The organism is Microbaculum marinum (assembly GCF_037855135.1).
Lineage (GTDB): Bacteria > Pseudomonadota > Alphaproteobacteria > Rhizobiales > Tepidamorphaceae > Microbaculum > Microbaculum marinum.
Window position 1 is genome coordinate 1 of the sequence record NZ_JAZHOF010000009.1, and the last position, 56,070, is coordinate 56,070.

52 protein-coding genes, 1 tRNA gene and 1 pseudogene (1 of these 54 only partly in view) are annotated in these 56,070 nt (G+C 66.7%); 23 read left to right on the top strand and 31 right to left on the bottom strand.

Going from position 1 to position 56,070, the window contains the following annotated elements; genetic code table 11:
- Positions 1-398 (top strand): IS5 family transposase (locus tag V3328_RS20080; RefSeq protein ID WP_340331504.1); only part of this gene is annotated, 398 nt, incomplete at its 5' end.
- Positions 399-669: 271 nt separating this feature from the next.
- A complete protein-coding gene (gene msrB / locus V3328_RS20085) occupies positions 670-1,254 on the top strand; it encodes a peptide-methionine (R)-S-oxide reductase MsrB (protein WP_340331505.1) in 585 nt (194 codons plus the stop codon).
- Between the two features lie 216 nt (positions 1,255-1,470).
- Here msrB and V3328_RS20090 read toward each other — a convergent pair whose 3' ends face one another.
- Complete coding sequence (locus V3328_RS20090) at positions 1,471-2,268, bottom strand: alpha/beta fold hydrolase (RefSeq protein WP_340331506.1); 798 nt, start codon at positions 2,266-2,268, stop codon at positions 1,471-1,473.
- Between the two features lie 183 nt (positions 2,269-2,451).
- Here V3328_RS20090 and V3328_RS20095 point away from each other — a divergent pair, with 183 nt between their 5' ends.
- Complete coding sequence (locus tag V3328_RS20095; protein WP_340331507.1) at positions 2,452-3,057, top strand: TetR/AcrR family transcriptional regulator; 606 nt, start codon at positions 2,452-2,454, stop codon at positions 3,055-3,057.
- Between the two features lie 60 nt (positions 3,058-3,117).
- Here the strand turns inward: V3328_RS20095 and V3328_RS20100 are convergent, their stop codons facing one another.
- The 6 genes from V3328_RS20100 to V3328_RS20125 all read right to left on the bottom strand — a co-directional run bounded on the left by V3328_RS20100 (position 3,118) and on the right by V3328_RS20125 (position 8,644).
- Entirely contained in the window at positions 3,118-4,515 is a 1,398-nt protein-coding gene (locus V3328_RS20100; RefSeq protein WP_340331508.1) for an NAD(P)(+) transhydrogenase (Re/Si-specific) subunit beta, read from the bottom strand.
- 10 nt (positions 4,516-4,525) lie between these two features.
- Positions 4,526-5,002: an NAD(P) transhydrogenase subunit alpha part 2 gene (locus V3328_RS20105; RefSeq protein WP_340331509.1), complete on the bottom strand. Its 477-nt coding sequence runs from the start codon at positions 5,000-5,002 to the stop codon at positions 4,526-4,528.
- Positions 5,003-5,005: 3 nt separating this feature from the next.
- Positions 5,006-6,214, bottom strand: a complete 1,209-nt coding sequence (locus V3328_RS20110; RefSeq protein WP_340331510.1) for a Re/Si-specific NAD(P)(+) transhydrogenase subunit alpha — start codon at positions 6,212-6,214, stop codon at positions 5,006-5,008.
- 244 nt (positions 6,215-6,458) lie between these two features.
- On the bottom strand, positions 6,459-6,728 hold the full coding sequence (locus V3328_RS20115; RefSeq protein ID WP_340331511.1) for an aa3-type cytochrome c oxidase subunit IV: 270 nt from the start codon (positions 6,726-6,728) through the stop codon (positions 6,459-6,461).
- A gap of 168 nt (positions 6,729-6,896) precedes the next feature.
- Positions 6,897-7,589 (bottom strand): DUF3226 domain-containing protein, encoded by a 693-nt coding sequence (locus tag V3328_RS20120; protein ID WP_340331512.1) that lies wholly within the window; start codon positions 7,587-7,589, stop codon positions 6,897-6,899.
- On the bottom strand, positions 7,589-8,644 hold the full coding sequence (locus tag V3328_RS20125) for an AAA family ATPase (protein WP_340331513.1): 1,056 nt from the start codon (positions 8,642-8,644) through the stop codon (positions 7,589-7,591). The genes V3328_RS20120 and V3328_RS20125 overlap by 1 nt, the downstream gene beginning before the upstream one ends.
- Before the next feature lie 717 nt (positions 8,645-9,361).
- Here V3328_RS20125 and V3328_RS20130 point away from each other — a divergent pair.
- On the top strand, positions 9,362-9,739 hold the full coding sequence (locus V3328_RS20130; protein WP_340331514.1) for a hypothetical protein: 378 nt from the start codon (positions 9,362-9,364) through the stop codon (positions 9,737-9,739).
- Positions 9,740-9,772: 33 nt separating this feature from the next.
- On the opposite strand, the gene V3328_RS20135 is transcribed toward V3328_RS20130, so the two are convergent.
- The 4 genes from V3328_RS20135 to V3328_RS20150 are packed head-to-tail and all read right to left on the bottom strand — an operon-like array spanning position 9,773 to position 13,936.
- A complete protein-coding gene (locus V3328_RS20135) occupies positions 9,773-10,483 on the bottom strand; it encodes a class I SAM-dependent methyltransferase (RefSeq protein WP_340331515.1) in 711 nt (236 codons plus the stop codon).
- A 15-nt stretch (positions 10,484-10,498) separates the two neighbouring features.
- Positions 10,499-11,869, bottom strand: a complete 1,371-nt coding sequence (locus V3328_RS20140) for an ABC1 kinase family protein (RefSeq protein WP_340331516.1) — start codon at positions 11,867-11,869, stop codon at positions 10,499-10,501.
- 12 nt (positions 11,870-11,881) lie between these two features.
- Positions 11,882-12,058: a hypothetical protein gene (locus V3328_RS20145; RefSeq protein WP_340331517.1), complete on the bottom strand. Its 177-nt coding sequence runs from the start codon at positions 12,056-12,058 to the stop codon at positions 11,882-11,884.
- Between the two features lie 30 nt (positions 12,059-12,088).
- Positions 12,089-13,936 (bottom strand): M3 family oligoendopeptidase, encoded by a 1,848-nt coding sequence (locus tag V3328_RS20150; RefSeq protein WP_340331518.1) that lies wholly within the window; start codon positions 13,934-13,936, stop codon positions 12,089-12,091.
- Positions 13,937-14,238: 302 nt separating this feature from the next.
- Here V3328_RS20150 and V3328_RS20155 point away from each other — a divergent pair, with 302 nt between their 5' ends.
- From V3328_RS20155 to mepK, 3 genes are all read left to right on the top strand, one after another.
- Positions 14,239-15,741, top strand: coding sequence for a sigma-54-dependent transcriptional regulator (locus tag V3328_RS20155; RefSeq protein ID WP_340331519.1), 1,503 nt, complete (start codon positions 14,239-14,241; stop codon positions 15,739-15,741).
- 74 nt (positions 15,742-15,815) lie between these two features.
- The gene (locus tag V3328_RS20160; protein WP_340331520.1) at positions 15,816-18,272 is read left to right on the top strand and encodes a L,D-transpeptidase scaffold domain-containing protein; all 2,457 of its coding nucleotides are present in this window, start codon (positions 15,816-15,818) and stop codon (positions 18,270-18,272) included.
- Between the two features lie 178 nt (positions 18,273-18,450).
- Positions 18,451-20,193 carry a peptidoglycan L,D-endopeptidase MepK gene (gene mepK, locus V3328_RS20165; RefSeq protein WP_340331521.1) on the top strand — a complete coding sequence of 581 codons (1,743 nt, stop codon included), beginning with the start codon at positions 18,451-18,453 and terminating at the stop codon, positions 20,191-20,193.
- A 22-nt stretch (positions 20,194-20,215) separates the two neighbouring features.
- On the opposite strand, the gene V3328_RS20170 is transcribed toward mepK, so the two are convergent.
- Genes V3328_RS20170 through V3328_RS20180 form a run of 3 tightly spaced genes read right to left on the bottom strand, consistent with a single transcriptional unit; the run spans position 20,216 to position 21,680 of the window.
- Positions 20,216-20,485, bottom strand: coding sequence for a DUF2312 domain-containing protein (locus V3328_RS20170; RefSeq protein WP_340331522.1), 270 nt, complete (start codon positions 20,483-20,485; stop codon positions 20,216-20,218).
- Positions 20,486-20,508: 23 nt separating this feature from the next.
- Entirely contained in the window at positions 20,509-20,814 is a 306-nt protein-coding gene (locus V3328_RS20175) for a DUF1244 domain-containing protein (RefSeq protein WP_340331523.1), read from the bottom strand.
- 29 nt (positions 20,815-20,843) lie between these two features.
- Positions 20,844-21,680 (bottom strand): N-formylglutamate amidohydrolase, encoded by an 837-nt coding sequence (locus tag V3328_RS20180; protein ID WP_378759146.1) that lies wholly within the window; start codon positions 21,678-21,680, stop codon positions 20,844-20,846.
- A gap of 124 nt (positions 21,681-21,804) precedes the next feature.
- Between V3328_RS20180 and V3328_RS20185 the strand changes: the two genes are divergently transcribed.
- The 4 genes and pseudogenes from V3328_RS20185 (at position 21,805) to pyk (ending at position 26,187) form a co-directional block, all read left to right on the top strand.
- Positions 21,805-22,737, top strand: coding sequence for a DMT family transporter (locus V3328_RS20185; protein ID WP_340331525.1), 933 nt, complete (start codon positions 21,805-21,807; stop codon positions 22,735-22,737).
- 40 nt (positions 22,738-22,777) lie between these two features.
- Positions 22,778-24,073 carry a glycerate kinase type-2 family protein gene (locus V3328_RS20190; protein ID WP_340331526.1) on the top strand — a complete coding sequence of 432 codons (1,296 nt, stop codon included), beginning with the start codon at positions 22,778-22,780 and terminating at the stop codon, positions 24,071-24,073.
- 46 nt (positions 24,074-24,119) lie between these two features.
- A pseudogene (locus V3328_RS20195) lies at positions 24,120-24,563 on the top strand (DUF1036 domain-containing protein); the annotation flags it as partial.
- Positions 24,564-24,756: 193 nt separating this feature from the next.
- Positions 24,757-26,187 (top strand): pyruvate kinase, encoded by a 1,431-nt coding sequence (pyk, locus tag V3328_RS20200; protein ID WP_340331527.1) that lies wholly within the window; start codon positions 24,757-24,759, stop codon positions 26,185-26,187.
- Between the two features lie 24 nt (positions 26,188-26,211).
- Here the strand turns inward: pyk and V3328_RS20205 are convergent, their stop codons facing one another.
- From V3328_RS20205 to V3328_RS20225, 5 genes are all read right to left on the bottom strand, one after another.
- Entirely contained in the window at positions 26,212-27,216 is a 1,005-nt protein-coding gene (locus V3328_RS20205) for an alpha/beta fold hydrolase (RefSeq protein ID WP_340331528.1), read from the bottom strand.
- Positions 27,217-27,293: 77 nt separating this feature from the next.
- Entirely contained in the window at positions 27,294-27,938 is a 645-nt protein-coding gene (locus V3328_RS20210; RefSeq protein ID WP_340331529.1) for a tetratricopeptide repeat protein, read from the bottom strand.
- Between the two features lie 58 nt (positions 27,939-27,996).
- On the bottom strand, positions 27,997-28,122 hold the full coding sequence (ykgO, locus tag V3328_RS20215) for a type B 50S ribosomal protein L36 (protein ID WP_340331530.1): 126 nt from the start codon (positions 28,120-28,122) through the stop codon (positions 27,997-27,999).
- 176 nt (positions 28,123-28,298) lie between these two features.
- Positions 28,299-29,183, bottom strand: a complete 885-nt coding sequence (locus V3328_RS20220; RefSeq protein ID WP_340331531.1) for a sulfotransferase — start codon at positions 29,181-29,183, stop codon at positions 28,299-28,301.
- 91 nt (positions 29,184-29,274) lie between these two features.
- Positions 29,275-29,349 (bottom strand) — tRNA-Val (locus V3328_RS20225).
- Between the two features lie 260 nt (positions 29,350-29,609).
- Between V3328_RS20225 and V3328_RS20230 the strand changes: the two genes are divergently transcribed.
- The 7 genes from V3328_RS20230 to V3328_RS20260 are packed head-to-tail and all read left to right on the top strand — an operon-like array spanning position 29,610 to position 35,795.
- Positions 29,610-29,891 (top strand): acyl carrier protein, encoded by a 282-nt coding sequence (locus V3328_RS20230; RefSeq protein ID WP_340331532.1) that lies wholly within the window; start codon positions 29,610-29,612, stop codon positions 29,889-29,891.
- Positions 29,892-29,929: 38 nt separating this feature from the next.
- A complete protein-coding gene (locus V3328_RS20235; protein ID WP_340331714.1) occupies positions 29,930-30,397 on the top strand; it encodes a 3-hydroxyacyl-ACP dehydratase FabZ family protein in 468 nt (155 codons plus the stop codon).
- Positions 30,394-31,614, top strand: a complete 1,221-nt coding sequence (locus V3328_RS20240) for a beta-ketoacyl-ACP synthase (protein ID WP_340331533.1) — start codon at positions 30,394-30,396, stop codon at positions 31,612-31,614. The genes V3328_RS20235 and V3328_RS20240 overlap by 4 nt, the downstream gene beginning before the upstream one ends.
- A gap of 36 nt (positions 31,615-31,650) precedes the next feature.
- Positions 31,651-32,937, top strand: coding sequence for a beta-ketoacyl-ACP synthase (locus V3328_RS20245; RefSeq protein WP_340331534.1), 1,287 nt, complete (start codon positions 31,651-31,653; stop codon positions 32,935-32,937).
- A 32-nt stretch (positions 32,938-32,969) separates the two neighbouring features.
- A complete protein-coding gene (locus V3328_RS20250) occupies positions 32,970-33,728 on the top strand; it encodes an SDR family NAD(P)-dependent oxidoreductase (RefSeq protein ID WP_340331535.1) in 759 nt (252 codons plus the stop codon).
- A gap of 60 nt (positions 33,729-33,788) precedes the next feature.
- Positions 33,789-34,811 (top strand): zinc-binding dehydrogenase, encoded by a 1,023-nt coding sequence (locus V3328_RS20255; protein WP_340331536.1) that lies wholly within the window; start codon positions 33,789-33,791, stop codon positions 34,809-34,811.
- A gap of 39 nt (positions 34,812-34,850) precedes the next feature.
- Positions 34,851-35,795: a lipid A biosynthesis lauroyl acyltransferase gene (locus V3328_RS20260; RefSeq protein WP_340331537.1), complete on the top strand. Its 945-nt coding sequence runs from the start codon at positions 34,851-34,853 to the stop codon at positions 35,793-35,795.
- An 8-nt stretch (positions 35,796-35,803) separates the two neighbouring features.
- Here V3328_RS20260 and cpdR read toward each other — a convergent pair whose 3' ends face one another.
- Positions 35,804-36,160 (bottom strand): cell cycle two-component system response regulator CpdR, encoded by a 357-nt coding sequence (cpdR, locus tag V3328_RS20265; RefSeq protein ID WP_340331715.1) that lies wholly within the window; start codon positions 36,158-36,160, stop codon positions 35,804-35,806.
- 183 nt (positions 36,161-36,343) lie between these two features.
- Between cpdR and V3328_RS20270 the strand changes: the two genes are divergently transcribed.
- Positions 36,344-37,237 carry an N-formylglutamate amidohydrolase gene (locus tag V3328_RS20270; protein ID WP_340331716.1) on the top strand — a complete coding sequence of 298 codons (894 nt, stop codon included), beginning with the start codon at positions 36,344-36,346 and terminating at the stop codon, positions 37,235-37,237.
- Between the two features lie 249 nt (positions 37,238-37,486).
- On the opposite strand, the gene V3328_RS20275 is transcribed toward V3328_RS20270, so the two are convergent.
- Positions 37,487-38,791, bottom strand: a complete 1,305-nt coding sequence (locus tag V3328_RS20275) for an MFS transporter (protein ID WP_340331538.1) — start codon at positions 38,789-38,791, stop codon at positions 37,487-37,489.
- A 115-nt stretch (positions 38,792-38,906) separates the two neighbouring features.
- Here V3328_RS20275 and hisN point away from each other — a divergent pair, with 115 nt between their 5' ends.
- The gene (hisN, locus tag V3328_RS20280) at positions 38,907-39,692 is read left to right on the top strand and encodes a histidinol-phosphatase (protein ID WP_340331539.1); all 786 of its coding nucleotides are present in this window, start codon (positions 38,907-38,909) and stop codon (positions 39,690-39,692) included.
- A 20-nt stretch (positions 39,693-39,712) separates the two neighbouring features.
- Here the strand turns inward: hisN and V3328_RS20285 are convergent, their stop codons facing one another.
- A complete protein-coding gene (locus V3328_RS20285) occupies positions 39,713-40,666 on the bottom strand; it encodes an alpha/beta fold hydrolase (protein WP_340331540.1) in 954 nt (317 codons plus the stop codon).
- A 440-nt stretch (positions 40,667-41,106) separates the two neighbouring features.
- On the opposite strand from V3328_RS20285, the gene V3328_RS20290 reads away from it, so the two are divergent.
- On the top strand, positions 41,107-41,568 hold the full coding sequence (locus tag V3328_RS20290; protein WP_340331541.1) for an Hsp20 family protein: 462 nt from the start codon (positions 41,107-41,109) through the stop codon (positions 41,566-41,568).
- Between the two features lie 90 nt (positions 41,569-41,658).
- On the opposite strand, the gene V3328_RS20295 is transcribed toward V3328_RS20290, so the two are convergent.
- From V3328_RS20295 to V3328_RS20320, 6 genes are all read right to left on the bottom strand, one after another.
- Positions 41,659-42,717, bottom strand: a complete 1,059-nt coding sequence (locus tag V3328_RS20295) for a threonine aldolase family protein (RefSeq protein ID WP_340331542.1) — start codon at positions 42,715-42,717, stop codon at positions 41,659-41,661.
- 104 nt (positions 42,718-42,821) lie between these two features.
- Positions 42,822-43,409: a DoxX family protein gene (locus V3328_RS20300; RefSeq protein WP_340331543.1), complete on the bottom strand. Its 588-nt coding sequence runs from the start codon at positions 43,407-43,409 to the stop codon at positions 42,822-42,824.
- A gap of 28 nt (positions 43,410-43,437) precedes the next feature.
- Positions 43,438-44,205, bottom strand: a complete 768-nt coding sequence (locus tag V3328_RS20305; RefSeq protein ID WP_340331544.1) for an HvfC/BufC N-terminal domain-containing protein — start codon at positions 44,203-44,205, stop codon at positions 43,438-43,440.
- Positions 44,189-45,121, bottom strand: coding sequence for an MNIO family bufferin maturase (gene bufB / locus V3328_RS20310; protein ID WP_378759070.1), 933 nt, complete (start codon positions 45,119-45,121; stop codon positions 44,189-44,191). The genes V3328_RS20305 and bufB overlap by 17 nt, the downstream gene beginning before the upstream one ends.
- Before the next feature lie 43 nt (positions 45,122-45,164).
- Positions 45,165-45,455, bottom strand: a complete 291-nt coding sequence (locus V3328_RS20315) for a BufA1 family periplasmic bufferin-type metallophore (RefSeq protein WP_340331545.1) — start codon at positions 45,453-45,455, stop codon at positions 45,165-45,167.
- Positions 45,456-45,571: 116 nt separating this feature from the next.
- A complete protein-coding gene (locus V3328_RS20320; RefSeq protein WP_340331546.1) occupies positions 45,572-45,859 on the bottom strand; it encodes a BufA1 family periplasmic bufferin-type metallophore in 288 nt (95 codons plus the stop codon).
- 590 nt (positions 45,860-46,449) lie between these two features.
- On the opposite strand from V3328_RS20320, the gene gltB reads away from it, so the two are divergent.
- Together gltB and V3328_RS20330 are read left to right on the top strand one after the other, a co-directional pair.
- The gene (gene gltB / locus V3328_RS20325; RefSeq protein ID WP_378759072.1) at positions 46,450-51,159 is read left to right on the top strand and encodes a glutamate synthase large subunit; all 4,710 of its coding nucleotides are present in this window, start codon (positions 46,450-46,452) and stop codon (positions 51,157-51,159) included.
- Positions 51,160-51,185: 26 nt separating this feature from the next.
- Entirely contained in the window at positions 51,186-52,613 is a 1,428-nt protein-coding gene (locus V3328_RS20330; RefSeq protein WP_340331547.1) for a glutamate synthase subunit beta, read from the top strand.
- Positions 52,614-52,666: 53 nt separating this feature from the next.
- Here V3328_RS20330 and V3328_RS20335 read toward each other — a convergent pair whose 3' ends face one another.
- The 3 genes from V3328_RS20335 to galE all read right to left on the bottom strand — a co-directional run.
- The gene (locus V3328_RS20335; RefSeq protein WP_340331548.1) at positions 52,667-53,962 is read right to left on the bottom strand and encodes an SGNH/GDSL hydrolase family protein; all 1,296 of its coding nucleotides are present in this window, start codon (positions 53,960-53,962) and stop codon (positions 52,667-52,669) included.
- 103 nt (positions 53,963-54,065) lie between these two features.
- Positions 54,066-55,298, bottom strand: coding sequence for a lytic murein transglycosylase (locus V3328_RS20340; RefSeq protein WP_340331549.1), 1,233 nt, complete (start codon positions 55,296-55,298; stop codon positions 54,066-54,068).
- Between the two features lie 70 nt (positions 55,299-55,368).
- Positions 55,369-56,070, bottom strand: the 3' portion of a protein-coding gene (gene galE, locus V3328_RS20345) for a UDP-glucose 4-epimerase GalE (protein ID WP_340331718.1). Its footprint extends 291 nt past the window's final position; 702 of the gene's 993 nt are visible here — the last part of the coding sequence; its start codon lies off the right edge, out of view; the stop codon is at positions 55,369-55,371.

Below are 56,070 nucleotides of genomic sequence, written 5' to 3' on the forward strand. Positions count from 1 at the left end.
AGATCCATGCGCTCGTCGATGCCGATGGCCTGCCGGTGAAGCTGAAACTCTCCGCCGGCCAGGCCCATGACGGGCGCTGCGCAGCCGACATGCTGGACGGGATCGGCCGGGGCCAGGCGCTTCTGGCCGATGCCGCCTATGACAGCGATGCGCTGCGCCAGCAGATGACGGCACAGGGTGGCTGGCTCTGTGCCAAGCCGGTCTCCTACCGGCGTCGAAAGCCACCCTTCAGCCGATGGCTCTACCGCTTCCGCAATGTGGTCGAGCGCTTCTTCTGCCGACTGAAGCACTACCGTGCCATCGCCACGCGCTATGAGAAACATGACGAGAACTACCTCGCCATCGTCAAACTCGCTTCAATCCGAATGTGGATCAAATCTTATGAGTCTACGTCCTAGCGGGACCAGGCTGACCTGCGGGCTCGGCGCCCGGCGAAAATCAGCGTTCCGACCGCACAATTTAGAGAAGCCGGTCGGCCGTCCCCCCGGACGTCACCCCAGGATGACGGCCGCGCGGTCGAGGGTCAGCCGCCGGTCGTGCTGGAGGCTGGCGAGGTGCTGTTCGTCCCGGCCGGCGCGTTCCATTCCGCACGCAACGTCGGCGACACGCGGGAAAGCGAACTGGCCACATACGTGGTAGAAAGGGCAAGGTGCTCACTGAATTCGCCAAATGAGCGCAGCAGCGAAGGACCCGGCGATGAAGCAGACTAATACGCATCACTTCGACTTGGCTCCGCCGACCGAGGAGGAGTTCGTCCGGCTGGCTGCCGACCTCGACGAGGAGGAACGCCGCGTGCTGCTCGAACACGGCACTGAATCGCCGTTCTGTGGCGTGTTCCTCACCGAGAAGCGCCCCGGCGTCTACACCTGCCGACTCTGCGGGTTACCGCTCTTCCACGGCGGTGCCAAGTTCGAAAGCGGCACCGGCTGGCCGAGCTTCACGCAACCGTTCGCCGACGGTCATCTCAAGTATATCCAGGACACCAGCTACGGGATGACCCGAACCGAGATCGTCTGCGCCCGTTGCGGCGCGCACCAGGGTCACGTCTTTCCCGACGGCCCGCCGCCAACCGGCGAGCGCTACTGCATCAATTCGGTGAGCCTGGCGTTCACGCCCGATGGCGAGCCGCTGCCCGACAAGCTCGACCGCGGCGCGCCGGAAGGCGAAGTGTTGCGTCGTGGTCGCGCTGTCGGCGAGGCGGAGCCGACGTCGACAATCGCCTCGCAAGCTGCCGGATCTCCGCAACCCGATTGAAAGGGCGGTTGTCCGCCCTTGTCGTCCGAAACGTGTCCCTCAACTCCCGGTCCCGGAGCGGAAGCCGCTCGATACGGTAGCCCGTTGGTGTGGACCGCTACGCCACTGGCAGCCATCCGGCCGGCATTGCCACCGGATATGGGTCGGCCGGAAGCTGCCGAAGGCCCCGGCCGCGTCGTCGCGGTCAGGTGACGCCAGACCGCCGTCCCCCGGACGTCACCCCCGGTAATCGGCCGCGGGGACCTCTGCGGGATCCGGCAGCTCCGCCCAGAAGGTCGTCAGGGCCGCGGCAACCGGCGCGGGCGTCTCCTCCGGCCACCAGTGGCCGACGCCGGCCAGACGGGCCACTTTCGCGCCAGATCGCTGCGCTGCCCACTCATGCTGCTCCACCGTCCCGCTGGCGCGTCCGAAATCGTCGAGCGCGATGAGGGCGAGACCCGGGCGCTCGGCGGCACCCGGCAGGAGCCGTCCCGCCTCGGCCATCGCCGGCTGGCGTGCCGACCGCAACAGCTTGAGGACGGCGCCGCCCATCTCCGGGTCCATCCCGGCCGCGACCCGCTCCGCCATGCGCCCGGTCATCCCCAGCGAGGACGCGACGGAGAGCCGCTGTTCCAGGTCGCCTCCCCATATCTCCCGCACCGAAGCCTCGCCCGCACCTTCCTGCTGCCACCGCTGGGCCCGCGCATGCCAGGCGTAGTCGGGCGCGAACACGCCGAGTGCGTCGGAGGCCCAGCTGCGGATCAGGTCCGGACGGCTCATCGCCAGCACCGCGACGTGGATTCCGCCCCAGTCATGCCCGACCAGGTCGACCGGCGCGCCGAACAGCTCCAGCTGCGCCGCCAGCCAGTCCCGGTAGGCCGTCATCGACGGTTCGAAACCGCGAGGCGCGGGCACGCCGAAGCCGGGCGGGGACAGCGCGAACGCGTCGGCCCGGTCGAGTTCGCCGATGAGCGGCCCCCAGATGACTGCCGACTCCGGATTGCCATGGACGAGGACGAGTGGCGTGCGCGACATGAAACCATCTCCGCGATACTTGTTACCTTACACACAAGTATCATATCCCGATACAACCGCAAGTGTCCCGGCAGATCCTCCCTCCCGGCTGCTTGCCCGCGCTGGGGGGCCCGTGGTATCGACGGGACGAGCGCAAGCATCGCGGCGCCACTGGCGTCGTCGATCCGAAATCGAACAGTCCCGATGCCCGAACACCCTGCAGTTCGCCCCACGCAGCAACAGCGTCGCGAGCGGACCGAACGCAAGGTGATAGCCGCCGCGACGGCGCTGATCGCGGAACGCGGGTCGCGCGCACTCACCCTGGCGGCGGTCGGCGAAGCCGCCGGCTACAGCCGGGGCATCGTCACCCATCATTTCGGCAATCGGGAGAACCTGCTCCGGGCGGTGATGCGCGATGCGCAGACCTTCGAGCTTCCGGCGTCGGCGGAACATGCCGGAGACTGGCTGGCGAAGACGGTTCGCGCCTACCTGAAGAACATCACCGACAAACGACCTGCCGCCCGCGCGTTCCTGCAGATGTGGGGAGAGGCGATCGCCGCCGATCCCGTCCTGGCGCCGCTCTACGCGGAACAGGACGCCCGCTTCCGGCGCCTGCTCGCCGACAAGGTCCGCGACGGCATTCGCGACGGCTCGGTGCGCGCGGATGCCGACCCCGAGGCGCTGGCCGTCTCGCTCCTCGGCCTCCTGCGCGGCATCGCGCTGCAGCTGATCTCCACCCCGCCGCCGCCGCGGGTCGAGGCGATCATCGAGGAGGCCGAACGCGCCACAAGGCGGGCGCTGAGACCGTGAACGACAGGCCCGCGGTGCAGGGACACGCGGGCCCGGATGCGCCCCCGCCCCGCCGGGCGGTCACATCCCCTTGACGATCTCCTCGGCCATCTTCTTGGCGTCGCCCAGCAGCATCATCGTGTTGTCGTTGTAGAACAGCGGGTTGTCGATGCCGGCGTAGCCGGACGCCAGCGAGCGCTTGACGAACATCACGGTGCCGGCCTTCCAGACCTGCAGCACCGGCATGCCGTAGATCGGCGAGGACGGATCGTCCTCGGCGGCCGGGTTGGTGACGTCGTTGGCGCCGATCACGAAGGCGACGTCGGACTGGGCGAACTCCGAGTTGATGTCCTCCAGCTCGAACACCTCGTCGTAGGGCACGTTGGCCTCGGCCAGCAGTACGTTCATGTGGCCCGGCATGCGGCCGGCGACCGGGTGGATCGCATACTTCACCTCGACGCCGTTCTCCTTCAGCACGTCGGCCATCTCCCGGAGGGCATGCTGGGCCTGGGCAACCGCCATGCCGTAGCCCGGCACGATGATCACCTTGCCGGAGTTCTTCATCAGGAAGGCTGCGTCCTCGGCCGAGCCGAGCTTGACCGGCTTCTGCTCGCCGTCGCCGCCGGCAGGTCCCGCCGTCTCGCCGCCGAAGCCGCCGAGGATGACGGAGATGAACGAGCGGTTCATGCCCTTGCACATGATGTAGGACAGGATCGCGCCCGAGGCGCCGACCAGCGCGCCGGTGATGATCAGCGCGGTGTTGCCGAGCGTGAAGCCGATGCCGGCGGCAGCCCACCCCGAGTAGGAGTTCAGCATCGAGATGACGACGGGCATGTCGGCGCCGCCGATCGGGATGATGATCAGCACGCCGATCAGCAGCGACAAGAGCGTGATCGTCCAGAACAGCCCGTGGCTCTCGCTCGTCACGAAGGCGATCACCAGGATCACGATCAGCGCGGCGATGGCGATGTTGATCAGGTGCCGGGCCGGCAGCATGATCGGCTTGCCGCTCATCCGCCCGTCGAGCTTCAGGAAGGCGATGATCGAGCCGGTGAAGGTGATCGCCCCGATGACGACGCCGATCGACATTTCGACGAGGCTCGCGCCGTGGATCGCCCCCGGCGCGCCGATGCCGAAGGCGGCCGGCGCGTAGAGCGCCGCGGCCGCCACCATGACGGCGGCCAGGCCGACCAGCGAGTGGAAGCCCGCGACCAGCTGCGGCATCGCCGTCATCGGGATGCGCCGGGCGATGGTGGCGCCGATCGCGCCGCCGATGCCGATGCCGGCGATGATCAGGATCCAGGCGGTGGCCGACGACGGCGCGGCCAGCGCCAGCGTCGTCAGCACGGCGATGGTCATGCCGGCCATGCCGAAGAAGTTGCCCTGGCGCGAGGTCACCGGGCTCGACAGGCCGCGCAGCGCCAGGACGAACAGGACGGCGGAAACGAGGTAGAGAAGGGCTGTGACGTCGGCGCTCATGATCCAGCCCTCACTTCTGCTTCTTCTTGTACATGGCCAGCATGCGCTGGGTGACGAGGAACCCGCCGAAGATGTTCACCGAGGCCAGCACCAGCGCCACGAAGCCGAAGCCGCGCGCCCAGACGGGACCGTCGCCGAGCACCCCGGTCGCGTCGACCCCGACCGCCAGCAGCGCGCCGACGACGATCACCGAGGAGATCGCGTTGGTCACCGACATCAGCGGCGTGTGCAGCGCCGGCGTCACCGACCACACCACGTAGTAGCCGACGAACACCGCCATCACGAAGATCGACAGCTGGAACACGAACGGGTCGATCGCCCCGCCGGTCGCCGCGTGGGCGCCCATCCCCATCGCCTCGCCGGCCATGTCGCCAACCTGGCCGGCAACCTCGCGGGCGTGCTCGGCCGCCGCCTCGGCAGCCTGCCGGGCGATATCGGCGAGCCGGTTGGCTTTGTCGACCGCCTGGTCGGGTGTCATGCTGGCCATGGCTCAGGCTCCCTTGCCGGAGGATGCTGCGGGCGACGGTGTCTCGGCAGGTGTCTCGGCGGCCGTCTCTGCGGCCGGGGCCGCGCCGCCGAAGTTCGGATGCACCACCTTGCCCTCGCGGGTCAGCACGGTGGCGGCGACCAGCTGGTCGTCCCAGTCGATCGCCAGCGCCTTCTTGTCCTTGTCGATCAGCGTCTCGACGAAGGCGTAGAGGTTGCGCGCGTAGAGCCCCGAGGCCGAGGCGGCGACGCGGCCGGGCACGTTGTCGTGGCCGATGATCTTCACGTCCTTGTGGACCACCACCTCGCCGGCCTTCGAGCCCTCGACGTTGCCGCCGCGCTCCACCGCGAGATCCACCACGATCGAGCCGGGCTTCATCGATTCGACCATCTTCCTGGTCACCAGCTTCGGCGCCGGGCGGCCCGGGATCAGCGCGGTGGTGATGACGATGTCCTGCTTGGCGATGTGGTCGGCGACCAGTTCGGCCTGCTTGGCCTGGTACTCCTTCGACATCTCCTTGGCGTAGCCGCCGGCGGTCTCGGCGGCCTTGAACTCGTCGTCCTCGACCGCGATGAACTTCGCCCCCAGCGAGGCGACCTGCTCCTTTGCCGCCGGACGAACGTCCGTCGCCGTCACCACGGCGCCGAGCCGGCGGGCGGTGGCGATCGCCTGCAGGCCGGCGACGCCGGCGCCCATCACGAACACCCGCGCCGCGGTCACCGTGCCGGCCGCCGTCATCATCATCGGCATGGCGCGGTCGTATTCGGCGGCCGCATCGATGACGGCGCGGTAGCCGGCGAGGTTCGCCTGGCTCGACAGCACGTCCATCGACTGGGCCCGGGTAATGCGCGGCATCAGTTCCATGGCGAACGCCGTGACGCCCGCGTCGGCCAGGCCTTTGAGCGCCGCCTCGTTGCCGTAGGGGTCCATCACCGCCACCACCACGGCGCCGGCCTTCATCTTCTTGGCGTCCGCCGCCGAAGGACGGCGCACCCGGAGCACCACGTCGGCGTCCTTGAGCGTCGCGTCGGCGGTCTTGGCGACGGTCGCGCCGGCGTCGGCATAGTCGGAATCGCGGATCCGCGAGGCCTCGCCCGCGCCGGCCTGCACGGCAACCTGAGCGCCGAGCCCGACGAACTTCTTCACCGTCTCCGGCGTCGCCGCGACGCGCGGCTCGGTCTTGTCGGTCTCGCTCGCAACGGCGATCTTCATTGACCGTATCCCCTTGTTCGGCCCCATGGTCGGCCATTTGCCCGACCAGGTGTCGGGCCGGTATCAGGCGCTATAGGGCGGCGGCAGCGCGCCCACACGGCCCATCTTCAGGAAAACCCCGCCGGCTGGCCAGACCCGGCGCGGTCGATCGGGACGTCTATCGCTGGAACCGGTTAACCGGAACGGAACCGGTCATGCCGGGCGGCAGGCCGTTCCCGGCGCCGCCCAGGCGAGGCGGGAGGTGCTAGCCGAACAGCACGAACAGGGCGAGCACCACCAGCGTGCCGATCGCGATCGGCCAGGGCGAGCCCTTCATCATGACGCCGACGGCGGTGCCGATCACCGCCAGGAACACGCCGAGCCCGGCCAGCCCCCACGCCCCGGCATTGCCGATCGCCAGCATGATGACGACGGCGATGCAGAAGGCGACGGTGAGGACGGTGAGCTGTATGAAGCCCGCGTAGGTCCTCTGGTGGGCGTCGTAGTCCATCGGCGGATGCGAGTGTTCGGCCATCAGGCTCCCCCTGTATCGGTGATACGCGGCATCGGTGATACGCGTCCATGGCTCCGCGCGGAGACCCCAAGGCATCCGTGCACGCCAGCGTGTGTCGGGCGGACTTATAGCAGAGCGCGGTTGGGGGGCAATATGGTCTGATGGTGCCCTCCACTGGACCAAGCGCATTCAGGACAAGAAAGCCATCAACTCATCTGCTACCTTGTCAAACGAAGAATGACCGAGGGGAACGAACTGATCGTCATCATTGTTGCTCCACAATTTTCCTATACCTATTGAGGGGTCCTGTCGATTCGAGGCCGCCAGCAAGGCTCGCATCTTAAACTTGCCCACTGAGTTGGCAGAGTCCCAGTGGAGCGCTCCGGTTGCGGCAGCAAAATTCATCATGGCCTCAGAATGCTCGCTTCTTTCCATCGCTGATTCACAGCAAATGCATTCGAGATTTCCACGAACGTCTATCCACGGTATAGACATAATTTTGACAGATGGAGCCGTTTGCGTGGGATACAAATATCCCTCTGGAATTCCAAAAATATCTGGCGGCATAGTTTTGGTATTTGCACGACTTATTTGTTCGCAAATACTATTAAAATTGCCTTCTGGATCATCGTCGCTGTCACAAACAACTAATATATCGGTTACATTTTCGAACCCCCTAAATGTAGTGATCGCGAGAAACAAGTCTCCAAACCTGCTTATACCACCCACCTTTGTTTGGTCCGGATCACTAGTATTTCTTATTGAAACGTCCCCAAGGTTTCTTTTTCTTATTATAGCTCTAAGAAACGCTTCGTCTGCGTTTCCTTCACACAATATCAGCTTACCTTTTTCGATTACATTTCGCTCCGGCCACCGTGCCATCACCGAATATCTCCACCGAAGCCCAGATTCGCTTTCAGCGCCTCTCCGGAGAACTGCTTCAATACACGATTTCCTCCAGTGTCTTGCTCAAGCCTCCAAATAGAAACGTCGTCAAGAATATCATCACCCGAGGATACAATTGCCTTCAGCCACTCCTCATCATGCGTTGTTATAAACATCTGTGAATCGTTTTCCCGAGCGAGATCCGCCATAGCACGCCAAACGGGCACCTTATGACTGTGATAAATTCCGTTTTCGACTTCATCGACTAAAACTATTGATTGACGCTGCGTGGCCAATGTCAGCATTATTGCAAGAGACCGGTTAATACCGCCTGAAATTGAATTAATAGGCCGCTTCCTCTTCGATCCAGCCATCGTAGCATGAACAACAGGAAGACCGCCCAAAACCTCGACACTTAGACCGCTTATTATCGGAAACTCCTTAGCAAATATCTCTACGAATGGCCCCTCCTCACCCTCTCTGCTCAAATGAGAAAATTTGCTGGCGGTTTCGGTTGCTGATATAGACTGATTAGCCGGAAATAAATGGGCATCCACTCGAGACTCAACACTGCTAGTTATCTCAACACCTTTCTGCGTAATTTTTGGCTGAACATCAGTTGTTTTGCCGAAAGAATCCGTCCAAGAAAAAACTATAGGAGATTGCGCCGCTTCATCTTTAAAATCACTATTGCCAGATGTTGATATAAATACACTCTCTTCACCTCTATGTATGTTTAAGCTTCTATTTTCCGTACCTAAGCCTTCTAATTTTATATTTACCGGCCGGTCCCAATCATTCTGAAAAAAATAATCTCTCCAAAGAGCTTCTTCTATGACTTTAAATGAGCCACCTAACGTGGCATCGTACCCGCGATGAGCCCTTAGTCTAATACTAATTTCTACATTACCACTAAGAGTCAAAAATAGCGCTTCCAACAATGCTGTCTTCCCAGCCGCATTATCTCCAACAATCAAATTGAATCGGCTGCAATGCGAAATTGATAGATGTCTGTAGCACCGGAAATTGTTAATAATTATGGAACGCAGCATAGATTGCTCCCAAGTTCTGGCTAGAAAAGTCATACCTTATCGTGAGAATCCCGCCAAGTAATTTAGGTAACCCAATCTAGGAATAAATTCCTTGACATTCCCCTCCCCCTGTGGCAGCCTTGCTGCATCCTTACCCGTTCGGGGGGCGTGACCGGTACCGACGTCGGCCCACGCGGGAAAGGAGCGGCGCCTCCAGTCGCTGCGCGGTCGGCGCAGGGCTCGGGGAGGTTCCCGGATCGCCCGTCCGTACTAAGGCGGGCCGCCCCATCGGGCCTTAAGGCGGGATCCCGTCCGGCCGCCCGGGGGCACCCACGACGCGGGCCCACGACCGTGGGTTCGCCAGGGAATTGTGGCGCAGGAGGCCCAGCCTCCTGGCAGCGCACCCCCGGCGATCCAGGCGCGGACCCCGGGCGTGGACCACGCGAGAGCGGCGCACGTCGTGCCGTCCGCCGCGTGTCAGCCCCGCGGGCGCGAGCCGTTCGGCCCCGCCGGAGCGCGATCCGGATTGGCCTTAACCGCCGCGGCGGGCGCTCGGAAGAGCGCCACCACTAGAACTACCCGTGAGGCTCTCCTTCGAGCGCCCGCGCCCCCAGGCAGTCGCCTGGACCGTCATCGGGGGCATACGAGAGGCATTCCGGGGCCTTGATCCCGGACCCGCACAACCCGAAACGCCCCGATCCGGCCGAATCCGCGGCTGGCAACGCAGGAGCCTGCCCGATGGTCAGAGCCAGACGCCCCCGGCCCGAATACGTCCTCCTCGAGTTCTCCCGCCGCCTGCAGGCCCGGCTCGCGCGGGCCGCTCCCGACCCGGCGCCCGCGGAGACGGCCGGGGCCGGACGCAGGGGCGCCCGGAGCAAGCCCCTCCGCATCCCGGAGGTGGTGCGGAAGCTGGCGCGCAAGGATCCCGACCGCCGCTACATGGCGGAGACCTTCTACAGGCTGCCGCCGGTCTGCCGGATCGGCGCCTGCCGTCGCGCCGGGCGCTGCACGGTCGAGAACGCCCCCTGCCTCGACCGGCACGGCTGCTGGTACGACGACGAGATCGGCGAGCTCTACCGCACGCTCCACGAGGGGCCGCAGGACGATTTTTGGTGACGGCGGCCGGAAACGGCAACTGCGGGTGTGGGCTCAGGTGCGGGTGAACACGTCGATGCGCGAGAAGTCGGGGATGTGGCCGCCCTTGTCGTCGGGCACCAGCGCTGCGGCGAAGGCCGCCTCGAAGGCCGGCCGGTCGGCATCGGCCAGGCTGCGGCCGTTGTCGACGGTGATCAGGTCGGCCAGCATCGCCTCGGCGTCGCGCGCCCGGCATTTCGTCGCAAAGCGCAGCGAGGCCGCGCGCGTAAGGTCGCCGGCGGCGACCGCCGCGTCGAGCGCGGCCTGCGCCTGCGCATAGACCGGGGCCTCGTCGTCGACGAAGGCCATCACCGGATGAAACGGCCCCGCCGCCTCCGGCTCCAGCACCGCGATGCGCCCGCCCGGCCGCACGATGCGGCGCGCCTCGGCGAGCGCGGCTGCCATGTCTCCCGCGTGGTGCAGGCTGCGCGAGAACAGCGCCAGGTCGAAGGACTCAGGCTCGAGCCCGGTCGCCTCCGCCGGCGCCACCACGTAGCGCGGACGACTGCCCTTTTCTTCGGCGCCCTTCTCCTCGGCAACCGCGACCTGCGCCGCGTTCGGTTCGACGCCGGTGACCTCGGCCCCGAGCCGGGCGAGCCGGCGGGTCACCGCGCCCGAGCCGCAGCCGATGTCGGCAACGGCAAGGCCCGCCAGGTCGCCGAGCGCGCGGGCGAGCACGGTGTCGAAGGGCAGGAACTCGCGGTCGTTCGGATCGGTGGCGGTCATGTCGGTCATCTCGGATCAGGCCCGCTCGCCGACGCCGGCGCGCGACAGCGCGTCGGCCTGGCGGTCGCCGAGACGGTCGAGGTCGAATTCGGCTATTGTCTCGTTGAACAGCCGGTGGAAGTTCAGTTCGGCGCGCAGGTGGATGAACACCGCGCCGAGCCCGATCGCGGCGCGGTCCATGAACACGAACTCGCGCGGCACCCTCACCGGGCCCTTCTCCTTCAGCGCCTTGTGCACCATGAAGGCCTGCTGGCGCCCGTACTCGGCCGCCGCCACGCCGTCGGCGATGGCGCGCACCTTGTCCTCGATCAGCGGCCCGTAGATGAAGCGCGCCCAGATGTTCAGGATGTCGATCAGCTCCCTGGTCAGCCCCCTGAAGCCCCAGGTCTCGTAGGCGTGCACGATCAGCGCCTCGTCGTCGGTGCGCAGCCCGTTGTAGAGGTCGATGACGCCGCCGACGAACTTCGGCGGGAAGACGCGGATGCAGCCGTAGTCGAGCAGGTTGATGCCCGCCGGCTCGCCCTCATCGTCCTCGTAGACCGTGTAGTTGCCGAGATGCGGATCGCCGTGGATCACCCCGTAGCGCGAGAAGGGATACCACCAGGCGCGGAACATCGCGGTGGCCAGCCGGTTGCGGACCTCCTGGGGGGCGTCTTTGTGGGTCAGGATCGGCCGGCCCTCGAGCCAGCTCATGGTCAGCAGCCGCCGGGTCGACAGGTCCTCGAACACCGCCGGCACCCGGATGTCGGGCTGCTCGCGCAGGATCTCGCCGTAGAGCCGCATGTGGGCGGCCTCGCGGACGTAGTCGAGCTCCTCGCGGACGCGAGCGGCGATCTCCGCGCCCATCTCCGAGGTGTCGATCGCCGGGTCCATGCGCCGGTGGATCGCAAACAGCACGTCGAGCTGGGAGAGGTCGGCCTCCACCGCCGACTGCATGTCGGGATACTGCAGCTTGCAGGCCAGTTCGGCGCCGTCGAGCGAGACCGCCCGGTGCACCTGGCCGAGCGAGGCGGAGGCCGCCGCCTCGCGGTCGAACGAGCGGAACCGGGCCTGCCAGTCCGGGCCGAGCTCGGCCGCCATGCGGCGCTTGACGAACACCCGGCCCATCGGCGGGGCGTTCGACTGCAGCTTCGCGAGTTCCATCGCGTATTCGGCCGGCAGCGCCTCGGGGATGGTGGCCAGCAGTTGCGCCACCTTCATGATCGGCCCCTTCAGGCCGCCGAGCGCCGCGGCCAGTTCCAGCGCGCCCTTCTCCCGGTCACCGTCGCGGCGCAACAGCCTGCGGCCGGCAGCCCGGGCGGCGACCGAGCCGACGTTGGTGCCAACCCGGGCATAGCGGCGGGCGCGCTTGTGGAAGCGGTTGCGTTCCTCGTCGCGCTCGCTCATCGGATCTCCCGGCTAGAACTGCCGCCGCGCCCGGCGTGCGATCAGCGCGCCGATCACCGCCAGCGCGGCGACGGCCAGCACCACCAGGATCACGATCATCGCGATCGCTCCCAGGATCCCGCCCAGCGTGTTCCAGAAGCCGACCTGGGCGATGATCAGCGCCAGCAGCAGTATCAGGATAATCGGCATCGGCTACATCCTCTCCTCGGTGGTCGGCACTCAGGCTTCCATCGCCTCGATCTCGTCGATCAGCCGCTCGATCACGGTCAGGCCCATGCGCCAGAACTCGGGGTCGCGGGCATCGAGCCCGAACGGCGCCAGCAGCTCGGAATGGTGCTTGGTGCCGCCGGCCCTGAGCATGTCGAAATACTTCTCGGCGAACCCGTCCGCCGCCTTCTCGTAGATCGCGTAGAGCGAGTTCACCAGGCAGTCGCCGAAGGCGTAGGCGTAGACGTAGAACGGCGAGTGGATGAAGTGCGGCACGTAGCACCAGAACGACTGGTAGCCCTCGCCGAGGCGCACCGCCGGGCCGAGGCTTTCGGCCTGCACCTCCATCCAGATCGCATTGATGTCCTCCAGCGTCAGCTCGCCCTCGCGCCGGGCGGTATGGACCCGCCGCTCGAAGACGTAGAAGGCGATCTGGCGGACCACCGTGTTGATCATGTCCTCGACCTTGGAGGCCAGCAGCGCCTTGCGCGCCTGCGGCTCGGTGGTCTTGGCCAGCAGCGTCTTGAAGGTCAGCATCTCGCCGAACACGCTCGCGGTCTCCGCCAGCGTCAGCGGCGTCGGCGCCATCAGTGGGCCCTGCGGCGCGGCGAGCACCTGGTGGACGCCGTGGCCGAGCTCGTGGGCGAGCGTCATGACGTCGCGCGGCCGGCCGAGATAGTTGAGCAGCACGTAGGGGTGCGCGCTCGGCACGGTCGGGTGGGAGAAGGCGCCAGGCGCCTTGCCGGGCCTGACCGGCGCATCGATCCAGCCCTTGTCGAAGAAGGGCTCGGCGATCCGCGCCATTTCCGGCGAGAAGGCCGAGTAGGCCGACAGCACGGTGTCGCGCGCCTCCGGCCAGGCGTAGGTCTTTTGGCGGATCTTCGGCAGCGGCGCGTTGCGGTCCCAGAACTCCAGCTGCTCCTTGCCGAACCACTTCGCCTTCAAGGCGTAATAGCGGTGCGACAGCTGCGGATAGGCGCCGCGGACGCTTTCCACCAGCGCATCGACCACCTCGCGCTCGACCCGGTTGGCCAGGTGGCGCGCGTCGGCGACGTCCTCGAAGCCGCGCCAGCGGTCGGAGATCTCCTTGTCCTTCGACAGCGTGTTGGTGATCAGCGAGAATGTCGGCAGGTGGTCCTGGAACGTCTCGACCAGCGCCTGCGCCCCCTTCCTGCGCACCGCCTCGTCGGCGTCCTGCAGCAGGTTCAGGGTCGGCTCCAGAGTCAGTTCCTCGCCGTCCACATCGAACCGCAGCGCCGCCATCGTCTCGTCGAACAGCCGGTTCCAGGCGCCGCGCCCGGTGATCGATTTCTCGTGGAAGAGCTGTTCCAGGCGGTCGTCGAGCTGGTACGGCCGCTCCTTGCGCTCGTCCTCGATCCAGGGCCGGTAGGGCCCGAGCGCCGGTTCGGCCTCCATCGCCGCCTCGATCCTGGCATCGTCGACACGGTTCAGTTCGAGCGGAAAGAACAGCAGGTGCACGCCGGCGTTGGTCACCTTCTCGCGGACGTCGCCGAAGAACTTGGCGCGCTTGGGATCGCTGACGTCGAGCGCGTGTTCGAGGCCTGCGAACGACACCAGCCGCCCGATCAGGTCGCTCAGCGCCTCATACTCCGAAATCGCCTCGGCCAGCTTTGCCGCGCCGCCTTCCGCGTCCAGAAGACCCGCGAGCGTGCCCTTCCACTTCGTCTCGAAGGCTTCGGAATCTGCTTTCATCCGTTCGAGGTCGGCGCGTACCTCCGGCGAGTCCTTGGAGGGATAGAGGTCGCGCAGGTCCCACACCGGCAGGTCGCCGAGATCGGGCTTCGCTGCGGTGCCGGCGCCGGCCGTCGCGGCAGATTTCGAAACGGTGGGAACCTGCATGCTCGGTATGCTCCGTCAGTCTGGGGAAATCAGTCACGCCGGCCCGCTACGGGACGTCGGCCGGCCCTCGGATGGCGACCGCCATTAGTGACCGGGGATATTGGATTTGCAATGCCGCCCTTCAAGGTGAGTCCACGGCCTCCGCCTGCGGGCAACCGCGCGACGCGGCACACAAGGCCACCGCATCGGCCCGTTCTGCTTTCGTTCGAATTAAGGCGGCCTTTACCAAACCTGCGCAAATTGCCCGTTCGATTTGACCGACGCCGCCGGCCCGTTCGCCGCGGCGTCCGCGGGGAGGGGCAATGGCCGAACGGATACTGATCGTCGACGACGATCCAGTGCAGCGCCGTGATCTGTGTCGCATTCTGGAACCCGTGGCAGCGGCCCTCGGATTCGCGATCGTCGCGGCGGGAACCGCCGATGAAGCGCTCGCCGTCCTGGCAGGACCGGACGGCGAGGGAATCGCGGCCGTCATTGTCGACCCCGGCGCGGCGGGTCCCGGCAGCATGGACACGATCGGCGCGATCGGCGCGGCGGCTGCCTTGAGGCCGGTGATCGTGCAAACGGAACAGGACAGCGCGCACGCGGCGCTGCGCGCCGGGGGGACGGATTTGGTCGTCAAGCCGGCCAGTGCCGGGCAGTTCGAAGCTGCGATCCGCAACGCGCTGAAGGTCAATGCGCTTGAAAGCGAGATCTACCGCATCGGCCGGCGGCCTCCCGGCAGCTTCGGCTTGCCGGACATCGTTGCCCGTTCCGCCGCGATGCAGCGCGTCGTCGCGCTCGGCGAGCGGGCGGCAGGTTCGAACATCCCGATCGTCATCGAGGGCGAACCGGGCGCCGGCAAGGAACTGGTGGCCCGGGCGATCCACGGCTCCAGCGCCCGCTCCGCCGGGCCGTTCGTGCCGGTGAACTGCGGCGCGATCCCCGAAAGCCTGGTCGAACCGACGCTGTTTGGAGACGCGGGAAGTTCCCCCGCCGGTGCAGCCGCAGGCAATCCGGGCAGTATCCACGACGCCCAGGGCGGAACACTCTTCCTCGATGATGTCGGTGCGCTGTCGCCGCAGGCCCAGCTGGCGCTGCTCCGGACGCTGCAGGCCGGCGACCTCGAAGTGGCGGGATCGCGGCGGCCCGCAGGCGCCGGGATACGACTCATTTCGGCGACGAGCCGTTCGATGATCGACCTCGTGCGGCAAGGCCGGTTTCGCGAGGACCTCTATTACCGGCTGAATGTCTTTCCCGTGCCCGTCCCGCCGCTGCGCGAGCGGACGGACGACATTCCTTTGCTGGTGGACTACTTCCTGTTGCGGTTCAGCGGCGAGGAGAATGCGAGCATCGACGGCGTGACCCCGGCGGCGATGGCCCTGCTGTCGGCATACGACTGGCCCGGAAATGTGCGCGAGTTCGAAAGGGCGATGTTCCGGGCCGTCCTGCAGTGCGGGTCCGGCGACCTCGATGTCGATCACTTTCCGCAGATCACGGCACAGTCGGGACTCGCGGTTTCCCCACTGCGTCCCGCCGAGCCGCGCCGGCTGCGACGCGCGCAGGAGGCGACCGGGCGCGTTGCCGCCCCCGGCTCCGCGTCGGTTTCCCTCTTCGAGCCGATGCCGGCGCGATTGCCCGACGCCATTCCCGTCCTGTCGGAAAATGGCGACGTGCGGCCGCTCGAGGAGGTCGAGGCCGACCTCATCCGATTTGCACTCGAACACTACCGCGGCCGCATGAGCGAGGTCGCCCGGCGCCTTAAAATTGGCCGATCGACGCTCTACAGGCGGATGAAGGAACTCCAACTCGCCGCCGCGGAATAGACGTGCGGTCCGGCAAGAGAAATTGATCGGCGAACCGGTGGTGCCGATTCGCGAATGACGGTAGCCTCGGGAACATGATCAGATCGCTTCGAATCACCCTCGCGTCGACCACCGGCCTGGTCGCATTCGGCCTGTCTGCATCCGCCGGGCTGGCCATGCCCGTCACCGTCCAGGGTGGCATGCCGACATATGTCGGTTCGCCCTCGAGCGATGGTGCGGCCCCCGTCGAATCGATGCCTGCCCCACCCCGGCGGCCGGCCGTACAGGGAGCGCCGGCCGGCACCGGCGGCATCATCGTTGTTCAGTCGCCTGCGCCTCGTGCGGCCGCAGCGACCGTAACCCGCGACACCGTCGTCACGATGCCCCTGCCGGCGCCGGAGACATCAGGGCCGGAGACATCTGGGCCGGAAACCGCGGCTACGGAGACCGAGGCACCCGGCGCGGAAACGGCGGTCGCCGAGGACCTATCAAGCGCCCCTGGCACCACAGCCCTGACGGAGATCGTCGAGGACGCCCTCGCCGCCCCCGAACAGGAGACGCAGGCCGGCACTGCGTCCGCACCTGCGGACGAGGCCGCTCAGGCGGCGCAGGCGGAGCCCGAAGACGTATCGCCCGAGGCTTCCGATGCCGCGGCCGGCGACACTCGCTCCGAAACCGATGTTGCCGAGGAGGCACCCCCTGCTCCCGATGCGGAGGAACTGGCCGAAACCATCGAGGACGTCGTCGAAGAGGCGCCGCCGCCTCCGGCGATGTCGACGGAGGTCGCCGAACCGGATCTCCCGGCCGAACCGGAACTCTCGAACCCGTCGTCCGAGACCGCGGAGGCCGCTCCTGTCGCGGAGCCCGACGCCCCTGTCGCCGAGCCCCGGGAGCCGGCCTCCACCGGCATGGCCGACAACACCGATTCCCCGCCGGCCGCCGAAGCGCCCGTGGCGACTGTCGAGGAGGCCATCGAGGAACCCGCGGCCGAGACGGCCGTCGAGACCGCAGAGGTCTCCCCCTCTCCGGCCGATGAGGACATCGCCGCCGCGCTGGAGGAAGCGATTTCGGACGGCGCCGCCATCGGCAAGTCCAACTCCGCTGCGCTGACGAAGTTCTATGCCGGCCGGCAGTTCTCGCCGCTGTGGGTCTCCGGCGGACGGCTCGACGGCCAGGCGCGTGCGGTCGTCCATCGTCTCAGGTCGGCGGAGGCCTACGGCCTCGACCCGGCCCGCTATCCGACGCCGGAGCTCGATATCGGCCTCGACGGGCAGTCGACGGCAGTCGATCTCGCGGCCGCCGAAATCGGACTGACCGTTGCCGCGGTGCGCTTCGCCCAGGATGCCCAGACCGGAACGTTCGATCCCGCCGCGCTGGGCGACCTGATGACCGCCCGGCCGGTGCGGCCGGAAACGGCCGATGTCCTGAAAGGCCTTGCCGGGGCCTCCGACCGGGTCGCCTACCTGGAAGGCTTCAATCCGCCCCAGCCGCAGTTCAAGGCGCTGCAGGACCTGCTGGCCCGGCTGCGCGAACGCACCCCCGAGGACGTGCCGCCGCAGATCGGCGACGGACCGTCGCTGAAGCCCGGGATGACGGACGAGCGCATTCCCTTGCTGCGCGCCCGCCTGGAACTGCCGCCGGTCGAGGGAATCGACGCGCACCTTTACGACGACGCGACGGTCGAGGCGGTCGAGGCCTTCCAGGAGAAGGCAAGCCTAGAGGTCGACGGGGTGATCGGCCCGCAGACCCGCGCCGCGCTGAACGGCGGCGCGGAGATCACCATCGCCGACGTGCTGGTCAACATGGAGCGCTGGCGCTGGGTGCCGCGCGAGATGGGCGACCTCCATGTGTGGGTCAACATTCCGGAGTACTGGCTGCGCGTGATGAGCGGCGGCGCGCCCATGTTCGAGACGCGCGTCATCGTCGGCAAGCCCGAGAACCAGACCCCGGTCTTCAGCGACGAGATCGAGTATGTCGACGTCAATCCGTTCTGGAACGTCCCGCGCTCGATCGCGGTCAAGGAGATGCTGCCGCATATCCGGCAGGATCCCGGCTTCCTCGAACGCCAGGGGCTGCAGGTGCTCTACACGACCGGCGGTCAGGAGTACCTGGTCAATCCCTATTCCGTCGACTGGAGCCGCTTCAACGAGGACAATCTGCCGTTCCGGTTCCGGCAGCCGCCGGGCAACGCCAATGCGCTCGGCCGGGTGAAGTTCATGTTTCCCAACAAGCATGCGGTCTACCTGCACGACACGCCGTCCCGGAACCTGTTTGCGAAATCGGTGCGCGCCTTCAGCCACGGCTGCGTCCGCGTCGACAATCCGGTGGGGTTCGCGGACGCCCTGCTGTCGCGCGAGGATCACCTCAACGGCCAGCGTATCAAGAACCTGATCGGCGGCGGCGCCAACGGCGAACTGCCCATGAAGCGCCACGTGCCGGTGCACCTGACATACTTCACCGTCTGGGTGGATTCCGCCGGCCAGACCCAGAAGCGCCCGGACATCTACGATTACGACACACGAATGAAATCGGCGATGGGGCTTGGAAGTTGACGCCGCATCGCGTTATCACTGCTGCGGGCAGCGGCTAAATGACGCCATGATTGCGCGATAAGCCTATTCTGCGCGCGGTCCTAATGATGGCTTAACCATTCGAGTTCAATGATCGCCCGGTCAGTCGCGGGGGCGATAGGACTGAACGAAAAGACGGGGCCCGGGACGGATATAATTGGTGGGACACATTAACACGGGGGCGGGACGTCTGCGCGAGCTGGTAAACGGGTTTTGCGCGCTTTCCGCAATATGCCTTGCGTTCCTTGCGATCGACGGCGCACGCCACGACGCGGACGCCCAGACCCGCACGCTGGACTTCAAGCAGCTCCACACCGGCGAGACTCTGAGCGTCACCTACATGCGCAACGGCCGGTACGATTCCGAGGCGCTGAAGAAGATCAACTACATCATGCGCGACTGGCGGCGCAACGAATCCACCAACATGGATCCGAAGCTGATCGACCTCATCTGGGACGTCCGCCAGAAGGTCGGCGCCAAGGCGCCGATCTACGTTCTGTCCGGCTATCGCTCGCCGGTCACCAACGCGATGCTCCGTTCCCGCTCGAGCGGCGTTGCCCAGTACAGCCAGCACATGGCCGGCAAGGCTCTCGATTTCTACATTCCCGGCGTACCGCTATCGGCGCTCCGCGAAACCGGTCTGAAAATGCAGATCGGAGGCGTCGGCTACTACCCGACGTCCGGTTCCCCGTTCGTCCACATGGACACCGGCAGCGTCCGGCACTGGCCGCGCATGACCCGTTCGCAGCTGGTCAAGCTGTTCCCGGACGGCAAGACGATCCACATCCCGTCCGACGGCAAGCCCCTGCCCGGCTACGAGCAGGCGGTCGCCGAGCACGAACGCGCCACCACCGCCCCGAAGACGCAGACGGCCTCGCTGTTCGGCGGGCGGTCGCTGTTCGGGGGCGGTGCTTCGAGAGGCGACGACGCGTCGGCTCCGGTCACTTCCGCCTCGACCGGCGGCGGTGGCGGCGGGCGCAACTTCATTGCGGCGCTGTTCAACGGCGGCGAGGACGGCGACGAGGAAGGTGCCTCCGGCCGGGTCACTCCGGCCACCGAAGTCCGCTCGGCTCCCTCCAGACCCTCGGCTCCGGCTCAGCCGACCGCCGTTGCAGCGGTCGAGAGCCGCACCATACTGGCGGATGCTCCGATACCCCGGCTGAAGCCCGCCGGAGAGGCGCCCGCAGAGGTGCCGGCGGAGGCCGCGACAATCGTTGCGGTCGCCGACGGCTTGCCGCTGCCGACGCCGCGACCGACCCTCGTCGCCGCGCTGACCTCGCCTGAGGCACAGGCCGAAGTCCCGGTGATGGCGATCGCGGAAGCGCCGGTCCCCGACGAAAAGCCGATCATCACGGCGAGCCTGCAGCCGGCGGAACAGCCTGAACTTCAGCCTGAACTGGTGCTGGCCGCGCTGCCCCGCGAACGTCCGATGATTTCCACTGCCGACGCGATCGCCGGCCTGATCGCCGAGAATGGCGAGGCCGACGATCCGACCGCGACATCGGCGACCGCGCTTGCCAGCCAGGCCGGCATCGCCGCCCTGGCGCCGTTCGCGGCGACCTTCACGGGCCAGCAGATCCCGCTCAGGGACGGCCCGGTCCTGGTCGCCATCGACTACCGGCCCGAGGCGCTCACCCCGTACCTGGCGACCGGCACGTGTCTGCGCGATGCGACATTCGTGGAACTGCGCCACCCGGACCAGACCGATATCGGGTCGCTGACCGCGCTGACCGGTCCGGTGGTGGTCAATCGCTTCGACGAGGGCCCGCAGCTCATCTATCCGATGCGCCGCTTCACCGGCCCGGCCGTCGCCCCGGTGCCGACGAAGACCTACGAGATCGCCTTCGTGACTTCCGACGAGGCGCCGTCCACCGCGTTCGAGCGCATGACGTCGCTCAGGTAGCCGTCCGGGCTTCCGGCCCCCCTTACTCCTCGGTGACCATTCCCAGCGCCACCATGTAGGTCGCCAGGATCGCCTCGTGCTCCTGCCGCTCGGCGACGTCCTGCTTGCGCAGCTTGATGATCGTCCGCAGCGCCTTGACGTCGAAGCCGTTGGCCTTGGCCTCGGCGTAGACGTCGCGGATGTCGTCTGCCAGCGCCTTCTTCTCCTCCTCCAGCCGCTCGATGCGCTGGACGATGGAATGCAGCTGGGTGCGGGCGGCGCTGGAGGTCTCGTTCATGTTGGTCTCCGTCATGGGTCTCTCTGCCGTCCTGGCGTTCAGTGGTCTTTGTGGGAGTTTGCAAGCGCGGCCTTCTGATCTGCCGTCGCCTCCGTCTGGTACCTGCTTTTCCATTCGTCGTACGGCATGCCGTAGACGATCTCGCGGCTCTGCTCCTTGTCCATTTCCAGCCCGCGTTCCTCGGCGGCGTCGCGGTACCAGTTGGACAGGCAGTTGCGGCAGAATCCGGCGAGATTCATCAGGTCGATATTCTGCACGTCGGTGCGCTCGCGCAGGTGATCGACGAGCCGCCGGAATGCGGCCGCCTCGAGTTCGGTGCGCGTCTTCTGGTCGAGTTCGCTCATGGTGAGCCTCGCTGCTTGACTGATTGGCGTCACGGCTGGCCGGTGCCGGCCGAACCGTAGTGCCGTATCTCGTTGCGCCCCTCGATGCCGGCAAGGGCACCGAGCACGTCTGCGAGCCGTCCGGCCCATTCCGCCTGCCCGGGCTCGTCGGCGATCAGGTCCTGGCGCAGTTCGACGAGCGAATGCGCCAGCCCGCGGAGCGTGCCATGCCGGTACATCGTGTCGCCTTTGAGGCGGCCGGAATACGGCTCGTTGTCGCCGACGGTCAACAGTGGATCCGCGCGGAACATCTCGATCATCGGCACCGCCAGGCGCGGATCGGTATCCCACAGCATGCCGATCTCCCACGGCCGCCGGATGCCGCGCCACAACGGCGTGAAGCTGTGGATCGACACCAGCGCCGGCGGATGGCCGGCGGCGATCGCCGTGTCGATCGCTGCCTCCACCGCGCCGTGATAGGGTTCGTGGTACCGTTGCAGGCGCCGTGCCTTTTCGGCTTCGTCCGCCCGCGCATTGCCCGGCACCACCGCCCCGTCCGACAGGCGCATCAGCAGCGTCGGGTCGTCGGCGCCGCGATTGGGGTCGATCAGCAGTCGCGAGAATCGCGACATAACGGCCGGTGCACCAAGCTGCCTGGCGAGGCGCCGCGTCACCGCCGCCGCGCCGATGTCGTAGGCGATGTGCCGTTCGAACTCCTCGGGCGGCAGGCCGAGGTCGCCATACTCGGCAGGCAGCGCATTGGACGCGTGGTCGCAGAGGATAAGCCAGCCGGTCTCCACCGATCCGGGGATCGATTCGAACGGCACGAACTCGTCGATACTCTCGTGCGCGGCCCCCGCTGCGGGTTGGCGCTCGGCAAGCGTCATCATGGGGCGATTCTGCGTGACGGGCAGTTCGGCCTGCCCTAGGAATGGCTTTTTCTTAGGCGATCCGGCCAGCGGCGGCAATGCATGGCGGGACGGTTCGTATGCCGATGCACAGGCGATTCTGATGACACCTACGCTGGAAACGGAACTGGACGGCCGGGAGGCGCGGACCGCGGGCCTTGCCTTCCTCGCGCTCGTGCTCGGCGCCGTGGCGATGGGCGCATCGCCGATCTTCGTCCGGCTGGCAGAGGTCGGGCCGTATGCGAGCGCGTTCTGGCGCGTCGCCCTCGCCCTGCCCGCGCTCTACGCCTGGGCGGCGCTGGAGGCACGCAGGAAAAGCGTAGCTCCCACGACGGGACTGCGCTTCGACCGCTACGTGCTGATGGCCGGCGTGCTCTTCGCGGGCGACCTGTTCTTCTGGCATCTGGCCATCGTCAACACGACCGTCGCCAACGCCACGTTCCTGGCAGCCCTTGCTCCCGTCTTCGTGGTCAGCCTGTCCTGGCTGATCCTGAAGGAGCGGATCGGTCCGGAGATCGTGCTGGGCCTTGGCGCGGGCCTGGTCGGTGCTGCGCTGCTGCTGGGCTCGAGCTACAGCTTCGCGCCGTCAAACCTGCTCGGCGACATGTTCGGTCTGATCACCGCCTGCTTCTTCGGCGCCTACATCCTATCGGTCCGTCCGGCCCGCCGCCGGCACCCCGCCGGCCGGCTGCTGTTCCTTTCGTCGCTGGTCACCGCTGCGATCCTGCTGGTCATCGCGCTGGCGCTCGAGCCGCGCCTGCTGCCGGCGTCCCGCGACGGGCTGATCATGCTGATCTGCCTGGCGCTCGTCAGCCACGCCGGCGGCCAGGGCCTTCTGGCGATCGCGCTCGGCCACCTGCCGGCCGGATTTTCGTCTCTGGTGATCTTCCTTGAAGGGATTGCGGCCGCCGCGCTGGGCTGGATGGTGCTTGGCGAGGACATGACGTGGCTGCAGCTCGTCGGCAGCGCGGCGATCTTCGCCGGCATCTGGATCGCCCGTCCGAGGCGGCCCGGCCCGAAACCGGCCCCGATATAGTATCCTCCCTCCAGGCCGAATCAGTGACATCGGACGGCGCATGAAAACCGATCACCGCGACTTTCTCCGCGCGCTGTACGACGCCGCCGTCGATGCGGCGCACCCCGACCATTGCCTGCCTCCCCACCTGCCCGAACCTCCGGAGGGCAGACTGATCGTGCTCGCCGCGGGCAAGGCGGCCGGCAGCATGGCCGCGGCGGCCGAACGGCATTACGTCGACGAGCTCGGCCTGCCGCCGGACCGCCTGACCGGCCTGGCCGTGACGCGTTACGGATATGCGCGCCCCACCCGGGTCATCCGTATGGTGGAGGCCGGTCACCCCGTCCCCGACCAGGCAGGCGTCCAGGCGACCGCGGAAGCGCTGGAACTCGCCGCGGCCGCCGGTCAAGACGATATCGTTCTGGTGCTGCTGTCCGGCGGCGGGTCGGCTTTGTGGATCGCCCCGGCGGAGGGCGTGACGCTGGCCGCCAAGCAGGATCTGACGCGCGAACTCCTGAAGTCCGGGGCCAGGATCGGCGAGATCAATACGGTGCGCCGCCACCTGTCGCGGATCAAGGGAGGTCGGCTGGCGGCGGCCGCCTATCCAGCACGCCTGCTGACGCTCGCAATATCGGACGTTGCCGGCGACGATCCCGCGGCGATCGCATCCGGGCCGACGGTGCCCGATCCCTCGAGCCTGGCCGATGCCCGGGCGATACTGTCGCGGTTCGGCATCACACCGGCCCCGGAGATCGCGGCGGCCCTGGACGACGAAGCGAACGAAACCCCGAAGCCGGGCGACGAGCGATTGTCCATGGCGGAATATCGGCTCGTCGCCACGCCCGACCAGTCGCTGGCCGCCGCCGAGGCAATAGCGCGCAAGTCCGGCTTCGAGGTCGAGCGGATGGGGGCGGACCTCGAAGACGAGGCGCGCGACATGGCCGGCGAACAGGCCGAAACGGCCCGCGCACTGGCCGATGCCGGCAGCAGGGTCGTGCTGCTGTCGGGCGGCGAGGCGACCGTGACGATCCGGGGACGCGGCCGCGGCGGTCCCAATCAGGAATTTGCGCTGGCATTGGCGATCGCGCTACACGGCCATCCGGGGATCTGGGCGCTGGCAGGCGACACCGACGGAACCGACGGCGGCGCAGGCTCGCAGTCCGACCCGGCCGGCGCGATCGTCACACCCGATACACTGGACAGAGCCGGGAGAATCGGCCTCGACGCCGACGCATTTCTGGAAGACAACGACTCGACCGGATTCTTCGAGCGTCTCGGCGATCTGCTCGTTCCGGGACCGACCTTCACGAACGTCAACGATCTGCGAGCCATCGTCGTTGACACGCGCGCCGACTGATATCAATTTCTCGTCGGAGTTAAGCGCTTTGCTGAAAAAAGGCGCCATGAAAGAAACGACAGCCAGTCCACGATACCCGAAGCAACATTCCAGAATTCTGCTCGCCCTCCTTCTTGGCGGAGGGGCGGTGATGCTGTCTGCAGGAGAGGCAGCGGCCGATTTCCGGATCTGTAATTCCACGCAGGGCCGGGTCGGCGTCTCCGTCGGTTACAAGGACGACAACGGCTGGGCAACCGAGGGCTGGTGGAACATCGGGCCGAACAGCTGCGAAACGATCCTGCGCGGTGAACTGGCGGCGCGATACTACTACGTCTATGCAATCGACTACGACCACGGCGGCGAGTGGTCGGGCCAGGCCTTCATGTGCACCCAGGACCAGATGTTCACCATTCGCGGCATCAACCAATGCGAAGATCGCGGTTACCAGCGAACCGGGTTCTTCGAAATCGATACCCACGAACAGACCACCTGGACCGTGCAGCTTCAGGATCCGGCACTCGGCGGGGACGGCACTGGCGGCGAGTAGCCCGCCGGCCGGCGACGCAGCGAACACCTTCCGCACGGAACGCACGGTGTTTTTCCCGCCCGGGCCGTGACCGCGCGGCCGGTTTCGTCATACAAACGAATCGACAAGCCCTTAGCCGAAAGAGCCACAGGGCCAGACACACCGGGGACGGCGAGGCATGCGGCGAAAACGCTCGATCAAGATACTGGCGACGCTCGGTCCGGCCACTTCGGAGGAAGACCGGATAGCCGAACTGTTCGAGGCGGGCGCCGACGTCTTCCGCATCAACATGAGCCATACGCCGCACAAGCTGCTGAAGTCGCTGCACGGCCGGCTTCGCGCCGTCGAGGCGAGGTTCGGCCGTCCGATCGGCATCCTGTGCGACCTGCAGGGCCCGAAACTCAGGATCGGCACATTCTCCGGCGACGGAGCGGATCTGGTGGAAGGCGACACGTTCGTCCTCGACACACGCGATACGCCCGGTGACGGCAAGCGCGTCTATCTGCCTCATCCCCCGGTGTTCGAGGCCGCCGAGGAGGGCCACCGGCTGCTGCTGGACGACGGCCGCATCCGGCTGCGGGTGGTGACCGCGGCAAGGAACCGCCTCGAATGCGTGGTCGAGGTCGGCGGCAAGCTCACCGCGCGCAAGGGCGTCAGCCTGCCCGATACCCTGCTGCCCTTCGGCGCTATGACCGACAAGGACCGCGCCGACCTGGACGCTGCCCTCAATCTCGGCGTGGACTGGGTTGCGCTGTCGTTCGTACAGCGGCCCGACGACCTGGCCGAAGCGCGCAAGATGACGCGCGGCCGCGCCGCGATCATGGCGAAGATCGAGAAGCCGCAAGCGGTGCAGCGGCTCGACGAGATCATCGAGATGGCCGATGGGCTGATGGTCGCTCGCGGCGACCTTGGGGTCGAGATGCCGCTGGAGGCGGTGCCCGGCGTGCAGAAGCGGATCACGCGCGCCGGCCGCCGCGCCGGCAAGCCGGTGGTGGTCGCGACCCAGATGCTCGAATCGATGATTTCGGCGCCGGTGCCGACCCGCGCGGAGGTGTCGGACGTGGCGACGGCGGTGTTCGAGGGTGCAGACGCGATCATGCTGTCGGCCGAATCGGCGGTCGGCGATTTTCCGGTCGAGGCCGTCGCCACCATGAACCGGATCGCCGAGCGGGTCGAAACGGACGCCAACTTCGCCTCGATCATCAACGCCCAGCGCGCCGACCCGGAGGCGACGGGGCCGGATGCTATCAGTGCTGCCGCCCGTACCGTCTCCGACACCCTGAAGCTTCCAGCGATCGTCTGCTACACGTCGTCGGGCGCCACCGGGCTGCGGGCAGCCCGCGAACGTCCCGACCGGCCGATCATCGCGCTCAGTCCCAATCCCGCCACCAGCCGCCGCCTGGCGCTTGTCTGGGGTCTGCACTGCGTGTTGACGGAAGACGCGCACGACGAAAACGACATGGTGGACCGCGCCTGCCGCATTGCCCAGCAGGAGGGCTTCGCCAAGCCGGGTCAACGCATCATCGTCACCGCCGGGGTACCGTTCGGAACGCCGGGCGCGACGAACATGTTGCGCATAGCCTTCGTCGGCGACGCCGGAACGTACTGATCCGGCCGACCGGCCGCGTGTGATTCAACGCTTCAGGGAACGCACCGATTCCACGGCAACCGAGGAGTCCGCCTGCGCCGCAGGCTCTCTCGTTTCCGCAGCCAGCCGCTCGATTTCGGCAACCACCGTATCGGCGGCGACATAGTGGGGCATGTGCCCCACACCATCGAGTTCCACCAGCCGGGCGTTGGGAATGTCGCCGGCGAGGCGATGCGCGTTGAGTCGCGGGGCCACCGTCTTGTCTGCATCGCCGGTGATGACCACCGTAGGGACGGCGATCTCCGGGTATCTCGGCGCCTGATCGATCAGGAAGCCCACGAGTTCGGCCACGTCCTGCGCATTCGCGCGGAACTCGGCCGGCCGCAGGACGAGGGCCGACCCGGCCTTGGAGACGTAGTCGTCCGGAGGAGTCTGGGGTGCAAAGGACGATCGCACCGCCGGCTTCACAACCATTTCCCCGAATGGCAGCACGAGCGCATCGGTGAACAGCCGTCCGAATCCCGGCAGTGTCGCAAGCGTGTAGTACCAGTTGATGCCGCCGGCCCATGGATATGCCGCAGGCGCCAGCAGCACCAGCCCGGCTACTCGGTGGGGATACTCGAGCGCCAGGTTGAGAGCCAGCGCGCCGCCCCAGGAATGACCGACGATGACAGCCTTGGCGACCTTCAGATCGTCAAGCACGCCGATGACATAGCGCGCCTGGTCGCTGGGAAGAGCGGCCTCCGGACCCGCCGCGCGCTGGCTCCAGCCGTGTCCCGGCCGGTCGATCGCAATGACGCGAAGCCTTTCGGAAAGGGGATCGCCGAGCGCCAGCATCGGATCGTTGAGGTTGCCCGAGGCGCCATGAAGGAGGACCACGGCCGGCGCATCGGCCGGACCGTCCTCGACATAGTGCATCCGCAGGCCGTCGACGCGTGTGAATGAGCCGGCAGGGGGATGCAGGTCGCCGAGGCGCTGCGAGCGGGCGAGCGTGTAGCCCACCAGGCCGCCGAGTACGACCAGAACCGTGGCTGCGACTGCAACGAGCATGCGCACTTTCTGAATGCCCCTGATCGAACCCCCGCGCCCGTCCCGACGGCGCGGCGCAGACCAATTCCGCGAAGTGCTCAGATTTCGCGGCCTTCGACCTCCGGTTCAAGTTTCTCCGCGGATTCCCGGACGTTGCCGAAATATGGATGGACCGCCAGTGCCTGCCGGAAGGCATCCAGCGCCTGGGCCGGCTGATCGAGATCCCGGAAGATCATTCCCAGGCCGCTCAGGGCACCGAAATGACGAGGTTGCAGGGTGAGGACATGCTGGATGTCGGCGATCGAGAGTTCGTACTCGTCGAGCAGGTAGTAAACGGTCGCCCGCATGTTCCAGGCTTCGGGGAAATCCGGTCGGGTCTCGACGATGGCATCGAGATACTGCAGCGCCAGCCCGTAGTCTTCCTGCTTGATGGCGGCCCCGGCCCGCGACAGCAGCAGGTCTACCGTATCGCTGCCCGACCGATTCCAGGCCAGCACGATCTCGCGCTCGAGCGCCTTTGCCTCGCGTTCGCTGCCCGCCTGCGACAGACGATCGAGCAGGACCTCCACAGGCTCCGCGGCTTCGGATTCAGCGTCTTGTCGGGAGGGGTCGGGATCGGCCGCGGCGGGACCGTCCTGCGGTGCGCCCGAAGGCTCGGCGGCCGCCGCCGGCCAGATTGCGGCGCCATTCGCTGCCAAGAGCGCGAATGCCGCAGTCAGAACCAGGCCACGAATACGTTTCATGGCCGAAAGGATGGGGCAGCAGCGCTCCCGGGTCAACGGGCATCAGCCCGTTGGCGTGTCAGCCCTGGCGGGCCTTGAAGCGTCGGTTCGTCTTGTTGATGACGTAGATGCGGCCCTTGCGGCGCACGACCCGATTGTTGCGATGGCGCTTTACCAGCGACTTGATCGAATTTCTGACTTTCATTGCTCTGGACCGCCGTCGTTGCCCGCCCTTGGCGGCACGATTTTCACGATTAGGTGTTCGGATTGAAAAGGGCCGGCACACGGCCGACCCGCAATTCGAGGCGGAACATAATGGCGGGTGCCGGGCCTGTCAACGCAGGCGGGTACTTCGCCCGCCCCGGCCCGGTCCGACATTCACTATTCCGACCAGTGCGCGCACAGGTCGCCGAACAGCTTCTTGCAGGTGGCAACCTCGTCGGAAAAGTGCGCCTGCAGGAATTGTTCGGCCTCGCTGCTCATCGGTATCTTGCGGTCGTCCTGCTTGATGTTGTCGATGTCGTCGACGCCGCCCGCATACCGTGGCGTCACCCCGAGGAAGTCCGCCAGGGTCACGCTCGCGGACGCGGTGTCCCCGGTCAGCACTTCGAAGGGAAGGACCCGGATCCGGTCCTCCGGGAACACCGATGCCCACCGCTTGTAGATCCTGCTCGGGTAGCTGCGCCGCACCGTGCCCGGCCTTTCGAGGAACGCCCGCACGTTGTCGAGGCTCCCCGAATCGTCGGCAAGCACGTCACTGTCGCCGTCGTAGCGGCGCAGGGCCTGGTTGAAGCTCGACCAGAACCGGTCGACGGGGTGGCGAATGAGCAGGATGATCGAGACATCCGGCAGAAGCGAGCGGATTTCGCCGATCGCCTTCCTGTTGAGGACGGAATAGGCGGGCGTGACGTCGCCGCTGATCTGCTCACCCTTCATCTCGAAGCAGCTGCAATAGTTGGCGAACGTCTTGTCGTTGGCGAGGACGATCGCCCGTCGCAGGAACTCCTTGTCGCGTGCATCGAGCCGGTTCTTCTCGAGCTTGCCCGTGATGGCCGATTCGATTTCCCGCATGTTCGGCGGTTCGCCGTCGCCGGCACCGTCGTCGCGGGTAAACAGCGGCTTGGTGTGCCTGGAGAAGAAGTGCAGTTCCTTGACTGGGGGCATCCAGATTTCGGCGTGGCGCTGGAGCAGCGCGTGCAGGAAGGCGGTCCCCGCCTTCTGCTGACCGATGCAGATGAAGTCCGGTCCGGGAGATCGTCTGGTCATGTTCCGATGCCGACCGCCGGTCGCTCGCCGGGCTCGCGCCCGTTCTGCGGCGATGTTGGACCGGATACGGCGAGTCTCCGATGGATTTGGATGGTGGGCGCGGCTGGGATTGAACCAGCGACCCCTACGATGTCAACGTAGTGCTCTCCCGCTGAGCTACGCGCCCATCCACGCTATGGCACCCGGGTGATCCGTGGATAACCTCTGGTCGCCAGCGGCAAGGTCTGGCATATAGCCGGACGCGGCCGCCTGTGCAAGCACGTGTCGTGAGACCGTTGCACTTGTCGCGCACCTCGTTTAGATCGTGCTCACCCTGGACGTCCGGCGGCGCCGTGCGAAGGCGAAGGTTGTCGTCCACTCCAAGCCGCCCCTGATCGGGGACAAACATCCCGGGCGGACTTCCCGCCATTATTTTGGAGAAACGAAATGTCGTCCACCTTCGATACGGTCGCCGACATCATTTCGGAAACGTGCGACATCCCGCGTGAGGACATCACGCCGGAAAGCCACGTCATCGACGACCTGGGCATCGACAGCCTGGACTTCCTCGACATCGCGTTCGCGATCGACAAGGCGTTCGGCATCAAGATGCCGTTCGAACAGTGGACCCAGGAAGTCAACGAAGGAAAGGCGTCTGCGGAGCAGTACTTCGTGCTGCACAACCTGTGCGACCGCATCGACGAACTCATCGCCGCCAAGGCGGAGTGACCCCCGACACCGCGCTGCCCAGGCCGCCGCACCAGACAATGCGTATCGAGTACTTCCAACTCATCGACGAGATCGCGGAAATAAGGCCGGAGGACGGCCTGATCCGGACGCGCGCGACCATCCCGCAGGAAAGCACCATTTTCGAGGGCCACTTTCCCGGCCATCCGCTGATGCCCGGTGTCCTCCTGGTGGAATCCATGGCGCAGACGTCCGGCTACCTGGTCCTGACGGTCAACAAGTTCGATCGCATGCCGTTTCTTGCCGGTGTCCGCGATGCAAAGTTCCGGACCTTCGTGGTGCCGGGCGACGTCCTCGATCTCGAGGCGCGCATGGAACATGACGGGTCCGGCTATGCGATGACCGAGGCCAGCGTGAAGCGCGACGGCAAGGCAATCTGCGACGCGCGCCTGACCTTTCGCGTCATGCCGTTCCCGACACCGGATTTCCGCACCCTGATGACCGAGAACGCCCTCCGGCTCGGCTATCCCGAAGAGCTCGTCACATGAGCGAAGCGCCGCATCGCGAGGTGTTGGTCACGGGAATCGGGCTCGTCTCCTCGCTGGGCGAGGGGCTCGACCAGCACTGGTCGGCACTGACCGCCGAGGGCGGGCCCAGGCCGGTGGTTGATACGGAGCGATTCGCGCCCTACCCCGTGCATCCGATCGTCGAGCTCGACTTCAACCAGCAGATCCCAAAGCGGGGCGACCAGCGCCAGATGGAGCCGTGGCAGCGCATCGGCACCTACGCGGCCGGCCTCGCGCTCGACAATGCGGGTATCAAGGACATGCCCGCCGTCCTGGAACGCACGGACATGATCGTGGCGGCCGGCGGCGGAGAACGCGATGTCGAGGTCGACAGTGCCGTCCTCACCGACCTGCTCTCCACCAACGATGCCGGGCGCCTGCTCAACGAGCGCCTGTCGAGCGATCTCCGGCCGACCCTGTTCCTGGCGCAACTGCCCAACCTGCTGGCCGGCAACATCTCGATCGTCCACAAGGTGACCGGGTCTTCGCGCACGTTCATGGGCGAGGAGGCCGCCGGGATCGACGCCGTGCGGACCGCCCATGCACGCGTCGCTTCGGGGCAAAGCGAGATCTGCCTGGTCGGCGGCTCCTACAACGCCGAACGTCTCGACATGCTGCTCCTCTTCGAGCTTGGCAGGTACCTTTGGCGCGATGACTGGCTGCCGGTGTGGGATCGGCTGGCCAGGGGCAGCGGCATGATCACCGGCTCGATGGGGGCCTTTCTGGTGCTGGAATCGCCCGGCCACGCCGAGGCCCGCGGCGCAACTGCGGTAGCGCGGCTGGACGCGGTTGTGTCCGACCGCTGCACGCGCGGGCCCGGCGCCGCCGCCGATACGGCGCGGCGTCAGCTCGAAATGATGCGATCGCGCCTAGGCGCCGGGCGTACGGCGGTTTTCTCGGGCGCCACCGGGGCGGAACCCGCCACCAGCGAAGAGCGGAGCTACCTGACCGATGTCCTGGCCGGCGACGGCGGGATGCTGGTTCGTGCCCCCGCCTCACTGATCGGCCACGGCCTGGAAGCCCAGTTTCCCGCCCTCGTCTCGCTTGCAGCGCTTACGGCATCGCGCGGCAAACTCTATCCGGCGACGGATTCCACTGGCCTCGAGACCGGCTCGGACGAGAGCGTCGACCAGATCCTCGTCAACCTGTGGGGCCACTGGCGCGGCGAAGGCATGGCGCTGGTCAGCCGCGCCGGCTGATATAGATACTCCGCGTCAGCAAGCGGGAGGTAGCGAATGTCTTCATCGAGCGGATACCGGGACAGCAAGGGCCGTCCCATCGTCGTGGTGACGGGGATGGGTATCGTCACCTCGCTCGGCCGCGGGCGCGATGACAACTGGAAGGCGCTGACGGCCGGCCGCTCCGGCATCCATGCCATCACGCGTTTTCCGACCGAGGGATTGCGCACCACGATCGGCGGCACGGTGGACTTCGTCGATGCCGAGCCGTTCTGCGCGCCGGCCCTCTCCGAAAACCTCGCCGATATCGCCGTGTCCGAAGCGATCGAGCAATCGGTGATCGGATCCAAGGGCGATTTTCCCGGCCCCCTGTTCATCGCCGTAGCGCCCGTCGAGATGGAGTGGCCGCAGCGCGAGGAACTCGCCCGCTCGATGAACCCGGACGGGCCGGTCGACTACCACACGCTGCTCCAGGCCGCCCGCAAGGGCCGTCAGGACCTGCACGACCGCTTCGTGTTCGGCGGCGTCGCCGAAACGCTTGCCGGCCGCTACGGGACCAAGGGATCGCCGATTTCTCTTTCCACGGCATGCGCCTCCGGCGCAACGGCTATCCAGCTCGGCGTCGAGGCGATCCGGCGCGGCGAGACCGATGCGGCGCTGACGGTGGGTACCGACGGGTCGGTTCATGCGGAAGCGCTGATTCGCTTCTCGCTGCTCTCGGCGCTGTCCACTCACAACGAGCCGCCGGAAGGCGCTTCCAGGCCGTTCTCGAAAAATCGCGACGGCTTCGTCATGGCCGAAGGCGCCGCCGCCCTGGTGCTGGAGAGCATGGAACACGCGCGGGCCCGTGGCGCCCGCATTCTCGGCGTCATGGAAGGTGCCGGCGAGCGAGCCGACAGCTTCCACCGCACCCGCTCCAATCCCGATGGTCACGCAACCATCGCCTGCCTCGAAGCGGCACTGGACGATGCCGGCGTGACACCGGACGACGTCGACTACATCAATGCGCACGGCACCGGCACACCGGAAAACGACAAGATGGAATATCTGAGCGTGCACACGGTGTTCGGCGACCGCGCGGCAAGCCTGCCGATCAGTTCCAACAAGTCGATGATCGGCCACACCCTGACTGCCGCCGGCGCCGTCGAAGCGGTCTTCTCGCTGATGACGATCGCCGAGGGCCGTATCCCGCCGACGATCAACTACGACGTGCCCGATCCGGCGATACCGCTCGATGTCGTCCCCAATACGGCACGTGACGCGAGCGTCCGCCGGGTCATTTCCAATTCTTTCGGGTTCGGCGGCCAGAACGTGTCGCTCGTTATGGCCGCGGAGCCTGCCTGATGGCGGCTGCCGGACGCAGCCACGCTGACGATATGGCTTCGCCCAGAAGGATTCTGGTGACTGGCGGCGCGCGCGGGCTCGGACGCGCCGTCGTGTCGGCCCTGGCGGCATCGGGCCACAGCATCGTCTTCACCTACAATTCCTCCACCGAAGCCGCCGAGACGCTGGCAGAGGAGCTGAGGGGCAGCTATCCCGGCCGCGAATTCGAGACGCGCCGGCTCGACCTGTCGGACCGGGCATCGGTGGACGCGTTCGTCGAGGCCCTGGCCGACGAGGAACCGTTCTACGGCTTCGTCCACAATGCCGGCCAATCCTACGACAGCCTTGCCGCCGTGATGGACCAGGATCGGGCCGAAGCGGTCATGCAGGTCAATTTCTGGTCGTTGACACGGCTCGCCGGCGCCATCGTCAGACGCATGACGCGCGCCCGCGTCGGCCGTATCGTCATGATCGGCTCCGTCACCGCTCTGCGCGGCAGCGTCGGAAATGCCGCCTATGCCGCCTCCAAATCGGCGCTGCTCGGCTACATGCGGACGCTCACCCTGGAAACGGCAAAGCGCGGCGTTACCGTCAATTACATCGCTCCCGGCTTCATCGACACCGAGATGATGGCGCCCTACGCCGACTACCGGGAAAAGATGGAAAGCCAGATCCCGGTCGGACGGTTTGCCGCCCCGGAGGAAATTGCTGCCGTGGCGGACTTCCTCATGTCCCCTGCCTCTTGCTATATGACCGGCGCGGTGCTGCCGGTCGACGGCGGCCTGACCGCGGCAATTCCCGTTCACCGCTGACGCGATCGCCTCCGACTTCGCAGGCCCGATCCGCACCGGACGCAAGAGAGAGACCATCCGATGCGCGCCTTAACGCTCGTCTCCGACCGCAATCTTCAATTGATCGAGACGGACGATCCTCCGCCTCCCGGTCCCGGCGAGGTGCAGGTCCGCATCCGCGCGATGGCGCTCAACCACATCGATGTATGGGGCTGGCGGGGCATGGCGTTCGCCAAGCGCAAGCTGCCGCTGGTCGTCGGCGCCGAGGCTGCCGGCGAGATCGTCGCGGTCGGCGAAGGGGTGACGAATCGGAAGGTCGGCGACGGCGTGGCGCTGTACGGCGCTCTGACCTGCGGAACCTGCCGGGCGTGCCGCGAGGGCCGCGACAATCTCTGCGAGAACGTTGCCGGCATCATGGGCTTCCACGTCGACGGCTTTGCCCGCGAACTGGTCAATACCCAGGCCCGGCTGACCGTCCCGGTTCCCGACGGTGTCTCCTGGACCGATGCGGCCTGCGCCCCCATCACCTTCGGCACGGTCCAGCACATGCTGTTCGACAACGCCAGGCTGGAAGGCGACGAGACGGTCCTGGTCCACGCCGGCGGCAGCGGCATCGGCACTGCCGCCATCCGCATGGCCAAGGCCATCGGCGCGACCGTCATCACCACCGTCGGCGACGACGAGAAGGGGGAGAAGGCCGCGGCGCTTGGCGCCGACCACGTGATCAACTACCGCACCGACCGCTTCGAGCACCTGGTGCGCAAGATCACCGGCAAGAAGGGCGTCGACGTGGTCTTCGAGCACGTCGGCCCCGACACATGGTCGGGCAGCATGCTGTCGCTGAAGCGCGGCGGACGGCTGGTGACCTGCGGTTCGACCTCCGGCGTCTCCACCCAGATGAACCTGATGCAGCTGTTCCAGCAGCAGCTCAAGATCTTCGGATCCTTCGGCTGCTCGATGCGCAACATGGCCGAGGGCCTGGCGCAGATGGCCGATGGCGTCCGCCCCGTCGTCGACACCGAGATCGACATCGCCGATTTCGAGGTCGGCCTCGACAGGCTCGAAAGCCGCAAGGTCTTCGGCAAGATCGTCGCGCGGCTCTGAGGATCGGGCCGGCCCGGTAGCACAGGCGAGCGAGACCGCATGACGCCCCTCCAGAGACGCCTGTTCCTGCTGAAATGGCGTATCGGCCGGGTCGTGAGGCCGGTCGTCGACTGGTTCGTGGCGACTGCCGCTGTCACCGTGTTCCGGCTCGTCCGGATGCTCGACATAGATAAGGCCAGCAATCTTGGTGGCTCCATCGCCCGCACCTTCGGACCGCTGCTGCCGGTCAATCGGCTCGGCATGGACAACCTGCGCCACGCCTTTCCCGGGAAGAGCGACGCCGAGCTCAAGAGCATGTTGCGCGAGGTCTGGGACAATCTCGGCCGCACGGCGGCCGAGTATCCGCATCTGGAAGCTATCTGGGACTGGGACGACGACAATCCCGGCGCGGGCCGCGTCGATGCGACCGGCCTCGACCACTTCCGCCGGCTGCGCGACGACGGCAAGCCGGCCATCATATTCACCGCCCACCTGGCGAACTGGGAGCTGCCCGCCGTCTGCGCCGCCCGCCACGGACTGCCGGTCACGGCGGTCTACCGGACGCCCAACAACGCATATGTCGCGCAGCGCCTGCTGAAGATACGCCGCGGCTCCATGGGTGAATTGCTGGCGGCAGGATCCGGCCAGGCGGTCGCGTTCGCCATGGCCTCCGTGCTGGAGCGGGACGCCCATCTCGGGATCCTTGTCGACCAGCGCCTGACCAAGGGCTTCCGCAACACCTTCTTCGGCCGCACGGCACTGACCAACCCGATCCTCGGCCGGCTGGCCCGCCAGTTCGACTGTCCGGTTCACGGCGTCCGGGTGGTTCGCCTGCCCGACAACCGGTTCAGGCTGGACCTGACCGAGGAGATCCAGTTGCCGCGCGACGAAAGCGGCAGGATCGACCCCGAGAAGGCCATGCAGACGATCAACGACGTCGTCGAGGGCTGGGTGCGCGAACATCCCGGCCAGTGGCTGTGGCTGCACAACCGCTGGCGGACCTAGCGGGAGTATCAGGCGGCGAGCATCCGCTCGACCTGGGTGACCAGGTCGCGCAGGTGGAACGGCTTCGACAGCACCTTGGCGTTCTTTGGCGCCTGCGAGTCCGGGTTGAGCGCCACCGCGGCAAATCCGGTGATGAACATCACTTTCAGTTCGGGATCGAGTTCCGTCGCCTTGCGCGCCAGTTCGATCCCGTCCATTTCCGGCATCACGATGTCGGTCAGCAGCAGGGTGAAGGGTTCCTCGCACAGCCGGTTGTATGCGCTCAGGCCGTTGTCGAACGAGACGACGTCGTAGCCGGCGTTCTCCAGCGCCCGCACGAGGAAGCGGCGCATGTCGTTGTCGTCTTCGGCCAGGAGAATCTTCACCATAAGGAGGGTCCCGAAACCCGCATCTGTCGCCACGCTGTTGTCATAGCGAAATGAACCGCAGCTGTGTAAAGATTTCACGAATTCCGGTCTTTTCAAGTCCGGTTGTCCGAGCCGTGAATGGACAGGCATCGGCGTTGTTGGCACATTTGCCGACCAGTCAGGGGCTTCCCACCGGGCGTGATGCAGACTTCAGGCGACACCGAACTCGAACCACCCTACGACGTCCTCCTCCCACAGGACGGCATCACGTCGCCGTTCGTGTTCAATTCGCCCCATAGCGGTCGCACCTACCCGAAGGCCTTCGTGGCCGCGTCGCGGCTCGACACGATGACCCTGCGGCGCTCCGAGGACACTTTCGTCGAGGAGCTGTTTTCCGGCGTGGTCGGCCTCGGCGCGCCGCTGATGCACGCCCGTTTTCCCCGCGCCTATGTCGACGTCAACCGCGAGGCCTACGAACTCGACCCGACCATGTTCGACGGGCGCCTGCCGAGCTTCGCCAACACCCGCTCGATGCGGGTCGCCGGCGGCCTGGGCACGATCGCGCGGATCGTCGCCGACGGCGCGGAGATCTATTCCGTGCCGATCAGCGTCGCTGAAGGCCTCGACCGGATCGAGCGCTACTACAAGCCCTACCATCGGGATCTGCGTGCGCTGATCCGCCAGGCCTATGCCAGCTTCGGCACGGCCATCGTGGTGGACTGCCATTCGATGCCGTCGGCCCGGGTCACCCAGGAGAACAGGCGCCGGCCCGATTTCGTGCTCGGCGATCGATACGGGACCAGTTGCGTCTCGATCCTGACCGACATCGCGCAGGAAACGCTGCAGCGGCTCGGGTATTCGGTGGCGCGCAACAAGCCCTACGCGGGCGGCTACATCACCGAGACCTACGGGAGCCCCCGCGACGGCCTGCACGCGCTGCAGATCGAAGTGAACCGCTCCCTCTACATGGACGAGTTGCGCTACGTCCGCGCCGGCGGCTTCGCCTGGCTCGTGGCCGACATCACCCAGCTCTGCCGGCGGCTGACCAGCGTCTCGGTGGAAGCGCTCAGGCCGGTGCGCGCCGCGGCCGAATAGCGCCTGCGGCCAATTCCGGACCCCGAAAGAAAAAAGGGCCGTCCGATCAGGACGGCCCAAGTCTAGGGAGGAAACGCCCAAGGAGGGCTGCGGTACCGCAAAACGGCAGGGCGATACCGCACTGCAAAATATGCCGCTGCACCGCACAAAAGTCAACACGTCTCTTCGGCTTTTCCGCATGGCTGCCATGTGGCGGCCCGCAGGAGCTCAGTTTACGTCAGCGTAACGACCCCTGTCCGCGCCCCTTGGTTATTCGGCGCCGACGCGGGGATCCGGGGCAGTCCGGTAGATGAACCAGGCCGCGACGATCGCAATGGCCAGGAACGCGAAGGCGGCCTGATAGGCGACGAAGGGGCGGACAAGGTCCCCGGCCGGCCCCGGTTCCGGCGAGAACGCACCGATGATCACCCCGGTCACCGCCTGCATCACGAACACCCCACCCATGGTCGCAAGATTGAGCAGGGTGATTCCCCGGCCGACGAGGCGCCTGTCGAACAGGGCCCGCCCGTGGGCGGTCTGAACCGGCACGTAGGCGGCCCCGAAGCCGAGCACGATGAAGATCGCATAGGTGACCGCGCCGCCACGGTCCCCGAACAGGCACAGCACGACCATCATCGTGGCGGTCCACATCGCGCCGATGGTGACAGGGACGAACCGTCCGCCGAACAGACGGTCGGTCGGGCCCCAACAGAACAGGCCGACGATATGGGCCGCGGCCATGACCAGCATGATGTTGCCGCGTTCGACCAGGTCGAAGCCGAGCACGTCGGTGACGAACGGACCGCCCCACAGCCCCAGTATCGCGACGAAGGTCGAATACCCGACGAACTGGATGGAAAAGAGTTGCCAGAAGCCGGGCACCCGTATGACCTCGCCCAGTCCTGCAAAGCTCTCGCGCAGCGACCCCGGCCGATGCGATTCGTCGACATGCCCGGGCGGGTTGTCCCGCACGATGACGGCCACCAGCAGCCCCACGATTGCCGCCCCGACGCCGACGAACAGGAATGTCGCGCGCCACCCGTACAGCTCGGTCGACAGCGCCAGGGGTGCGGTCGCAAACAGCGTGCCCATCGTGCCGATCCCGAGCTGGATGCCGGCAAGGGTGGAGAAGCGGTCGGCACGGAACCAGCGCGTGTAGATCGTCAGCGGTCCCATGAAGAAACTCGAGCAGCCGATGCCCATCAGCACACGCCCGACAGTCAGCGCGGCAAGCGACTGCGACCAGGCGAAGACCGCGCAGCCGAGCACGGCCAGGCCAACGGATGCCATCATGCAGCGCTTCGGCCCGTAGCGGTCGATCGTCGCGCCAAGCGGTATCTGGGCGGCCGCAAAGCCGAGGAAGAACGCGCTCGAGAGGATCCCCAGCGCTTGCGGTGCCAGGTCGAGCTCGCGGGCGATGTCCGGCGCGATGACGCCGACCGAGTTGCGCAGGAACTGGCTGACGACGTAGATCGCGCACAGCACCGCAAACAGCAGCACGACGGTGGTCGTGGCCGGCGATGGCGTCGCAGGATCGTACGCGGTCGCGGTTCCCGGCTGCGCGGGCTTGGACATCGGCGTTTCTCCCGGCGCCTGCGCGCGGGCTTGTTTGTGCCCGTCTGGCGATTGCGAAGGCGCGTATGACCTCCTATAGCCAACGTACAAACCCTCACAACCCCGATTTCTGCATATGACCCGCGACGAAACCGAAGCCTTCGCGCACCGCCTCGCAGACGCTGCGGCTGCGGCAACGCTGCCGCACTTCCGCTCCGCGCTGTCGGTCGAGAACAAGCTGGACGATGCATTCGATCCGGTGACCGTCGCCGACCGCGCCGCCGAGCAGGCGATCCGCGCGCTGGTCTTCGCGACATATCCCGACCACGGACTGCACGGCGAGGAGTTCGGGGTCGTTTCGGGCACGGGCGAGTACGAATGGGTGATCGACCCGATCGACGGTACCCGCTCCTTCGTCTCGGGTGTGCCCCTTTGGACGACGATCATCGGCCTTCGTCACACCGGCTCACCCGTCTTCGGGCTGGTCGACCAGCCCTATGTCGGCGACCGGTTCTGGGGCGGCGGCGGCCGGGCAAGGGCGATCCACCGCGACGGCCCGGCCCGCGACATCCGCACGCGAGCCTGCACCGATCTGTCCCAGGCGACCCTGATGACGACGGCGCCGTCGGCGCTGTCGGGGCCTGGCGAGCTGGATCGCTACCAACAGGTCGAGGCGGTCGTCCGCCTCGCCCGCTACGGCGGCGACGGCTATGCCTACTGCCTGCTCGCGGCCGGCCAGATCGACCTGGTCATCGAATCCGGCCTGCAGCCCTACGACGTGGTCGGCCTGATCCCGATCATCGAGGCGGCGGGAGGGGTCGTGACGAGCTGGGCGGGCGACAGCGCGAACGAGGGCGGCACGGTCATCGCCGCCGGCGACCGGCGCGTGCACGAGGCGGCTCTGCGGCTCCTCAACGCCTGACCGCTGCCGAGGCCGGCTTCTCAGCCGAACACGGGGCTGCCGGGCACGAAGGCATCGAATGCCGCCCAGAACTGCTCGCGGATGGAATCGCGCTCCATCAGGATCTCGTGCCGGGCCGCGGGGATCACGATGTGCGAGCCGATCTTCATCCGGAACGCCAGCGATTCGATGGCCCTGGTGGACACAACACGGTCGTCGCCGGCCGCCACCATCAGCGTCGGGACCCGGACCCTGGGCGCGAAGTCGGGATGCATGACCTCCCGCATCGCCTCGCCCGCCGCCCACAACCATCCGATCGTCGCCGAACCGAGTCCGAGTCCGGGTTCGGCATCTATGATGTCGTTGTTCCGGTGGAAGCGCCCCGGATCCAACGTCAGCACGTTGCCCTTGAACGGCCGCACGCTGGCCGCCGTGGAACTTCCCCCCGGCACGTAGGAATTGCCCAGTCCGATCAGCCCAAGGATCTCCGCCAGTCCGTGCACATAGGGCGAACTTGCACGCCTCCCGGCCAGCTCGAGCATCGGTGCGGAGAGGACCTGCCGCTCGAACCAGGCCGGCGCTCGCCTGGAGTTCCTGAGCAGGATGTTCCCGCCCATCGAGTGCGCGAGCGCGAAATACGGAGGGGTGCAGTCCGGCAGGACGACCTTTTCCATGAACGCGGCCAGATCGCGGTCGAACTGGCTGAAATCGTCTATGTGCCCCTTGCGCGGGTTCTTCAGGAGTCGCTGCGATCCGCCCTGCCCGCGCCAGTCAAGCGCGGCTACGGAAAAGCCACGATCGCGCAGTTCGCCGATCGTTTCGAAGTACTTCTCGATGAATTCCGCGCGCCCGGTGAACACGCACACCGTTCCCAGGCCCTTGCGCGTCGTCGGCCGCCATCGCGCAAAGCGCAGCGTGAACCGGTCGCTGGTGGTGATCGCACCGGTGACGGCACCGCTCGGAACCGGGTTCTCGGGGATATCGACGAGGTCCATCAGGCGGGTCGCAGTACAGTACGGGTAAGGGCGCATCCGGGAGGGAATGCTGGAAGGGGCCTTATAGCAGTGCCGCGAACCTGCCCGGAAGTCCGATGTCCCCGCAAAAAGGGAGCAGGCCGGCGATCCGAGGGGATCGCCGGCCCTTTTCCGGACGCCCCGGGGGCTGAAGGTGGCATCCGGATCGATGCGGACGGCTGGGAGGGGTGCCGCCCGAACTGTTCATGTGGCGATACTGGCAAAGTCCACCTGAACGGAGTCGGAAGGGATGGTTCATCGGGCATTCATGTGAACGGAGGCGAGACGAGCGACGGGTCTTGAAATGCTTTCAGGCAGCGCCCAAATCAACCCTGCGCACGCCAATGAAGGGTGCGCACATGACAGGCCCGGCCCCGATGGGCGGGCAAACATGCATGTCGCTTCAACAGGAGGATGTGAAAATGCGTCAGTACGACCTTTCCCCGCTGTATCGTTCCACCGTCGGCTTCGATCGTCTGTTCAACATGATGGACCAGATGTCGAACGTCGATAACGGCACCGGCTATCCGCCCTACAACATCGAGCGGACCGGCGAGAACGCCTACCGGATTTCCATGGCCATTGCCGGCTTTGGCGAGAAGGACCTGACCATCGAGGTCAAGGAGAACGTCTTGTCGATCCACGGCGAGAAGACCGTCGAGGACGGCAAGGAGCGCGGCGAAGTGCTTTATCGCGGCATTGCCGAGCGCAGCTTCGATCGCCGCTTCCAGCTTGCCGACCACGTCGAGGTCCGCGGCGCGGTCCTCGAGAACGGGCTCCTGCACGTCGATCTCGTGCGTGAGATCCCGGAGGCGCTGAAGCCCCGCACCATCCAGATTTCGACCAAGACAGACGCCAAGGTCATCGACCAGAAGGCTGCCTGATCGGAATCGACGGGAACTGAATGGAGCGCCCCGGCATTGCCGGGGCGCTTTTTCGTGGGTGCACGTCCGTCGCGCGCCCTGGCGTCCGGCTCAAAGTCCGCCGATCACCTGCGCGAATCGCCCCACCTCCTGTCCGCTGGTCTGGAACGAGGCGACGAAGCGGGCGAGCACCTCGCCCTCGCGCGGCGGATCCTCCTTGTCGGGGACGCTCATCGGCCATTCGTGATAATCGGCTCCGGCCGTCTGCAGTGCCTCGTGAACGGTATGATCGAGGTAGGCGAACACCTCGTTTGCCTCGACCGGTGCGGCAAGCCGCGCCTTCGGCGAGGCCTCGATCGCCTCGGCAAGCCTGGTGGCCATCGCATTGGAGTGCCCGGCCAGTTTCAGCCAATGCCCGTCTTCGAGGTATGCCAGCAACTGCACCGCCAGAAAGCGCCCTTTAGAGAGAAGGTGGCCGGTCTTCATCCGCCGGAAGGGCAGAGACGCGGCCAGTTCCTTGTCGAACACCACGATCGCCTCGGCCGCCAGCGCACCGTTCTTGGTGGCGCCGAAGGACAGAATGTCCACCCCTGCGCGCCAGGTGATATCGGCGGGAGCGCATTGGAGCGAGGCAACCGCATTGGCGAACCGGGCTCCGTCCATGTGGACCTTCAGGCCATGCGCGCGGGCAACCTCACCGATTTCGGCGAGTTCGTCCGGCTGCCAGACGCTGCCGAACTCGCTCGCTTGGCTCAGGGACAGCGACGCCGGCTGCGTATGATGCGGAGCGCCGGGCGGCCAGGTCTCCAGCCGCTCCGCCAGCGTCCGGGCCGAATACTTCGCATTCCGCCCGGCCAATCCGATCAGCTTGGCACCGCCGGTGAACATTTCGGCGGCCCCGCATTCGTCGGTCATGATGTGGGCATTCTCGCTGCACAGTACCGCCCGCCACGGCGGCGTGATCGTCGCGATGGACAGGGCGTTCGCGGCGGTACCCGTGGCCAGCGGGAACACCGTCAGGTCGGTCTCGAAGACTTCGGCGAACCGCGCTTCCAGGGCTCTCGTCGCATCGTCGCCCCCATACGAGCCGGCAAAGCCGGTACTGGCCTCGTTGATCGCCTTCAGGATCCGCTCGGAGATCCCGGCCGTATTGTCGCTAGCGAAGTTCATGCGCCCGCCCGTCGTTATTCGATCCGAGGCGGACCTTATCGGCCTCCGCGGCTGTGGAAAATCCCCGAGCGGCACAACAGCGCGCCCGAGCAGCAAACCTTTACTCAGCGGCGGAACAGGCGGCCGAGCAGGTGGTCGACCGACAGGAGCCCGGGTCCGAGAACGATCACGGCAAGAAGAAGCACCGCCCATGTCGCATGGGCCCCGAGCCCCGTGGGCATGACCAACTGAATGACCAGCGTCATTGCGAGCAGTCCCAGCGCCGACAGCCGCGTCAGCAGGCCGACGAGAATGAGCGCGGGGAGGATGATCTCGGCATTCCCGGCAAGCCAGGCGGACGTTTCGGGAAACGGGTGCCCCCACTGGACCAGCGGCTTTTCTCCCGCCACCCAGATCCGGATGTTGAAGCAGAAATCGCAGATGCTGGAAAACTGGTAGATCACCGCGGCGCGCAACTGCGGCCAACCGTTCCAGGCGCCGACCTCCGGTCTAAGGAACGGATAGACCTCCCATTTGGTGAGACCCGAGTTGACGAACGGCAGCCCGAAGAAGATCCAGAGCCGAAGCCCGAGTTGAACCGGTGCGGCAACCCAGCGCACGACCGGGCGCTTGAGCCACCGGTCGAAACCAGCCAGGGCGCTCAGAATCCTGCCGGTCTGCCCCGGTACCCGGCGGGCACGAGCCTGCTCCATCCGATCCCCCCGATTCGATCGTGTTCTTCTACAGTCGCAACCCGGCCAAGGCTCCCGATGCGATGAGACCCTGAAGCGCGGCGGCAAGGTCGAAGCCCGGGTGCCGGTCAGTGGTGAGTTCGTAGGCGACACCCAGCGGCCTGCCCGCCTGCAGCAGCGCGATGAACGCCGCGCCGCCGTCGGGCAACGACCGCAACTCCACGTCCCAGGCGGGACGGAGGATCAGGACGTCGCCGCCGCCCGAGCCGGGATCGACCGGGCGCACGAACTCGTCGTTGGTGTTGGTTTCCCAGATCGCCAGGACCGGCCATCGCGACGAGACGATCTGCAGCGAAGGATGCAGGTCGAACGTCAGGTCCGCCATGCGTTCCGGCGGCACGGCCGAAAGCGCCTGCGCGTCGACGGGCGTCGCGTCGGCGGCGTGATAGGCGAGGTTCCAGGCCCATTCCAGGCGTGCCACGTCCGGCAGATACGGCAGGTCGGTCGCCGGCGCGAACTGCGCGATGAAATCCCCGAAGTCGCCCCCGTAGTCGATGAGAACCGGGGTACGCGGCAGCGCCCCTCCCACATAGACCCGCGCCATCCCCCGGAAGAATTCCTCGCCGACCAGCCGCAGCACAACCGGAAAGGTGCCCATCAGCGCCTCGGCGAGGCTCACATGCACGTTGTTGCGGTAGATTCCGAACCGCCGGAGCGGAGCTTCGCCGTCACGCCCCGCCACATCCGCCGGCGGCGGCAGATGGCGATCGCGAATCGCCGCGGCGAAGCGGCTCTGGACGTCAGCCAGCGAGGACACCGGGTTCCCTCTCCGCTGCCCCTGAAACCATTGGCGCCGTCTCGGCACGCATGACGTCCTCGGCCAGCATTGCCTCGCTGAAGAGCACCGGCCATTCGGGTACGTTGGCGTCCCATTCGATCAGGGTCGGCAGCGGACCGGCGCGCCGGATGACGCGGGCGTAGAGGTCCCAGACGATCCGGTCGACCTCGCGGTCGTGCGCGTCGATCAGCAGGGGCTGACCCAGATCGTCGGTCTCGCGCGCATGGCCGGCCAGATGGATCTCGCCCACATGCTCGACCGGAAACGCGTCGATGTAGCCGGCCGCGTCGAAGCCGTGATTGGTCGCCTGGACATGCACGTTGTTGACGTCGAGCAGGAGCCCGCAGCCCGTACGCGCGGCAAGTTCGGCGATGAAATCGACTTCGCTCAGGTCGCTTTCGGCGAAGCGCACGTAGGTCGAGGGATTCTCGAGCAGCATCTGCCGCCCCACAGCGCTTTGCACCTCGTCGACATGCCCGGCGACGCGAACCAGGGTTTCCTCCGTATAGGGAAGCGGCAGCAAGTCGTTGAGATAGCCCTCGTCGTGGGTGGACCAGGCAAGATGCTCGGAAAACAGCCCCGGTTCGTAGCGGTCGACCAGCGCCTTCAGCCGTCGCAGGTGTTCCTTGTCGAGCGGCCGGTCGCCACCGATCGACAGCCCGACGCCGTGCAGCGACAGCGGATAGCGCTCGCGGATGGCGGTCAGGTAGCGGTGCGGCGGCCCGCCCGCTCCCATGTAGTTCTCCGGATGAACCTCGAACCAGCCGATGTCCGGCTCGTCCCGGAGGATCGTACGATAGTGCCGGGCTTTCAGCCCGACCCCGGCACGGGCAGCGATCGGGCCTTCGAAGAACGTGCCGCCGGCCTGGGAACTGGCGGGTCCTGGATCGTTCACGCCCACCTCCGCTGGCGTCAATGCTGGATCTCTTGCCGAGAACTCAGCTCGGCAGATCGCGATCGAGCGGCTCGAGGCTGCCGTGGCGCTCGCCGGGAACCGCCATCGTCGTGCAGGTGCCCTTCGGCACCAGCTTCCACGCATTGCCCTGATAGTCGACGGTCGAGGTGCCCGCGCAGGTCGTGCCCGGCCCGGCGGCGCAGTCGTTCTGGCCCTTCAGCGACACGCCGAAGCATTTTTCCATCTCCTGGGCCTGGACTGGCGCCGGTCCGGCGCCGACGGCGGCCGCCAGGGCGCCTGCGACGATTGCGGCGGTGGTCTTGCTGTTGATCATGACTTCCTTCCGTGAGGGCTCGGGTTCGAATGGTTCGCCCGGTCATCTTAGCTCATCATGCCGGGAAAAGCCGGAATGCCGACTGGTGTCGCCGGCATTCCCGCGCTCGCCGGCGGTCAAGCCGGGCGTTCGACCGGTTCCAGTGAACCGGGTCCTTCCGGGGTCTGCATGGACGTGCAGGTCCCCTTCGCGACCATCTTGAAGGACTGGCCGTCATAGTCGACGGTGGACATGCCCTTGCAGTCGTGCGCGCCTGCCTTGCAGTCGTTCTGGCCCTTCATCGCCACGCCGAAGCATTTTTCCATGTCCTGCGCCGCAGCCCGGTTCGGGACGGCAGCCATGGTCAGCGCGGTCGTCATCGCGCCGGCGACGGCCATAGCCGTCAACGTCCTGGTCGTTTTCATGCTCTCACTCCCTTGAGAATTCGCTTGCCGCGCTATGTCCGGTACCAGCGGAACCGGTCTTCCGCGACGCCTGGATCGAGGTCCGTCGGCAGGCAGAGACTGCGCCGGCGAATCCATCAAGTGGAAGTCAACTTGGTGTTACGGAATCGCGACTTCGCGCGAGCTTCCGTGTTGTCCCGGATGCCGGGCGGCGGACCTCCGGAATACGGCCGCATTTCCGGATCTGTCGAAATGCCGGTATCCTGCGCAATTATCGTTCGCCGCCGGCCTTGCGGCAGACCGGTAAATCTGGCATTTTGCAAACAAGGATAGGACAGTCATGCTGACCCAATTTGCCGCCTGGCCGGGAGTGGCCGGAAGGCAAGCGGGTCGGACAGAAGCCGAAAACCGGTCCCGGCGCGGCGCGAGCCGTGACGATGCCGGTCGAACGGCTGCCCGGGGCAGGCACGCACTGCCGGGGCGGACCAACGGCAAATCGAGAACCGATCCGACGGACCCGGGGCCGAGGGGCGCACGGGACCGGGCGACGGATACGCCGAAATGGCCGCGCACGCGGCCCTTCCGGCGCAGCAAATGGGGAGCGAAGCGATATGAGCGCTGGTTCGACATATCCGCAGTCTGCGGCAACGCTTCAGGCGGCTGGCCGCCCGACTCCCGAAGCCGCGGCCCCCAAAGGCTTGTTCGATCCCCGCCACGTGCGCGACTCCTGCGGCGTCGGCTTCATCGCCCACATGAAGGGCGAGGCGAGCCACAGCATCATCGAGCAGGGACTCGAAATCCTGGTCAATCTCACCCATCGCGGTGCCGTCGGCGCTGACCCGCTGATGGGCGACGGTGCCGGCATGCTGATCCAGATCCCCGACAGGCTGTTGCGGGAGGAATGTGCGGCGCTCGGGTTCGAGCTGCCGCCGCCGGGCCGCTACGGCGTCGGCCACCTGTTCATGCCGCGCGATCCCGAAGGCCAGCGCATGATGCGCGAGCTTTGGGAAACGGTGATCTCCGAGAACGGCCTGACCCTGCTCGGCTGGCGCGACGTGCCCGTCGACAATTCCTGCCTGTCCGACAACGTCATTTCCACCGAACCCGTACACACGCAGATCTTCATCGGCAGTCCGCATGGGGGCGCGCCAGGTGAGGACGGCGACGAGGAAGCCTTCGAACGGCAGCTCTATCTCGTTCGCAAGATCGTCTCCAACCGGCGGGTCGAGAAGCGCGACGAGTTGACGGCTGACTATTATCCGGTGTCCCTCTCCTGCCGGACGCTGGTCTACAAGGGCATGTTCCTCGCCTATCAGCTCGGCGCCTACTACACCGATCTGACCGACCCGAGGTTCGAGTCGGCGCTCGCGCTGGTGCACCAGCGGTTCTCCACCAACACCTTTCCGGCGTGGCCGCTCGCCCATCCCTACCGGATGGTGGCGCATAACGGCGAGATCAACACGCTGCGCGGCAACGTCAACTGGATGGCCGCCCGCCAGGCGAGCGTCGCCTCGCCGCTGTTCGGCGATGACATCTCGAAGATCTGGCCGATCTCCTACGAGGGACAGTCCGACACCGCCTGTTTCGACAACGCCCTGGAATTCCTCACCCAGGGCGGCTACGGCCTGGCGCATGCGGTGATGACGATGGTCCCGGAGGCCTGGGCGGGCAACCCGCTGATGGACGAGGACCGCAGGGCCTTCTACGAGTATCACGCCGCCGTGATGGAGCCGTGGGACGGCCCCGCTGCGATCGCCTTTTCCGACGGCCGCCAGATCGGCGCGACCCTGGACCGCAACGGCCTGCGCCCGGCGCGGTGGCTGGTCACCGACGACGACCGGGTCGTGATGGCCTCCGAAATGGGCGTGCTCTCCATTCCGGAGGAAAAGATCGTCCGCAAATGGCGGCTGCAGCCGGGCCGGATGCTGCTGATCGATCTCGCCGAGGGCCGCATCATCTCCGACGAGGAGATCAAGTCGCAGTTGTCGCACGCCAATCCCTACCGGGAGTGGCTGGCGCGCACCCAGATCTTCCTGGAGGACCTGCCTGCGGTGCCGCCGTCGGCGCCGCGCACCAATGTCAGCCTGCTGGATCGCCAGCAGGCGTTCGGCTACACGCAGGAGGACCTGAAGCTGCTGATGTCGCCGATGGCGACGACCGGCCAGGAGGCGATCGGCTCGATGGGCACGGACACGCCGATCTCGGCGCTGTCCGACCAGCCCAAGCTGCTCTACACCTACTTCAAGCAGAACTTCGCCCAGGTGACGAACCCGCCGATCGACCCGATCCGGGAAGAGCTCGTCATGAGCCTCGTCTCGTTCATCGGACCGCGGCCGAACCTGTTCGATCTGGAAGGCCTGTCGGCGCACAAGCGCCTCGAGGTGCGCCAGCCGATCCTGACCAACGAGGATCTGGAGAAGATCCGGATGATCGGCGACATCGCCGACAACCAGTTCCAGACCCAGACGCTCGACATCACCTATTCCGCCGACCGCGGCGCGGCCGGGATGGCGCTGGCGATCGACCGGCTTTGCGACCGCGCCGAGCGCGCGGTGCGCGACGGCTTCAACATCATCGTCCTGTCCGACCGGCTGGTCAGCGCCAACCGGATCCCGATTCCGGCGCTGCTGGCGACGGCCGCCGTTCATCATCACCTGATCCGCAAGGGGCTCAGGACGTCCGTCGGGCTCGTCGTCGAGACGGGCGAGGCGCGCGAGATCCAGCACTTCTGCATGCTCGCCGGCTACGGCGCCGAGGCGATCAATCCGTATCTCGCCTTCGAGACGCTCGCCGCCATGCGCCGCGATTTCCCCGACGAGGTCGACGAGCAGGAGGTCGTGTCCCGCTACATCAAGTCGATCGACAAGGGCATCCTGAAGGTGATGTCCAAGATGGGCATTTCCACCTACCAGTCCTATTGCGGCGCGCAGATCTTCGATGCCGTCGGCCTGTCGAGTTCCTTCGTGGAGCGGTTCTTCTTCGGCACCGCCACGACGATCGAGGGCGTCGGTCTGGCCGAGATCGCCGAAGAGACTGTTCGCCGGCATCGCGAAGCGTTCGGCGACGATCCGGTGCTGACCAACGCCTTGTCGATCGGCGGCGACTACGCCTGGCGCAATCGCGGCGAGGCGCATCTCTGGACGCCTGAAACGCTGGCGCACCTGCAGCATGCCGTGCGCGGCGCCTCATACGACACCTACCGCGAGTACGCCACGCTGATGAACGAGCAGGTCGGCCGGCGCTATCTGATCCGCGGCCTGTTCCGGATCCGGAACGCCGACGAAGCCGGCCGCTCCCCCGTTCCGCTCGAGGAGGTCGAGCCGGCGACGAACATCGTCAGGCGGTTCTCGACCGGGGCGATGTCCTTCGGCGCCATTTCCAAGGAAGCCCACGAGACGCTCGCGATCGCGATGAACCGCATCGGCGGACGGTCCAACACGGGCGAAGGCGGCGAGGAGGCCGAGCGGTTCCTGCCGCTGCCCAACGGCGATTCCAAGCGGTCGGCCATCAAGCAGGTGGCTTCCGGCCGGTTCGGCGTCACCACCGAGTACCTGGTCAACGCCGACCAGATCCAGATCAAGATGGCCCAGGGCGCCAAGCCCGGCGAGGGCGGGCAGCTTCCCGGCCACAAGGTCGATGCTGTGATCGCCAAGGTCCGCCACTCGACGCCGGGCGTCGGCCTGATCTCGCCGCCGCCGCACCACGACATCTATTCGATCGAGGACCTGGCGCAGCTCATCTTCGACCTGAAGAACGCCAATCCGGCCGCCGACATCTCGGTCAAGCTCGTTTCCGAGGTCGGCGTCGGCACGGTTGCCGCCGGCGTCGCCAAGGCACGCGCCGACCACATCACAATCGCAGGGTACGAGGGCGGCACCGGCGCGAGCCCGCTGACCTCGATCAAGCATGCCGGCAGCCCCTGGGAAATGGGCCTCGCCGAGACGCACCAGACGCTGGTCGAGAACCGCCTGCGCGGCCGCGTCCGGCTCGAGGTCGATGGCGGCGTGCGCACCGGTCGCGACGTCGTCGTGGGAGCGCTCCTGGGGGCCGACGAGTTCGGCTTTTCCACCGCACCGCTGATCGCGGCCGGCTGCATCATGATGCGCAAGTGCCATCTGAACACCTGCCCCGTCGGGGTGGCTACCCAGGACCCGGTCCTGCGCAAGCGCTTCAAGGGTGCCCCCGAGCACGTCATCAACTACTTCTTCTATCTCGCCGAAGAGGTGCGAGAGCTGATGGCGGCGATGGGCTACCGGACCTTCGCCGAGATGATCGGCCAGTCCGACATGCTCGACAAGAACGCGCTGCTCGATCACTGGAAGTCGAAGGGGCTGGATTTCTCGCGCGTCTTCTACAAGCCGCAGGTGCCCGATGGCGTGAACATCCGCCACGCCGAGCGCCAGGCCCATCCGATCGACGACGTGCTGGATCGCGACCTGATCGAGGCCGCCCGCGAGGCGCTCGAATCCGAAAAGCCGGTGACGATCGAACGGGAGATCCACAACACAGACCGATCCGTCGGGGCGATGCTGTCGGGCGCGATCGCCAAGCGGTACGGACACGAGGGTCTGCCGGAGGACACGGTCTCCATCAGGCTGACCGGGACGGCCGGTCAGAGCTTCGGCGCCTTCCTCGCCGCCGGCGTCTCGCTCGAACTGATCGGCGACGCCAACGACTATGTCGGCAAGGGCCTGTCGGGTGGCCGCATCGTCGTGCGGCCGTCGGAGAAGAGCCAGTGTATCCCCGAAGAGTCGATCATCGTCGGCAACACGGTCCTTTACGGGGCCATCGAGGGCGAGTGCTACTTCCGCGGCGTCGCCGGTGAGCGCTTTGCCGTTCGCAACTCGGGTGCGGTTGCCGTCGTCGAGGGCACCGGCGACCACGGTTGCGAATACATGACCGGGGGCGTGGTGGTCGTCATCGGCCGGACCGGACGCAACTTCGCGGCCGGGATGTCCGGCGGCGTCGCCTATGTCCTGGACGAGGCCGGCGACTTCGCCGAGCGCTGCAACCTCGCCATGGTGGACCTCGAACCGGTCGCCGAGGAGGACGACCTGCTCGAGCGCCTGCACCATCACGGCGGCGACATCGAATGGCACGGACGCGTCGACGTGTCGGCAGACATGACCCGCCATGACGACGAGCGCCTGCACCAGCTGATCTCGAACCATCTCCACTACACGGGATCCGGCCGGGCTCGCGAGATCCTCGAGCACTGGGACGCCTATCGTCCGAAATTCGTGAAGATCATGCCGGTCGAATACCGCCGGGCGCTCCGCGAGATGGAACAGGATCGCGACACGGCGATGGCGGCACAGTAGGGCGACGGTACAGTAGGGCGATTGCAATGGGCAAGGTAACGGGCTTCCTGGAGATCGACCCCCAGGAGCAGAAGTATCAGCCGGCGTCGGACCGGATTCGCCATTTTCGCGAGTTTGCGATCCCGCTCGGCGAGAGCGAAGTGCGTCGGCAGGCGGCACGCTGCATGGATTGCGGCATTCCGTTCTGCCACGGCCCGCAGGGCTGCCCCGTCAACAACCAGATTCCCGACTGGAACGATCTCGTCTACCAGGGCGACTGGGAGGAGGCGGCGCGCAACCTGCACTCCACCAATAACTTCCCCGAGATCACCGGGCGGATCTGTCCGGCGCCCTGCGAGGAGGCCTGCACGCTCAACCTCGAGGACATTCCCGTTACCATCAAGTCGATCGAGCAGGCGATTTCCGACCGCGCCTTCGCCGCGGGCTGGGTGCGGCCGCAGCCGCCGCTTCGTCGCACCGGCCGGAAGGTCGCCGTCATCGGGTCAGGTCCCGGAGGCCTGGCGGGCGCCCAGCAGCTTGCCCGGGCCGGCCACGAGGTGCACCTCTACGAGCGCGAGCCCAAGGCGGGCGGCCTGCTGCGCTACGGCATTCCCGACTTCAAGATGGAGAAGCACTACATCGACCTTCGCGTCGCCCAGATGGAGGCCGAAGGTGTGGTGTTCCACTACGGCATGAACATCGGCGTCGACGTCCCCACCCAGGAGATCGTCGACAACCACGATGCGGTCCTGCTGGCGATCGGATCGGAGGCGCCCCGCGATCCGCACTTGCCCGGCATGGAGCTGGAAGGCGTGCACTACGCGATGCCCTACCTGGTTCAGCAGAACCGGCGCCTGGGTCACGAGGACATATCCCTGGAAACGCCGATTTTGGCCGCGGGCAAGCACGTCGTGGTGATCGGCGGCGGCGACACCGCCTCGGACTGCGTCGGCACGGCCTTCCGTCAGGGTGCGGTCTCGGTGACGCAGCTCGATATCCGCCCGATCCCGCCGATCCACGAGGACAAGATGCTGGTCTGGCCGTACTGGCCGACCAAGTTCCGCACCTCGTCCAGCCAGGCGGAAGGCGCCGAGCGCGAATTCTCGGCCGCCACCATCGGCATGGAGGGCGGCCGGCACGGCCACGTCCGCCGCATCCATTGCATGCGCGTCGATGAGAAGCGCCGGCCGATTGAGGGCACCGACTTCTATCTGAAGGCCGAACTGGTGCTGATCGCCATCGGCTTCGCCCATCCCGTCCATGAGGGTCTCGTCCACGACCTCGGCATGGACCTGGACGGGCGCGGGAACGTCGCCGCCGACACCGACAGCTACCTGACGTCGAACCCGAAGGTCTGGGCCGCCGGCGACATGCGCCGCGGTCAGTCCCTGGTGGTCTGGGCAATCCGCGAGGGCCGTCAGGCGGCAAGGTCGATCGATCTGGCCCTCATGGGCGAGACCGCCCTGCCCCGCTGAGCTGTCCGCGCTGAAGCCGCCTGCCCCGCAGAGCCGTCGCCGCGGCGACGGACTCAGCCGGCCGGCGCAGCGGTCTCCTCGGCCTGCCCCGACGCCTCCCCCGGAGCCTGTGACGAAGGATCGGGCGGCAGGGCGGTCGGCAGCGCCGAGCTCTGCCGGGGCCAGCTGAAATCGTCGGCGCGGCCGGGCTCGGCAGCGGGAACCTCGCCTTCGAGTATCACCTGGTAGAACGCAGAGTCGCGAGGCGCTTCCGGTGTCGGGTCCGGGCCGCCGGCCAGCGCGGAACCCGAGCCGCCCTGCGTACCGGTGAGCGGAATGACCTCGCCGACGCCGGTGCGGATCTGTTCGTCGCTCGGCAGGAACGGCTGCGGCCCGGTGGGGCCGTGCGGTAGCGCCAGGAACAGCCCGCCCTCCCGGCCGAAGTCGCGGCGGATCTCGCGGGCGACGAAATGCGCCAGCTTTCGATTGCCGGCCGCCGTGAAATGCAGCCCGTCCTCGCCCCGCAACTGGCGATGCTCGCCGTTCACGTCGGGTCCGCTCGATGTGTAATTGCCCGCCTCGTCGACGAAGCTGTTCCACAGATCGACGAACTCGATCCCGTACCGGTAGGCCCGCTCGCGGAAGATGTCGTTGAAGTAGGCGTAGTCCTGGCTCATCGTGCCCGAGGCGACCGGCGGCAGCGAGACGAAGTACAGCGGAATGTTCCTGTCGGTGAACAGCTCGATGATCTGGTCGATGCGTTCCGAATAGAGTTCGCGCCAGCGCTCGCTCCGCGGCGGGTACTCGCCGGCCGCGTCGCCGAGTTCCTGCCGATCGTTGGCGCCGATCATGACCACTGCGATGTCGACGGGCTTCTCGGTGTCGAGCAGCCGTTCCGCGATCGCCTCGGGCCAGTCGTAGTGATCGTCGCGGACCAGGCCGGAACTGGCACTGCTCAGCCCCTCGACGATCACCGAGGAGGACTCGAGGAACGCCTCCTTGAGGCCACTCTCCAGTCCGTCCGCGAAAAAGTCGCCGAACACGACCACGCGCTTGGCGTCGGGTGCCTTTTCCGCCGCAGCCGGCTTCTTGGGCTGCACCACGGCCGGCGCCCGGGCCGGTGCCGAGCCGGAGCTTGAGCGGGTCGGCGGCACCGCGTTCTGCGGGGTCGGCTGGCTCTTGCGCGTCAATCCGCCGAACAGGGTGTTGAAGAACGCCGAAATCGGATCCTTCTTCTGCTGCGCGGTCGTGCCGACGGACACGATATCCGCCAGCCCGGTTCTTCCGAGCAGCAGGTCGCCGAGCAGGCCCGGCCACTGGGCCGAGGCGGGAGCGGCAAGCGCCAGCACGATCGCGAACGCGAGGGACACGCGGGGGAAACTGCAACGCATCGGTCTACCTTCACTTAGTGCCTGCGCCGCCGGGCCGGACGGTATCGCCCCCGAACGCTCGTCCCCCGACAATCGGCGATGTTCAACCGCCGCGACGCAGCCTTTCGAGCAGACTATACCCCGCATGGCCGTCCGGCGGGAGTCCGGCTTGCGACTGGTAGGAGCGGATCGCATCGCGCGTCATCGGGCCGATGCGCCCGTCCACGCCACCGGTATCGTAGCCGTAGCTCGTCAGGAGCGTCTGCAGTTCCTCCTTGTGGTCGGGGCTCAGCGGCCGTTCGTCGGGCAGCGCGGTTGCGAACGGGCCGCCGCCTGCGAGCCGGTCGGCGAGATGGCCGACCGCCAGCGCATAGGATACCGCATTGTTGTAGCGCAGGATCGACCTGAAGTTGCCGAGCATCAGGAATGCCGGCCCCTGCGCGCCGGACGGTAGCACCAGATGGGCAATGTCGTCGCCGCGCGGAAACTCTCGACCGTAGGTCCGGCGCACGCCCATCGCCGCCCAGTCGCGGAGCGGCCGCGCCGCATCCTCGTCGCTCAGCGAATAGTCGAATCCCGGCGGCAGCTCGACCTCGTAGCCCCAGGTCTTGCCCGATGTCCATTTGCTGGCGCGCAGGTAGTTCGCCGTCGACCCGAGGGCGTCGGGAATCGAGTTCCAGATGTCGCGGCGGCCGTCCCCGTCGAAATCGACCGCATAGGCGAGGTAGGTCGTCGGGATGAACTGGGTGTGCCCCATGGCACCGGCCCACGACCCCGTCATCTGGTCCGGCGAGATATCTCCGTTCTGCAGGATCTTCAGCGCGGCGAGCAACTGCGACTGCCCGAATTCAGACCTGCGGCCGCCGGCATAGGCGAGCGTCGCGAGCGAGCGGATCGTGGAGCGGACAATGTCGGGATTGTCCAGAACCGCGCCGTAGGAGGATTCCATCCCCCAGATCGCCACCACCACGTAGCGCGACACGCCTGTCTTCGCCTCGATGGCATCGAGCACGCCGCCGTAGCGGCGCAACATCTCCTGGCCGGTCTCCACCCGCTGCGCCGAGACCGCCGACGACATGTAGTCGGCCACCGACCGGGTGAACTCCGGCTGCCGGTTGGCGAGTTCGAGCACCTTCGGATCGGGGGTCATCCCGGCAAACGCCCGGTTGTACACCTCGGAGGAGATCCCGGCGTCGCGGGCGGTGGGCCAGAACGATTTCACCCACTGGTCGAAGCCGGCATCCGCCGTGGCGGCTGCCGTGGCCAGGCTCAGCGCAAGCACCGCGAGCCCGGACACGAGTGCGGCCCGCAAGCCGCCTGACGTCATTGCGAACATGTGCAGTATACGTCCCGTTGTTTTCGTTCGGATCCGACCTGGCAGCCCGGCGCGCGGAACACCCGCCCGGTCAGCTGTTGAGGCCGCTGTCCTTCAGTTTCTTCTCCCAGTTCAGGGCATCGGCGACGATGTCGTCGAGCCTGTCTCTTTCCGGCGTCCAGCCGAGGCGTTCGCGGATGCGTTCCGCACCCGCCACCAGAGCCGCAGGGTCACCGGGCCGCCGCGCCGCCATGCGCACCTCGAAGTCCACCCCCGACACCCGTTTGACGGCATCGATCACCTCGAGCACCGAGAACCCGCGCCCGTATCCGCAGTTCATCACCAGGTCGTCACCGCCGCCGCGCAGGTGGTCGAGGGCCAAAAGGTGCGCCCGCGCCAGATCGGAGACGTGGATATAGTCGCGGACGCAGGTGCCGTCGGGCGTATCGTAGTCGGTGCCGTAGACGTCCAGGTGAGAGCGCTTGCCGACGACCGCCTCTCCGGCCACCTTGATCAGGTGCGTGGCGCGCGGCGTCGACTGGCCGCTCCGGCCGGCCGGATCCGCCCCGGCGACGTTGAAGTAGCGCAGCGCGACGTAGTTGAAATCGTAGGCGAAGGCGGAGTCCCGAAGCATGATCTCGGTCATCATCTTGGAGCTGCCATACGGCGATATCGGGGCCAGCGGCGCATCCTCTCTGACGGGAAACGTCTCGGGCATGCCGTAGACCGCCGCCGTCGAGGAAAAGATGAAGTGCGTCACGCCGCCGGTGACGGCCGCCTCGATCAGCGCCCG

What these genes read in the sequence shown, in the direction of transcription:
- V3328_RS20315 (WP_340331545.1), bottom strand. Translation starts at nt 45,455, where the DNA reads ATGATCAACAGCAAGACCACCGCCGCAATCGTCGCAGGCGCCCTGGCG.
- V3328_RS20150 (WP_340331518.1), bottom strand. Translation starts at nt 13,936, where the DNA reads ATGCAGGTTCCCACCGTTTCGAAATCTGCCGCGACGGCCGGCGCCGGC.
- V3328_RS20130 (WP_340331514.1), top strand. Translation starts at nt 9,362, where the DNA reads ATGGTCAGAGCCAGACGCCCCCGGCCCGAATACGTCCTCCTCGAGTTC.
- V3328_RS20255 (WP_340331536.1), top strand. Translation starts at nt 33,789, where the DNA reads ATGCGCGCCTTAACGCTCGTCTCCGACCGCAATCTTCAATTGATCGAG.
- V3328_RS20340 (WP_340331549.1), bottom strand. Translation starts at nt 55,298, where the DNA reads ATGTTCGCAATGACGTCAGGCGGCTTGCGGGCCGCACTCGTGTCCGGG.
- V3328_RS20140 (WP_340331516.1), bottom strand. Translation starts at nt 11,869, where the DNA reads ATGAGCGAGCGCGACGAGGAACGCAACCGCTTCCACAAGCGCGCCCGC.
- V3328_RS20125 (WP_340331513.1), bottom strand. Translation starts at nt 8,644, where the DNA reads ATGCTGCGTTCCATAATTATTAACAATTTCCGGTGCTACAGACATCTA.
- ykgO (WP_340331530.1), bottom strand. Translation starts at nt 28,122, where the DNA reads ATGAAAGTCAGAAATTCGATCAAGTCGCTGGTAAAGCGCCATCGCAAC.
- V3328_RS20240 (WP_340331533.1), top strand. Translation starts at nt 30,394, where the DNA reads ATGAGCGAAGCGCCGCATCGCGAGGTGTTGGTCACGGGAATCGGGCTC.
- V3328_RS20180 (WP_378759146.1), bottom strand. Translation starts at nt 21,680, where the DNA reads ATGACGCTTGCCGAGCGCCAACCCGCAGCGGGGGCCGCGCACGAGAGT.
- V3328_RS20245 (WP_340331534.1), top strand. Translation starts at nt 31,651, where the DNA reads ATGTCTTCATCGAGCGGATACCGGGACAGCAAGGGCCGTCCCATCGTC.
- msrB (WP_340331505.1), top strand. Translation starts at nt 670, where the DNA reads ATGAGCGCAGCAGCGAAGGACCCGGCGATGAAGCAGACTAATACGCAT.
- V3328_RS20250 (WP_340331535.1), top strand. Translation starts at nt 32,970, where the DNA reads ATGGCTTCGCCCAGAAGGATTCTGGTGACTGGCGGCGCGCGCGGGCTC.
- hisN (WP_340331539.1), top strand. Translation starts at nt 38,907, where the DNA reads ATGACCCGCGACGAAACCGAAGCCTTCGCGCACCGCCTCGCAGACGCT.
- V3328_RS20210 (WP_340331529.1), bottom strand. Translation starts at nt 27,938, where the DNA reads ATGAAACGTATTCGTGGCCTGGTTCTGACTGCGGCATTCGCGCTCTTG.
- V3328_RS20145 (WP_340331517.1), bottom strand. Translation starts at nt 12,058, where the DNA reads ATGCCGATTATCCTGATACTGCTGCTGGCGCTGATCATCGCCCAGGTC.
- V3328_RS20300 (WP_340331543.1), bottom strand. Translation starts at nt 43,409, where the DNA reads ATGGAGCAGGCTCGTGCCCGCCGGGTACCGGGGCAGACCGGCAGGATT.
- V3328_RS20320 (WP_340331546.1), bottom strand. Translation starts at nt 45,859, where the DNA reads ATGAAAACGACCAGGACGTTGACGGCTATGGCCGTCGCCGGCGCGATG.
- V3328_RS20155 (WP_340331519.1), top strand. Translation starts at nt 14,239, where the DNA reads ATGGCCGAACGGATACTGATCGTCGACGACGATCCAGTGCAGCGCCGT.
- V3328_RS20090 (WP_340331506.1), bottom strand. Translation starts at nt 2,268, where the DNA reads ATGTCGCGCACGCCACTCGTCCTCGTCCATGGCAATCCGGAGTCGGCA.
- V3328_RS20105 (WP_340331509.1), bottom strand. Translation starts at nt 5,002, where the DNA reads ATGGCCAGCATGACACCCGACCAGGCGGTCGACAAAGCCAACCGGCTC.
- V3328_RS20170 (WP_340331522.1), bottom strand. Translation starts at nt 20,485, where the DNA reads ATGACGGAGACCAACATGAACGAGACCTCCAGCGCCGCCCGCACCCAG.
- V3328_RS20120 (WP_340331512.1), bottom strand. Translation starts at nt 7,589, where the DNA reads ATGGCACGGTGGCCGGAGCGAAATGTAATCGAAAAAGGTAAGCTGATA.
- V3328_RS20330 (WP_340331547.1), top strand. Translation starts at nt 51,186, where the DNA reads ATGGGCAAGGTAACGGGCTTCCTGGAGATCGACCCCCAGGAGCAGAAG.
- V3328_RS20230 (WP_340331532.1), top strand. Translation starts at nt 29,610, where the DNA reads ATGTCGTCCACCTTCGATACGGTCGCCGACATCATTTCGGAAACGTGC.
- gltB (WP_378759072.1), top strand. Translation starts at nt 46,450, where the DNA reads ATGAGCGCTGGTTCGACATATCCGCAGTCTGCGGCAACGCTTCAGGCG.
- V3328_RS20260 (WP_340331537.1), top strand. Translation starts at nt 34,851, where the DNA reads ATGACGCCCCTCCAGAGACGCCTGTTCCTGCTGAAATGGCGTATCGGC.
- V3328_RS20275 (WP_340331538.1), bottom strand. Translation starts at nt 38,791, where the DNA reads ATGTCCAAGCCCGCGCAGCCGGGAACCGCGACCGCGTACGATCCTGCG.
- V3328_RS20175 (WP_340331523.1), bottom strand. Translation starts at nt 20,814, where the DNA reads ATGAGCGAACTCGACCAGAAGACGCGCACCGAACTCGAGGCGGCCGCA.
- V3328_RS20190 (WP_340331526.1), top strand. Translation starts at nt 22,778, where the DNA reads ATGAAAACCGATCACCGCGACTTTCTCCGCGCGCTGTACGACGCCGCC.
- V3328_RS20135 (WP_340331515.1), bottom strand. Translation starts at nt 10,483, where the DNA reads ATGACCGCCACCGATCCGAACGACCGCGAGTTCCTGCCCTTCGACACC.
- V3328_RS20160 (WP_340331520.1), top strand. Translation starts at nt 15,816, where the DNA reads ATGATCAGATCGCTTCGAATCACCCTCGCGTCGACCACCGGCCTGGTC.
- V3328_RS20290 (WP_340331541.1), top strand. Translation starts at nt 41,107, where the DNA reads ATGCGTCAGTACGACCTTTCCCCGCTGTATCGTTCCACCGTCGGCTTC.
- V3328_RS20095 (WP_340331507.1), top strand. Translation starts at nt 2,452, where the DNA reads ATGCCCGAACACCCTGCAGTTCGCCCCACGCAGCAACAGCGTCGCGAG.
- V3328_RS20110 (WP_340331510.1), bottom strand. Translation starts at nt 6,214, where the DNA reads ATGAAGATCGCCGTTGCGAGCGAGACCGACAAGACCGAGCCGCGCGTC.
- pyk (WP_340331527.1), top strand. Translation starts at nt 24,757, where the DNA reads ATGCGGCGAAAACGCTCGATCAAGATACTGGCGACGCTCGGTCCGGCC.
- V3328_RS20270 (WP_340331716.1), top strand. Translation starts at nt 36,344, where the DNA reads ATGCAGACTTCAGGCGACACCGAACTCGAACCACCCTACGACGTCCTC.
- V3328_RS20285 (WP_340331540.1), bottom strand. Translation starts at nt 40,666, where the DNA reads ATGGACCTCGTCGATATCCCCGAGAACCCGGTTCCGAGCGGTGCCGTC.
- V3328_RS20100 (WP_340331508.1), bottom strand. Translation starts at nt 4,515, where the DNA reads ATGAGCGCCGACGTCACAGCCCTTCTCTACCTCGTTTCCGCCGTCCTG.
- V3328_RS20235 (WP_340331714.1), top strand. Translation starts at nt 29,930, where the DNA reads ATGCGTATCGAGTACTTCCAACTCATCGACGAGATCGCGGAAATAAGG.
- V3328_RS20115 (WP_340331511.1), bottom strand. Translation starts at nt 6,728, where the DNA reads ATGGCCGAACACTCGCATCCGCCGATGGACTACGACGCCCACCAGAGG.
- V3328_RS20220 (WP_340331531.1), bottom strand. Translation starts at nt 29,183, where the DNA reads ATGACCAGACGATCTCCCGGACCGGACTTCATCTGCATCGGTCAGCAG.
- V3328_RS20185 (WP_340331525.1), top strand. Translation starts at nt 21,805, where the DNA reads ATGACACCTACGCTGGAAACGGAACTGGACGGCCGGGAGGCGCGGACC.
- V3328_RS20295 (WP_340331542.1), bottom strand. Translation starts at nt 42,717, where the DNA reads ATGAACTTCGCTAGCGACAATACGGCCGGGATCTCCGAGCGGATCCTG.
- V3328_RS20205 (WP_340331528.1), bottom strand. Translation starts at nt 27,216, where the DNA reads ATGCTCGTTGCAGTCGCAGCCACGGTTCTGGTCGTACTCGGCGGCCTG.